37 protein-coding genes are annotated in these 48125 nt (G+C 33.3%); 18 read left to right on the top strand and 19 right to left on the bottom strand.

The window, feature by feature from the left end; genetic code table 11:
• Positions 1-492: 492 nt before the first annotated feature.
• From Q1A01_RS21395 to Q1A01_RS21385, 3 genes are all read right to left on the bottom strand, one after another.
• Positions 493-921 carry a DUF4268 domain-containing protein gene (locus tag Q1A01_RS21395; RefSeq protein ID WP_299684953.1) on the bottom strand — a complete coding sequence of 143 codons (429 nt, stop codon included), beginning with the start codon at positions 919-921 and terminating at the stop codon, positions 493-495.
• A gap of 68 nt (positions 922-989) precedes the next feature.
• Positions 990-1979 (bottom strand): hypothetical protein, encoded by a 990-nt coding sequence (locus Q1A01_RS21390; protein WP_299684951.1) that lies wholly within the window; start codon positions 1977-1979, stop codon positions 990-992.
• Between the two features lie 101 nt (positions 1980-2080).
• Positions 2081-2749, bottom strand: coding sequence for a ZIP family metal transporter (locus tag Q1A01_RS21385; RefSeq protein ID WP_299684949.1), 669 nt, complete (start codon positions 2747-2749; stop codon positions 2081-2083).
• Between the two features lie 54 nt (positions 2750-2803).
• Here Q1A01_RS21385 and Q1A01_RS21380 point away from each other — a divergent pair, with 54 nt between their 5' ends.
• Entirely contained in the window at positions 2804-3973 is a 1170-nt protein-coding gene (locus tag Q1A01_RS21380; RefSeq protein WP_299684947.1) for a THUMP domain-containing protein, read from the top strand.
• Positions 3974-3997: 24 nt separating this feature from the next.
• Entirely contained in the window at positions 3998-4846 is an 849-nt protein-coding gene (locus tag Q1A01_RS21375; RefSeq protein WP_299684945.1) for an FkbM family methyltransferase, read from the top strand.
• Positions 4847-4950: 104 nt separating this feature from the next.
• Here the strand turns inward: Q1A01_RS21375 and Q1A01_RS21370 are convergent, their stop codons facing one another.
• The 6 genes from Q1A01_RS21370 to Q1A01_RS21345 all read right to left on the bottom strand — a co-directional run bounded on the left by Q1A01_RS21370 (position 4951) and on the right by Q1A01_RS21345 (position 9968).
• The gene (locus Q1A01_RS21370) at positions 4951-5628 is read right to left on the bottom strand and encodes a DUF6048 family protein (protein ID WP_299684943.1); all 678 of its coding nucleotides are present in this window, start codon (positions 5626-5628) and stop codon (positions 4951-4953) included.
• A gap of 16 nt (positions 5629-5644) precedes the next feature.
• On the bottom strand, positions 5645-6145 hold the full coding sequence (locus Q1A01_RS21365; RefSeq protein WP_299684941.1) for a DUF6452 family protein: 501 nt from the start codon (positions 6143-6145) through the stop codon (positions 5645-5647).
• A gap of 3 nt (positions 6146-6148) precedes the next feature.
• A complete protein-coding gene (rlmD, locus tag Q1A01_RS21360) occupies positions 6149-7561 on the bottom strand; it encodes a 23S rRNA (uracil(1939)-C(5))-methyltransferase RlmD (RefSeq protein ID WP_299684939.1) in 1413 nt (470 codons plus the stop codon).
• 64 nt (positions 7562-7625) lie between these two features.
• Positions 7626-7766 carry a hypothetical protein gene (locus tag Q1A01_RS21355; RefSeq protein WP_299684937.1) on the bottom strand — a complete coding sequence of 47 codons (141 nt, stop codon included), beginning with the start codon at positions 7764-7766 and terminating at the stop codon, positions 7626-7628.
• A gap of 150 nt (positions 7767-7916) precedes the next feature.
• Positions 7917-8156 (bottom strand): hypothetical protein, encoded by a 240-nt coding sequence (locus Q1A01_RS21350; protein WP_299684935.1) that lies wholly within the window; start codon positions 8154-8156, stop codon positions 7917-7919.
• A 120-nt stretch (positions 8157-8276) separates the two neighbouring features.
• Positions 8277-9968, bottom strand: a complete 1692-nt coding sequence (locus Q1A01_RS21345; RefSeq protein WP_299684933.1) for a helix-turn-helix domain-containing protein — start codon at positions 9966-9968, stop codon at positions 8277-8279.
• Positions 9969-10342: 374 nt separating this feature from the next.
• Between Q1A01_RS21345 and Q1A01_RS21340 the strand changes: the two genes are divergently transcribed.
• Entirely contained in the window at positions 10343-14302 is a 3960-nt protein-coding gene (locus Q1A01_RS21340; RefSeq protein ID WP_299684931.1) for a T9SS type A sorting domain-containing protein, read from the top strand.
• Positions 14303-14505: 203 nt separating this feature from the next.
• On the opposite strand, the gene Q1A01_RS21335 is transcribed toward Q1A01_RS21340, so the two are convergent.
• Both Q1A01_RS21335 and Q1A01_RS21330 read right to left on the bottom strand, forming a co-directional pair.
• Complete coding sequence (locus Q1A01_RS21335; RefSeq protein WP_299684929.1) at positions 14506-14736, bottom strand: hypothetical protein; 231 nt, start codon at positions 14734-14736, stop codon at positions 14506-14508.
• A 103-nt stretch (positions 14737-14839) separates the two neighbouring features.
• Positions 14840-16528, bottom strand: coding sequence for an AraC family transcriptional regulator (locus Q1A01_RS21330; protein WP_299684927.1), 1689 nt, complete (start codon positions 16526-16528; stop codon positions 14840-14842).
• Positions 16529-17054: 526 nt separating this feature from the next.
• Here Q1A01_RS21330 and Q1A01_RS21325 point away from each other — a divergent pair.
• The 5 genes from Q1A01_RS21325 to rocD all read left to right on the top strand — a co-directional run bounded on the left by Q1A01_RS21325 (position 17055) and on the right by rocD (position 22206).
• Positions 17055-17276: a hypothetical protein gene (locus Q1A01_RS21325; RefSeq protein WP_299684925.1), complete on the top strand. Its 222-nt coding sequence runs from the start codon at positions 17055-17057 to the stop codon at positions 17274-17276.
• A gap of 88 nt (positions 17277-17364) precedes the next feature.
• Positions 17365-19611, top strand: a complete 2247-nt coding sequence (locus Q1A01_RS21320) for a T9SS type A sorting domain-containing protein (protein ID WP_299684923.1) — start codon at positions 17365-17367, stop codon at positions 19609-19611.
• A gap of 240 nt (positions 19612-19851) precedes the next feature.
• The gene (locus Q1A01_RS21315; protein WP_299684921.1) at positions 19852-20409 is read left to right on the top strand and encodes an RNA polymerase sigma factor; all 558 of its coding nucleotides are present in this window, start codon (positions 19852-19854) and stop codon (positions 20407-20409) included.
• Positions 20406-20792 (top strand): DUF6768 family protein, encoded by a 387-nt coding sequence (locus Q1A01_RS21310; protein ID WP_299684919.1) that lies wholly within the window; start codon positions 20406-20408, stop codon positions 20790-20792. The genes Q1A01_RS21315 and Q1A01_RS21310 overlap by 4 nt, the downstream gene beginning before the upstream one ends.
• Positions 20793-20925: 133 nt before the next feature.
• Positions 20926-22206, top strand: a complete 1281-nt coding sequence (gene rocD / locus Q1A01_RS21305) for an ornithine--oxo-acid transaminase (protein ID WP_299684917.1) — start codon at positions 20926-20928, stop codon at positions 22204-22206.
• Between the two features lie 390 nt (positions 22207-22596).
• Here the strand turns inward: rocD and Q1A01_RS21300 are convergent, their stop codons facing one another.
• Genes Q1A01_RS21300 through Q1A01_RS21290 form a run of 3 tightly spaced genes read right to left on the bottom strand, consistent with a single transcriptional unit; the run spans position 22597 to position 25548 of the window.
• Positions 22597-22932, bottom strand: a complete 336-nt coding sequence (locus Q1A01_RS21300) for a CCC motif membrane protein (protein ID WP_299684915.1) — start codon at positions 22930-22932, stop codon at positions 22597-22599.
• Positions 22933-22959: 27 nt separating this feature from the next.
• Positions 22960-23223 (bottom strand): DUF2752 domain-containing protein, encoded by a 264-nt coding sequence (locus Q1A01_RS21295; RefSeq protein WP_366520123.1) that lies wholly within the window; start codon positions 23221-23223, stop codon positions 22960-22962.
• 24 nt (positions 23224-23247) lie between these two features.
• Positions 23248-25548 (bottom strand): T9SS type A sorting domain-containing protein, encoded by a 2301-nt coding sequence (locus tag Q1A01_RS21290; RefSeq protein WP_299684911.1) that lies wholly within the window; start codon positions 25546-25548, stop codon positions 23248-23250.
• Positions 25549-25658: 110 nt separating this feature from the next.
• On the opposite strand from Q1A01_RS21290, the gene Q1A01_RS21285 reads away from it, so the two are divergent.
• Complete coding sequence (locus Q1A01_RS21285; protein ID WP_299684909.1) at positions 25659-26219, top strand: Smr/MutS family protein; 561 nt, start codon at positions 25659-25661, stop codon at positions 26217-26219.
• On the opposite strand, the gene Q1A01_RS21280 is transcribed toward Q1A01_RS21285, so the two are convergent.
• A complete protein-coding gene (locus tag Q1A01_RS21280) occupies positions 26220-27146 on the bottom strand; it encodes a hypothetical protein (RefSeq protein WP_299684907.1) in 927 nt (308 codons plus the stop codon).
• A 105-nt stretch (positions 27147-27251) separates the two neighbouring features.
• Between Q1A01_RS21280 and Q1A01_RS21275 the strand changes: the two genes are divergently transcribed.
• Together Q1A01_RS21275 and Q1A01_RS21270 are read left to right on the top strand one after the other, a co-directional pair.
• Complete coding sequence (locus Q1A01_RS21275) at positions 27252-28415, top strand: cysteine desulfurase family protein (protein WP_299684905.1); 1164 nt, start codon at positions 27252-27254, stop codon at positions 28413-28415.
• A gap of 62 nt (positions 28416-28477) precedes the next feature.
• Positions 28478-29002 carry a GNAT family N-acetyltransferase gene (locus Q1A01_RS21270; protein ID WP_299684903.1) on the top strand — a complete coding sequence of 175 codons (525 nt, stop codon included), beginning with the start codon at positions 28478-28480 and terminating at the stop codon, positions 29000-29002.
• Between the two features lie 12 nt (positions 29003-29014).
• Here the strand turns inward: Q1A01_RS21270 and Q1A01_RS21265 are convergent, their stop codons facing one another.
• Positions 29015-31498: a carboxypeptidase-like regulatory domain-containing protein gene (locus Q1A01_RS21265; protein WP_299684901.1), complete on the bottom strand. Its 2484-nt coding sequence runs from the start codon at positions 31496-31498 to the stop codon at positions 29015-29017.
• A 4-nt stretch (positions 31499-31502) separates the two neighbouring features.
• A complete protein-coding gene (locus Q1A01_RS21260; protein ID WP_299684899.1) occupies positions 31503-33206 on the bottom strand; it encodes a M23 family metallopeptidase in 1704 nt (567 codons plus the stop codon).
• Between the two features lie 260 nt (positions 33207-33466).
• On the opposite strand from Q1A01_RS21260, the gene Q1A01_RS21255 reads away from it, so the two are divergent.
• Entirely contained in the window at positions 33467-34174 is a 708-nt protein-coding gene (locus tag Q1A01_RS21255; protein WP_299684897.1) for a hypothetical protein, read from the top strand.
• 102 nt (positions 34175-34276) lie between these two features.
• On the opposite strand, the gene Q1A01_RS21250 is transcribed toward Q1A01_RS21255, so the two are convergent.
• The gene (locus Q1A01_RS21250; protein WP_299684895.1) at positions 34277-35905 is read right to left on the bottom strand and encodes a carboxyl transferase domain-containing protein; all 1629 of its coding nucleotides are present in this window, start codon (positions 35903-35905) and stop codon (positions 34277-34279) included.
• A gap of 271 nt (positions 35906-36176) precedes the next feature.
• Between Q1A01_RS21250 and Q1A01_RS21245 the strand changes: the two genes are divergently transcribed.
• The 6 genes from Q1A01_RS21245 to Q1A01_RS21220 all read left to right on the top strand — a co-directional run bounded on the left by Q1A01_RS21245 (position 36177) and on the right by Q1A01_RS21220 (position 47010).
• On the top strand, positions 36177-36359 hold the full coding sequence (locus tag Q1A01_RS21245; protein ID WP_299684893.1) for a CAL67264 family membrane protein: 183 nt from the start codon (positions 36177-36179) through the stop codon (positions 36357-36359).
• Positions 36360-36370: 11 nt separating this feature from the next.
• Complete coding sequence (tilS, locus tag Q1A01_RS21240; protein ID WP_299684891.1) at positions 36371-37708, top strand: tRNA lysidine(34) synthetase TilS; 1338 nt, start codon at positions 36371-36373, stop codon at positions 37706-37708.
• The gene (locus tag Q1A01_RS21235; protein ID WP_366520122.1) at positions 37705-39861 is read left to right on the top strand and encodes a cytochrome c biogenesis protein CcdA; all 2157 of its coding nucleotides are present in this window, start codon (positions 37705-37707) and stop codon (positions 39859-39861) included. The genes tilS and Q1A01_RS21235 overlap by 4 nt, the downstream gene beginning before the upstream one ends.
• Positions 39862-39867: 6 nt before the next feature.
• A complete protein-coding gene (locus Q1A01_RS21230) occupies positions 39868-41706 on the top strand; it encodes a CocE/NonD family hydrolase (protein ID WP_299684955.1) in 1839 nt (612 codons plus the stop codon).
• A 918-nt stretch (positions 41707-42624) separates the two neighbouring features.
• Positions 42625-45291 carry an alpha-amylase family glycosyl hydrolase gene (locus Q1A01_RS21225; RefSeq protein WP_299684888.1) on the top strand — a complete coding sequence of 889 codons (2667 nt, stop codon included), beginning with the start codon at positions 42625-42627 and terminating at the stop codon, positions 45289-45291.
• 180 nt (positions 45292-45471) lie between these two features.
• Positions 45472-47010, top strand: a complete 1539-nt coding sequence (locus Q1A01_RS21220) for a YifB family Mg chelatase-like AAA ATPase (protein WP_299684886.1) — start codon at positions 45472-45474, stop codon at positions 47008-47010.
• 653 nt (positions 47011-47663) lie between these two features.
• On the opposite strand, the gene Q1A01_RS21215 is transcribed toward Q1A01_RS21220, so the two are convergent.
• A complete protein-coding gene (locus Q1A01_RS21215) occupies positions 47664-47813 on the bottom strand; it encodes a hypothetical protein (protein WP_299684884.1) in 150 nt (49 codons plus the stop codon).
• Positions 47814-48125: the final 312 nt, after the last annotated feature.

The raw sequence follows: 48125 nt of genomic DNA, 5'->3' as shown, positions 1-48125 counted from the left end.
TTTATGAAGGAGAGTGCTACATCGAGTGGAGCGTAGAGACATCGCTTTTTTAAGGTCTAATACAATTATGTGTTAGATCTTTTTTTATACTGTAAACTTAAAGCAAAACGATAAAGATCATCTTGGTCTTAACATCTCATTTCATTTTACAAGAGATACATGCTAATTGTTTTTTCGCGAAAGCGAGAAAAGGAAGAATATCTCTATAACTTATTAGAGATATAGTATAAATAACTTAACTAAAAAATCCTGACTATTTATAGCCAGGATTTTGAGGTTACATGTCTTTTAATGTTTCTTTTTAGGGGCAGATTGTCTAATTACCTACTTACTTTATGTTTCATTAAAATAAGAATGTATAGTATATAAACAAGATAAGAGTAAAAACTCCTACCTTTTATGTAGTACGATATATGATTTTTTTATTGAAAGAACCTAATTTGCTTTTCGCGTAAGCAAAAAATAAAGAATAAGTGTTAGAGAATTTTTTATTTAAGAAGTAATATAATCTTTGTATTCGATATAAAAATGCTCCAGTTTATCCATGTAAGTATTAAAAAAATCAAATACTACTGGCCATGTATTTTTATTGTGAATATTAACTCCTTCTAATTGAAGATAACAACGAGAAATGGATTTGCCGCTAGGAAGTAAATAATGTTCTTCAAATTTAAGGTCTGAAGATACTTCTTCTTTAAGAATGTTTTTGAGACTTAAGAGTTTGTCAAAATAATATGTTCTGTAAATTTCATCGTTAGAGGTGCAATCTATGGCTACGATTGCTTTTTTTGTGTCAAAATCAAACTTTAGGCTCACATCTTTAATACCTGTATGATACAAAAGCCATTTTCTAGGATATCGTTTATCAAAAAATATCCAAAACTGTTGTCGTATTTCTTTTGATTGCTCTTTACTAAACATGGTATAAAAATAATGAGGATTCACAACTTATGAATCCTCATTTGTATTATTATGAACTATACTCTAATTTATAAAGCTGTAGTAGTACCAGTTCTTCCATTCCAAGACCAAGTTCCTGATGTAGCAGCACTACAATCATTATTTATGTATGTTTCAGGTAGATCTGCACCTAGAGGATTGGTTACTGATGAAGTATAGTTAAAGTTCCAAGTAGCTTCTATACCATTGATCATAGAAGTTTGCCCTCCTGCGCTTAGAACATCTGCAACATCACCTAAAGGAAAAGGTGCAGTTACAATAATATCTGCGATCACAGGTTCTGTAGTTGGTATATCTACACCTACTGGTGTGCAACCTGCAGCAGCATTTGTATCAAAATCATCTGCTTCATTTATCACAAAAGGATCTGTAGAACCTGCATGACTTATAGACATGGTTACAACCTCTTGAGACACTGCATTTCCACTAACAGAAAAACCTGATATCGTTGTTGTAAAAGGAGTACTTGTAATTGTGGCAGGATTTGCAATTAAATCCCAATTTCCAAAAAATGTAGCATCCATGTCATCTACGTATGTTCCCATAAAAACTAAAGGATCTGACCCTTGTGTACTTTTAACAAGTGTAATATATGCTTCTGTATTTACACTATTGATAAACACGTTAGATGCTTGTGGATTTGTATAATCTTCAAAATTGATATCGAAACTTCCTGCTTCTCCTTCAAAATAAATAATTTCGGCACTTCTAGATTGAGGAACTCCTTTAAATTTTAAAGTCTCTCCGTTTACAAGCTCAATAAGTGCTGAATACCTAGTATCCATGCCAGCGTTAATGTATATTTTACCGTGTAAATCTGAATTTTGATAATGACCAAATACACCTACATATTTTCCTTGCGCTGAATCGTCAAATTCTGTTGCAGCAACATGCGTTACTAAGTTTGCGATCTCTGGAATACTTTCGTCTATGGTTACTGTTTGATTGTCTTCGTTGTCAGTACTACAACTTATAATAAGTAGGATAGCAAATACTGCTATAAATAATTTTTTCCCCATTGTAATTGTTTTTTTAGTGAGGGTCTAAAATTAGATGATAAATTATACTTAACAAAATTTTAGCTTCGTTATTACAGCGCTTATTAGTAAGAAAATCCTGTTTATAGATAATACGCAATAATAAACCCTAAAATGATAACTGCTAGTTTTGAGGCGTTAAATTGATGGTTTTTGGAGCTTTCAAAAAGTATTGTAGTTGAGACATGAAGAAGTACTCCTATAACAAAAGCATTGATAGATGTTTTATAAGATTCTAAAATAAAAGCTTGTTGGTTAATATAGCTACCTAAAGGGGTCATTAAAGCAAAAACTATTATGAACATAATAGATTTCCATAACTTTATTTTAGAAGCAAGTAGGAATGAAGAAATAATAATAGCAATAGGTAATTTATGAACTACAATTCCATATAACATATGGTCATTTTCAGAAACAGGGAACCCTTCTATAAGGGCATGTATGGATAAACTTATAAAGAGTAACCAAGGAAAATTATCCCTATTCGTTTGATGAGTATGTCCATGTTCAGCTCCTTTGGAGCTAAACTCTAATAGGATTTGCATGAGTAATCCCGCGACTATAAAAATCCCTATTTCATTATCTTGATTACTATAAACTTCAGGCAACGATTCAAAAATAATTGTAGATAATAAAAAGGCACCACTAAAGGATAGTAATATGCTGATTTTACTGCCAATAGACGGTTTCAGCACTAGCGCAATTAAAAATCCAGCTATAACAGCAAAAAGAGGTAATAAGATTGCAGTCAAAGGTTATTTGTTTTGTAAGGTTGTGTGGGTAAAATTAATGTATTTTTGTGGTATATGAGTGGACGAAACCAAAACTTTAGGATGGTAGCCAAAACATTTTATGGCTTCGAAAAAATCTTGGCAAATGAATTACGCAATCTAGGTGCTGGAAATGTAGAAGTAGGTGTGCGTAATGTTTCTTTTGAAGGGGATAAGGGTTTTATGTATAAGGCAAATCTTTGTTGTCGTACAGCTATTAAAATTTTGAAACCTATAGCAGAATTCCGAGCTATGAACGAAGATGAACTATACCGTCGCGTTCAAAAAATGAATCTGCGTTCTTTTATGAATGTCAAAACTACGTTTGCTATTAATGCGACCGTGAGTGGTGATATATTTACACACTCACAATATGTGTCTTTTAAGGTAAAAGATGCCATTGTAGATAAATTTAGAAAAGAAGAAGATGTACGACCAGATGTAGATACAAAACATCCAGATGTGCGTCTTAATGTACATATACAAGGATATTGGTGTACCATCTCTCTAGATAGTAGTGGTGCTTCTTTGCATCATAGAGGGTATAGAACGTCAACTAATATTGCTCCTATTAATGAAGCACTTGCTGCAGGATTAATATTGATGAGTGGATGGGAAGGACAGAGTGATTTACTAGACCCTATGTGTGGTAGTGGAACAATGCTTATAGAAGCAGCAATGATTGCAGCAAATGTACCTGCTAACTTGAATAGAAAAGAATTTGCCTTTGAAAAATGGGACGATTGGGATCCAGATTTATATGATCTTATTGAAGAATCTGCACTTAAAAAAGTAAAAGATTTTAAATATAAAATTATAGGGTACGATAAAGCGCCTTCAGTGATAAGTAAAGCAAGAGATAATGTTAAAAATGCACAGCTACAAGATTTTATAACCATTAAAGAGCAAAACTTCTTTGATTCTAAAAAAGAAGGAAATGACTTTTTGCAATTGGTGTTTAATCCTCCTTATGGAGAACGATTACCTATTGCCATGGAAGCTTTTTATGCAGAAATTGGAGATACACTCAAATCTAGTTATCCAGGATCACATGCATGGTTTATTACCTCTAATATGGAAGCTTTAAAGCATGTGGGATTACGGCCAAGTCGAAAAATTAAGTTATATAATGGTAGCTTAGAGAGTAGATTTGTAAAATATGAAATGTACGAAGGAAGCCGAAAAGCAAAACACCAACAATCATAAATACGATTTTATCTGTACTTAGATATGAGAAAAATAAAGGTTAAGAAGCGTCAGTTTAAAATAAAACTTCGAAAAAAAGTATTAGGAGATCATGCAAAAGGTGTTATTTATGATACTGAAAATGGAATGATACTAGCACCTATAGATGATTATACAATAGGGCGTTATCTTGGTTTTAAAGGAGGATGGAATATTTCAGAGATTAAAGAACTATTAACCTATATTCATAAGGATGATACAGTATATGTATTAGGAACTCATATTGGAACACTCTTGGTTCCTATAGGAAAACAGTGTAAAACGATTGTTGGATATGAGGCAAACCCAGATACCTTTGGATATGTCTCTAAAAATGTATTGATAAATGATTTAGAGAATGCAACGCTTTTTAATTTTGCCGTAGGAGATGCCGAAAAGAAAATTTCTTTCTATAAGAATACATTGAATAGTGGGGGGAGTAAGATAAAACCTTTAAAGGATAGTTATTTGTATTCTCATGATAATCCAGATACGGTAGAGGTAGCTATGATTCGTTTAGATGATCATATTCAAAAAGAAAACTTACCGAAACCAGATCATATTATTGTTGATATAGAAGGAGCTGAATACTTTGCATTGCAAGGAATGCAAGATATTTTGACAGACGTTAAGATGCTATACATTGAATATGTACCACATCATCTTAAAAATGTATCAGGAGCGACTAATAAAGAATTTGTAGACCTTATTCTTCCTCATTTTGATAAGGTTCGATTTGTGGGACAGAAAAAGGAAATAGACTTACACACTTCTAAAGAAGCGTTTCTTTCTTTTCTCGATTCATTATATACTAGTGAAACAGCAGACGACCTATTATTTACGAAAGAAAAATAAGTCATAGGTTTTAACCCTGCGTTCTCCCTTTTGGTTGTGAGCCTATCTGTCGGAAGGCAGGTCTCGCAAGCTAGATTTCGCGAAAGCGGACCCAAAACACATTCTTATTTTTTGAAAATAGGAATAAGATAAGATAGTGTATATCCATAACCAACACCAAACTTACTGGCGTCTGTAGTTTTTCCAAATCCAGGAATGTATACATTTTCAAATCCATCAGGCTCTGTCTCAGTAATTCTATTTTTAACCTGAAGATTGATTCCTAAATAGAAATTACTGAATAATTCTGTTTGAATACCTAATTGAAATTCTAACCAAGTAGCATTTAAGCCATCAAACTCTCTAGTTTCTGTGCGTATATCTTCTTCAAAGAAAGTATTGGATGTAGAAATTATATACGTATTTAAATCTTGAGTAAATGTTGAAAAACCAGCACGAACTCCTGCATAAATAAGGTTGTTCATGCCAAACCAATTATTATAAGCATTATAGTTAAATCCAGCTTTTATATAAGAACCAGAAGAGGTTACATCTATATTAGAAAACTCATCTACTGTAAATGTTTCATTTCCTAATTCTACAGCTATATAATAACGATTGCTCACTCTAAAGTCTCCTACAATTTCAAGACCAGTATACTGATCATCTAGAAAGCTGCGTACAGGTTTTGAAAGGTCAATTCCTACGCGCAATCCATAATACTGAACATTTTGTGATGTGGTCTCTTTACTGTCTGTTTCTGTAGTTTCTTCATTCTCTTGAGCACTAAGTATTGTACTCATAAAAATGATAGATAGACTAATGAAAAATTTGAATATGTGCTGAAGTCTCATCTTCTACAGTTGTGTTAATTATTCGTACTTCTTCTATCCAAAAATTATCCTCTTGCGAGCTAGGGGTTGCATCTAATGCATCATAGGTAATTCTAAATCCACATGCTTTACTTATATACTCTTCAATACGTACATAATTTAAGTTTACGCCATCTATATTTTCAGCAGTTTCTTCACTTTCATCACCTGTATTTAATACAAAAAGCAAATCAGTTACATCTACATTAGTTCTCAAAGGAATAGAAATTGTAGCGCTATTAAATGGAGAGCCATCTAGGGTATCACCATTTACTTCTATAATAGATAAATCTACAGGTGTTTTAGGTTCTGTTGGATTTTCTATATCAAAAAAATCGATGACTAATAATGGAGTGACAGGTGTCACTTCTGCGCATATGTCATCTCTTTCGCAAGAGGATATTAATAACGCACTTATTAGTAGTCCTATGGATACTTTAAATTTCATGTATTATCTTTTTTCTAGTAATACAACGTTTTCTACGTGATGTGTCTGCGGAAACATATCTACAGGTTGCACTTTGGTTACTTTGTATGTTTCATCTAGTAACGCAAGATCACGTGCTTGTGTTGCACTATTGCAACTTACGTAAACTACTTTTTGTGGCGCAATGTTTAAGATTTGTTTAACCACATCTGCATGCATACCATCTCTTGGAGGGTCTGTAATAATTATGTCTGGTATTCCGTGAGTGGCTATAAATTGTTCATTAAAGACTTTTTTCATGTCGCCTACAAAAAACTCAGCATTTGTAATATTATTACGTTCTGCATTTTCTTTGGCAGCTTCAATCGCATCTGGTACTGCTTCTACACCAATTACTTTCTTTGCCTTTTTTGCAACAAATTGTGCAATAGTACCTGTACCAGTATATAAATCATATACAAGCTCATTTCCAGTCAATCCGGCAAAATCTCTTGTAATTTTATAAAGTTCGTAGGCTTGAGCAGAATTAGTTTGATAAAAAGACTTAGCGTTTATTTTAAATTGTAAGCCTTCCATTTCTTCAAAAATATGATCTCTTCCGTGGTAACAAATTACTTCTTGATCATAAATAGTATCATTCCCTTTCGAATTTATAACATACAGAAGTGATGTGATTTCTGGGAATTCATTTTTTAAATAATCGAGTAGGAGGATACGGTTTTTTACATCTTCTTTATAAAATTGAACTAGTACCATGAGTTCTCCAGTAGAGGAGGTACGTATCATTAAGGTACGTAATAAGCCTTCTTGATTACGAGCATTGTAGAACGGCATGTTGTGTTGAGATGCAAATACTTTTATGCCATTACGTATGGCATTACTAGGATCTTGTTGTAAATGACATTTTTCAATATCTAGAATTTTATCCCACATCCCAGCAATATGAAACCCTAATGCATTTCGATCTTCTATAACTTCGTCGCTTTTGATTTGTTCTAGCGTAAGCCATTTACTATCAGAAAAACCAAATTCCATCTTATTACGATAAAAGTATTGAGTAGCACTACCTGCTATAGGGGTTACTTCTGGAAGTTCTATTTTGCCTAAACGCGTCAGATTATTTACAACTTCTTGTTGTTTATATTCTAATTGGTATGTATAGTCCATGTGTTGCCACTTGCAACCGCCACATACCTCAAAATGTTGGCACTGTGGTTGGGTACGCTTTCGCGAAAGCGTATGAATATGCGTAGCCGTTCCTTCATAGTAAGATTTACGTTTTTTTGTAGTCTGCACATCTACGACATCGCCAGGTACAGCATTATTAATAAAAACGACTTTTCCGTCGGGTGCATGTGCGATAGCTTTGCCTTTTGCTCCTGCATCGGTTACTTCAAGTTCGGTAAAAACTTTGCGGTTTTGTTTTCTTCTAGACATCACACAAAAATAGCCTGTTTTTATGAAATAGGCTATATGATTTTAGTATGCTGTTTTAAAAAAGTTAAAATTCATCGGCACATGGAATGGAAGAATTCTTTGTGTCAACTACAGACTGATTTGCATTTCCTCCAAAAACTTTATCCTGAGCTAAATTAGCTACTGTAAACTTTTCTAACGGTAATTTTGTTTTTTCTTTTTTCATTGTTTGATGTTATTCATTTCTTAATGTAATATCTTAAAAAAAGCGTTCTTTTAAATTTGATAATAAGTTTTAGATTTTTAAAATTTTTCTCTGTTATCTATATGAAAAAGATTACCTCATATTTTAGTCAATCTTATATAGGTATCAAGATTAACAAGTTCCATACGTTGTAACTTCTTCATTGGTACATATAAAAGTAGAATCTTGTGGATCTTTCGTAGTAGGAGGGTCAGATTGTGGCTCAGTTTGAGATTGTGGTTGACACCCGAGTGAGTAATGATTAATAGTATTATGACCTGATCTACTTCCACCTATGATCAATGAATAACTTGTTGTTAATTTTGCAATCTTAAATGTATCCAAGGCTAATTTTTTTCTTTGTTTTTTCATAAGTATCTATTGTTATTATTTATATAGTAAACATACATTTTAATCTTAAACATAAAGGGAAATATTGAAGGGTAGTTGTCGATATTTTAAAACAAAGACTATTAATGTATTGATAATTAGCTACTTGTTTTCTTTTACTTTATCTAGTTGCTTTATGAAGAATGAAGGGTATATTTTGTATTTCTTATAAAAATATTTAGAAAAAGATTCTGGATTATTAAAACCTGATTCATGGGCAATACTTTTGATAGTATACTTTCTGAACATTTTATCGTTTCTTAATCTTTCCAATGCATAATCCAAGCGAATATTACGTAAATACACATTAAAACTTTCGTTTTTTAAATACTTAAAAGCTTTTGAGAAATAAGGACCATTCGTACCTATGGTCTTTGCTAATTTTGTAGAATTTATAGTTTTGTCAAGAAATTGTTTTTCTTTCTCGAATAGTTCAAGACAATCTTTAACTTTTGTAAAAACCTCTTCAGGAATAGCAGGTTTTTCATTATTCGTGGTAGACTGAATTTGTGTGGTTTGAGGTGTGGTTTCTACTACTAATTGTTTGAAACGTTTTTTGTATTTATTCTTTTGGACTAATTGTAAGATTAGAATAATAGTAACTATAAGGACTAATAGAACACTTATTCTAATTATTATCATATACCCTTTACTGATTTTCTGATTTGCATTTTCCACAGCAAAAGGAATATCAAAATCTTTTTTGATGTCTTTATCAATATTTTTATAATGGGTATTAAATATGCTATCGAATGATATAATTTTATTAGCATATTCTAATGCCTTTTCAGAATTTTCATTTTTCTTATAATATTCTTTTAGATAATGGAATCCTTGTATAGTTTCAGGTAGTATAGCTACTGAATTACCTATTGTCGTATCTACTTGATGAAAACTCTCTATGGCTTTTGTGTAATTGTTATTATTTAAGTGCGCCAGTCCAATATGATAGTAAGCCAGTGAAATAATTACTTTTTGATCAATGCTTGTTGTTGCATTTACATTGTGTAAGTAAGTAATAGCCTTTTGTATTTTTGATATTGTAGATGGAGTATATACTTTATTTAATTCTAATATCCCTTCTAATAACAAGAAGCGGTAATAAAAATCATCGTTTTTTTCTTTATTTTCTTGAATTCCTATTTTAGTATACGTTAGTGCTGAGTCTATATGATTTAGTTTTCTGTGTGCATTAGATAGTACTAACAGTGTCCGATTATAGTTATATAGATATTTTTCTTTGTAATTTTTTTCTTGCGCTATTTTATAAGATTTCTTTAAAATATCTAATGCCTCTTCATTCTGTTCTATGCGTAATTTTATATTGGCTATTTGTAAGTTTAATGAAAATTTAAGGTACTCCTTTTTTTTATTTTTGAGATAACTTAATGATTTTAAGTAATTAGTAAGTGCTTTATCATAATGAAATTGATTGTAATAAAAATTTCCTTTATCATGATATGCTATAGCTATAAAATTCTTATCTAAAAGGCTTTTTTCTAATGCTAAAATGGAATCATATAAATCAATTCTATTTTTGTACTTACCTCCTGATATTTTTCTATAATAATAACCTCTAGCTAAATTATTTGTGTCTTTTAATTTTTTTGCTTTCAAAAAAAAGGCATCTGTATAGTTTACAACTTTTATAGAATCTTGCGCATGCTCATTGATACGAACCTTTAATTCTTCAAAACTTAATTTTATCAGATCTTCTTGAAATTCTTGTTGCGCTTTTATGGAAAAAGTAAAAATGAGGATACTTATAATAGAATAGGCTATTCTTTTATTCATGTGAGTAGGACTTAATGCTATAAATATAAAATAACTCTTAGAATCTCATTCTAGGATTAACATAAATAATTACCCTAAGACTACTAACTCCTATAAATCTCTCTGATTGAGACGATTTTGAGCTTGCTAATACTCTTTTATTCTCAAAGAGAACAGCACTCTATGTTTTCAAATCTAGAGTCTTTATTTTCAAATATCGAGATACTTGTCTTGTAAGCCTTCTGTAAAAAGTAAATATTTGAGCTGTTCTGAACAACATAATTCTTTTTTGAAATTTCGAAAAGTGCAGTGTTACTTAAACTTATGAAATAAAGTCGCGGTTACCGAAAAGCGAATGAGTAAGTATTTAATAAGTTAATTCATAAATATATAAAATGAAAAAAATAATATTATTACTGATATTAATTGCTTTTAGCAGGAGTTCTAAAGCTCAAAATTTTGAATGGGTTAAAACAATGGGGAGTGTAACTTCTGGAAATGGATGGCTTGGTCATGATCAAGCAAATGCTATTGCGACTGATTCAAATGGGAATGTTTATACAACAGGCTTTTTTTCTGGCACAGCTGATTTTGATACAGGGGCTGGTACAACGAATTTGACGGCTAATGGAACTATTAGAAAGGACGTGTTTATTCAAAAAATGAATTCTTCAGGAGATTTAATTTGGGCAAAAAGTATTGGAGCAGAAGGAGATGATGAAGGTTTCGGAATAACCATAGATCCTTTTGGAAATGTGATTGTAGTTGGATCATTTAGAGGTACAGTTGATTTTGATCCTGGTATCGGAGTTCATTACGAAACTTTTCAAACCGTTTTTTATGATAATAGTAATACTCTAACTAATACATTTGTATTAAAGTTAGATACAAATGGTGATTTTCTTTGGGTAAAGACAATGACTAGTGTTCGTGGAAAAGATGTTACTACAGATTCTTCTGGAAATATTTATACGTTAGGTGATTTTAAAGGTACTGTAGATCTCAATCCAGATACTAATCCAATGGCAGTCGATAATTTCTCTGATTCTTCTACAATCCCTTTTTCACCTTTTTTTAGTCAATTTATACAGAAATTAGACACTAATGGTAATTATCTTTGGGCAGTTAGTAGTCAAGGGACTGGTGGACAAACGACAAATGATATAGAAATAAATAGTTTAGGTAATATTGTTGCCACAGGTAGATTTCATGGAGAAGTTGATCTTGATCCCCATATAGTGAATACTGCTATTTTTAACTCTCCTATTTTACAATCAGGATTACCAGGAACTATATCATATGCGCCTATTGCATTTGTACAAGTGTTAAGTTCGACAGGAAGTTTTATTTCAGCAAAACAGATGGAATCACATACATCTTCAACGGGAATAATAGGAACTAGTGGTGGAATTGATCTTAGTATTGATGATATGGATAACATATACATTGTTGGACATTTTACAGGCGAAATTGATTTCGACCCAAATGTAACTCAAAGTATTATAGATGGCATAGGAGCTACTAATATTTTTATACAAAAATTAGACTCATTTGGTAATCTGATATGGGTTAAGCAAATAGATTTTGGCGCATATGCGTTAGGTGATGAGAGTTGGAGAATATCCTGTCACTTAGGAGGGGTTTATATTGTTGGCCCAACTGCAGGTACTGTGGATTTTAATCCAGACCCTAATCCAGGAGCAACACATATAATAACAGCAAATGCACTTTTTACTCTAAAGTTAGACAGCATAGGTGATTTTTTATGGGTGAATAATATAATAGATACTCCTTATGTTAGAGGAAGTACTACGGATAATACAGGAGGTATTTACACAACAGGTTCTTTTTCAGGAACCGTTGACTTTGATCATGGTGCAACATTTGCTATCGAAACAGAATTTGGAGGGCAGGACATATTTGTCCATAAACTATCCGCTTCCATAGAACCAGTAGTGGCCACCCAGCCAATAATACATCTTTGCACAACAGATGCGCCATTTAATTTAGGGACAACTTATGGAACAACAACACAAAGTTTACCAGTAAATAATGTTTTTTGGACAAATAACTACTTTACACCTATAGATTCATATGTCTCAGGAGGAATAAGTACAAATGGATCTTTTACGGCACTACCCAATGGAGTTATAACAAATACTTTTACAAATAGTGTTGGGACATTTACAGGGTATAATTTTGACCCAAGTGCAGCCGGTACAGGAAGTCATATTGTTGAATATTCCTATACCGATCCATTAACAGGAATAGTTAGTACTGCACAAATGGAAATTATTGTCGAAGCGTCTCCAGCTATTATTGCTTCTAATCTCGTGATTGATTTGTGTGACTATTCTGGACCTGTTCCAATTAATGTAGGGACTACTATTGGCGCAAATTGTCAAATAATAAGTCCTTATGTTAATCCACAAAATCAATTTGATGCATTGAATGCCGGTGTAGGTATACATACGATAGAAATCACTTGCGAAAATCAAGCGGGTTGTTCAACGACCATTACCAGAACAATTACAGTTCAGCAGAATGATGGGTGGCATAACACAACATCAAATGCAGTTGCATCTGGTGATCAGGGAGATACTGGAAATGATATTTATACAGATAAATACGGTTATGTATATTCAACGGGGTCATTCTTTAAAGAAACAACATTCAGAGACGCTTTTGGAAATTCAATAGGTTTAGTGACAACAACTCCACAAGATGAGAAATTCTATGCAGTCTGTTATAATGAATGTGGTGAATTACAATGGGTGATTTATGACGAATTTCAGGGGATAAATCATAATAGCAAAGGATTTGGAATTGTGAAGAATGATGATGAATTATTTGTTGGAGTAAACTATACACCAGAAGCTAGGTTTAAAACAGTATATCCAAATTTGACATCTTTTACCTTTGGAACAAATGCTAATGGTTTTGCTACCGCAATAGGCAATGTTTGTCTTTTAGCAATTGATGGACCTAACACTGGTACTTTTGGTCATGTGAATGCAATTGATAATACATTAATAAGGAGAGAAGGAAGAGCTTTGTATTCGTCACCTTCGGGAGATAAAGAGGTATACGTTTGTGGTCGTTCAGATTTGAACAATAATTTTAGGCCTGAAGTCTTTTTCTCAAAAACAAAGTACTCCCCAAGTATGGATCAGTTTTTTTCACTTTGGAGTCGCCAGTCTTTAAATGAAAGTGAGCATCATGTTGCAAATGATATTGTACTTCATCCAAGTAATGGATTATTAATGATTACGGGTAGTTTTTCTAGTGACTTTAGTTTATTAAGTCCTTCAGGAACGACTGTCGGTTTTTCTACTCCAGCACTTAAAGATGGTTTTTTTACAACCGTAAATTCAGATGGTTATGTAAGTGGATTTGGGGTAAGAAAATTTGGAATAGGACAAGGACAACAAGCAGAAGGGACCACAATAACTCGTAATGCTGATTATTTTTATATTGGAGGGAATTATCAAGGAGAAACAGCTTCGCCATTTTCATTTGGATCAGGATCAGCTACTTCTTATGCTAATTCTTCTTTTACGAATGGATTTATTTTTTCTTATAAATGGGCTGGTGGTATCGTTAAATTTGAGAATATATGGAATACAAATTCCAGAGTTGCTATTACAGGAATTGATGCATATGATACAAATGTAGCACTTATAGGATCCTATGGAAATGGAAATGTTGAAACTTCATTAGGGACTATAGGTAATAATCCTACAACAACCAGTAATCAGGTATTTATTGGTCGAATAGATATTACAAATGGAAATTGGTATGCTCCTAATTTAGTCAATACAACATTGAATCAAAATGATGGACATCATAGACCCACGCGAATAAGTGTTGGTGAAAACGGATATGGATACATTACAGGGGATTATATTGGAAGGTTGTCTTACTTATATGGTTCTCCTGCAAGTGGTGATTTAGGCGCTACAGGATCAAGCGCTTTTGTTTCCAATGCCTTTTTTATACGTCACGAATTAAGTTCAAATGAATTAAAATTTACAGAAAATAATAAAGGAGAGGAGCTAGTTCAAAAACAAGTGTTCAATACTACTGATGAAATACTAAATGTGATTGATATACCTGAATCATTTTCAGTAAAAGCATATCCCAATCCTACAAAAGATGTACTTACTATAACCACTAATACTCTTCAAGAGGTGGTTGATATAAGCATTTTCAGTGCGCTTGGAAAAGTAATGTACTCGTCACGAGTAGCGAATAATCAGTTTGATGTTGATATGTCAACCTATGATAAAGGAGTTTATTTTTTGAGAGTTGATTCGAAAGATAAAACGGAAGTCTTAAAAATCATTAAAATATAATTTAGGATCAACTTTAGAACAAATTCTATTCTCCATATGAATAGTATTTTAGTATGTATATGAAACCCCTTCCTAGTTTTTAGGAAGGGGTTCATGTAACCTTAAAAATTTAAATTTTCTATATACGCTTTCGCGAAAGCGTATGTGTTATTTTTAATCTCTTCCCCATTGAAGTTATTAAATACTTATAAATTATTTGATTTTTAATGACTACCACATCCTAATCCTTGAGTTTGGCATTCGTCAGATATACCTACTAGACCACATTCTAGAGATGAATTACTTTGAGGCGAACAAGTCTCAGTGTCACAACGATTTGTTCCGCATAGATCTGTAGGTTCTGTAGTTCCTCCTCCGAAAATAAGATGTTTGTTAATTGTTAATCTAGCGATGTTAAATTTTTCAAGCGCTAATTTTTTTTTCTTTTGTTTCATATTACTTTTAGTTTATAAATTATATCATAAACTTAAAGTATATTTTCTGATTTACAGCTACTTAAAAGCACTTGCTTCTCGTTATTTCGTAATACAGACTTAATTATTTTTGTTTTTCTAGTGATTTGATAAAATAAGAAGGATAAATTCCATATTTCTTGTAAAAAAACTTAGAAAAAGATTCAGGATTACTAAAACCAGACTCATCTGCAATGGTTCTAATAGTATATTTTCGGAAAGTTTTATCAACTCTTAGCCTCTCTAATGCATATGTAAGACGAAGGTTTCTTAAGTAAACATTAAAACTTTCGTTATTTAAATAATTAAATGCTTTTGAAAAATAAGGTCTATTTGTTCCTATGAGTTCTGCCATTTTCTCAGCATTTATAGTGTGATCTAAATAATCTTCACCCTTTTCAAACAGTTCTAGGTATTCTTTGGTTTTTGTAATAATTTTATCTGGAATGGCTGGCTTTTCTTTGGAGTTCTTAATTTTAGGTGTTTTAGGGATACCTTGTTCTTGAAGAAGTTTAAAACGCTTTTTGTATTTGTTTTTTTGAACAAGAGAGTATGTTAAAAAAAGAAGGGTGACACCCATTAGAATAGATAAAAGAATAAGTGTGATTTTTGTTTTTTGATTCTGACTATCAAGAGTTTCTATCGTTTTTTTATGATTATCTAATAAAATAGGAAGTTCATATTTATTTCTTATAGTACTATTTATTGACTTGTAATTAATATCAAGAATACTATCAAAAACATAGATTTTTTTTAAATATTTTAATTCGTTTTTATAACTGTCTTTTTCTTTATAGTGTTTCTTTAAATATTTATATCCCTCTAAAGTCTCTGGTAGAATAGAAGCAGGATTCCTTACAAGAGAATCTACTTTTAGAAAATAAGATGTCGCTAATTCTTTATTGTTATGCTCTAAGTGTGACTTTCCAATATAATAATATGCTAAAGATTTATATTGTTTATAATCAATATGGTTCATATAGTCTAAAACCGTATCCATTTTAGGAGTTATTTCTTTAGTATAATTACTATTTAACTCATTAATGGCTTGTAATAATAAAAAGTAATAATAATAATTATTTTTGTCTCTACTTAAGCTATTGTTTGCCTGAATCCCTAATTCTATATAGGTGTTTGAGGAGTCTATTTGATGTGATTTTCTATATGCATTAGCTAAATTGAAAAGTATCCTATTATAGATGATAGGTTTTTTATTTTTATAATTTAGAGCTTCTGCTTTTTTCCAGTACTTTTTTAATGAATCAAGCGCTTCTTGATTTTCTTCTATTCTAATTTTTAACTCTGAAATAGCTAGATTTATATCAAAAGAGAGGTTTTTTTTATTTGGACCTATATTATAATTACTTGAACTTATATAACTGTCAAGCGCTTTGTCATATTGATTCATATAAAAATAATAGTACCCTTTTTGAAGATGGGCTTTCGCTGGAAAGTTATCCTTTTTAAGAGTAGGTGCTAAAGCTATAATAGAGTCATATAAATCTACTCTTTCATTTTTTTTATCGAGAATAGCTCTATAATAATACCCTTTTGCTATTTGACTTGTATCTTTTTGTTTCTGTGCTTTATTAAAATATGCATTTGCATATCGTGTAGCTTGGAAAGAGTCTAATTCCTTATAATATTGTTCAAACCTTGAGTATAGTGTGTTATAATCAAGTTTATCTAATTGCTCATAATATTCTTGCTGCGCTTTTACTGAGAAACCAAAAATTAATGTACAGATAACAGTAAGAACTATTCTTTTGATCATATAGCTAGGATTTAATTTTATATAGATGGTATCTCTAATGCCTTGTTAGTTAGTTTTTTTAATAGTTAGTAATACTATTATACAATTTGTTTTAGCGCTACTTTGTTATAAACACACCATTAAAATACTGCTCTTAATTTACAAAATCTAGACTCTATATTACGTAATGGAGAGACACTTGTTTTGTCAGTTCAGTAAGAATATTAAATCTTTGTAATGTTCAAAGCAATAGATCTTTTTTTTAAGCTTCAAGATCATTGTGTTTTGATATTCAATAAAACTCGCTATTACTAAAATGCGAGTACATCAATACTATTTTAAAATAGTTCTTAGAGATAGAAAAGTCGACTTTCTTTCCTTATCGTAATCATTTTATTTCAGATAGTTATTGATAGCGTGATGTGAAATTCATAATCAAAAATAATTAAAAAGTTAAAGAGGAGATACCCTTCTCTTTATAGATGATATAAAGGCTTTATAAATGGTCTTTGGCAATCTATAATTATTAATCTAAAATTACTTTAACATGAAAAAATTAAAAAAATTAGAAAAATTTATTTTAAGCGAATCGCAGTGTAAATTAATCGCTGGCGGTGCAAACGAGTATTATTGCTGGACGTCTGGAGATTTTACATATTATTCAGACACTGATGATACTGGAAACGCTAGTGAGAGTGGACGGCCTATTAATTGTAGTCCAGTAGCTGTTGTATCTAATATTGTAGAAGAGGACGCTATAGGGGTTTAATAGGTAAGATTATTAAGTTCAGATATGGATAGGTGGAATCCGAAAAGCCTCATTACAAATAGAGTAGGAGCAAATAACAATTATAATTATGAAAAAATATTATTTATATATAATCGTCCTTTTGTGGGGGATTTTTACAATGCAAGCACAAACAATTACTCTTGATATTGGTTGTGTTCAAGGAGACGTAGGAGATGTTGTCTTAGTTCCTGTGACAGCGAGTAGCAGTCCAGGGATTACGAATTTGTTAACTATGCAAGGGACCATTAAATTTTCAAATACTACAGGTCTTTCATTTTTGAATTTAACATCAAGTGAGTATACAATGATGTCTGGTTTTTTTAGTGAGATATCTAATGGTGTAATAACTTTTTCTATTAATGACCCATCTTTTTTGATGATAATAGATACTAACACTACACTTTTTGAAATTGAAGTTGAGGTATTGGAAGAAGGGTGTACAGATATAAGTATTAATGATGATGTTACCGTTGTAGAGTTTGTTGATACTACTGTAAATGAGATAGAAAATGTAGATTATACCAATACTGGTAAAGTCTGTACAGATTGTATTCCGACACCTGAAGTAATAACAGCTAATAATGATGATATTACAAATTCATTAACGTATACATTACCTTGCTACCAAAATACCGTAGCAATAACTACAACCAATCTAACAAATGTGTCTTATTTTAGTCCAGAATTGGGAAGTTCAAGTACAGGTATTTATACGTTGCCTAGTAATAACATCTTACAGAGTTTTTCAATTGAAATTACTGGAAAAGATAGTTGTGGTGATGATTATTTAGAAACTGTAATAGTTACAGTAGAATCTCTTATACCTACAGTGATAACGGCAAACGGTGATGATATTACTGATTCATTGGTCTATACTCTAGCTTGTAATGAAGATACAGTAGATCTATCTACTACTCATCTAACGAATGTATTCTATTCTAGTCCAGAATTGGGGGATTCAAATACAGGTAATTATATCATACCTGCAGATAGTAACTTAGATACATTTCTAGTATACATCACAGGTGTAGATACTTGCGGTGATTTTTTTGAGGAGAAAATAGAAATTCAGACAGGAGCAAGTGCATCATACATTACAAATGTTGAATTGCTTAATGGAGGATATTCAAACCCAACTGGAAGTTCACCAGGGAATTATGGAGATTATACAAATACGTGTATTCCTTATTTTGATTCCAGTACAGGGTTGATCAATGTGACGACTACTGCTGCAGATTTATTTATGTCAGTATATGTAGATTCTGTTTTTTTATTCAACACATTTACTAATAATGGAGGAACTCTAATAAATCTTCAAGGAGTAAATATAGTAGGAGGCGAAGTGATTAGAATCATAGTAAGTGAAAATCCAATCACAGACCTTAATGATATACCTACATGTGGAGAAGTAGAAGATTATATTTTATGTTTACCTGCTGAAGAGTGTGCATTAGACGCGCTCACCTCTATAAGTTCTTGTAGTGACAATGGTACACCCCTAGATCCAACAGACGATTTTTATAATATCACATTAGATGTGTTTAATACACAAGGACAACCTTGGACAGTCGTTAATAGTAACGGATTAACTATCTATTTCGGATATGGAGATGAAAATAATGTAGATCTTGGTAATTACTTCGTACTTAATGGATCAGAAGGATTTCAAATACGATATGGAGATAATTGCTTTTTTGATTTTGGAGTAGTAGCCCCAACATCTTGTAATTTTTCTTGTAATATAAGTGCACAAGTTGCTACTGGTGATTGTAATGATAATGGCACACCTCTTGATCCTAGTGATGATTATTATTTTATGACCGTAGATGTTCTAGGAACTAATGGGGTTTCTTGGGATTTAGTTGGATATGCAGGAAGTCAGCAAATATCATATTCAGGTACAGGTAATGTAACTAACATACAACTTGGTCCAATTAATGCAAACGATCCTTCTTGGGTGATGTACATTTCTCCAACTGGGTTGACTGATCCGAATTGTAGAAGGTATGAGACTACTATTTTTGCTCCTAAGTGTTCAAATGAAAGTGATCGTCCTAAAGATAGAGTATCTATTACACCAAATCCAAATCAAGGAATGATGGATGTTGAGGTTGCTATACATAATGATTCTGTTATTGAATTAGATATTTATAGGATGAATGGCACCTTAGTAAAGACTATTAAAAATGGAAAAACTAATAAAGGAATTTTAAACTTTGGTTTAGAAGTAGATCTGCCTTCTGGTTTATATCTATTTAGCTTTAAAACAAATGAAGGTATCATAACGAAACGAGTTATTATAGATCGTAAATAAGATCTCGTATAGTATTAAAAAAAAACCTTCCTAAGTAATTAGGAAGGTTTTTCTATTCTATAACTTATGATAGTATTGTGTCTATACGCTTTCGCGAAAGCAAACTTGCGAGATTCACGACCAAAATGGAGAGCATAGCGTTAAAGCGTATATTTTAATATTCTTACCTTAACTGTATATATAACGTTTTTTAAAAATGAACCTTTTTCAAAACGAGTCGTCTATAGTATAGAAAGTGATATGAAACCATTTAAAAAAATAGACGATGCTTGGTTTGTAGTCCAATATTGTAAAGGACATAAAAGCGCGATGGCTGTACTTGTAAAGAGATGGCACAGAAAATTCTGCATACAAGCTTATAATTATTCGAATGATTTTGATATAGCCAAAGATATCACACAAGATGCATGGATAACAATATTAAAAAATATCGATACTCTAGAATGTCCTGATAAATTTGGAAGTTGGGGATTAGCGATCGTTACTAAAAAATCGATTGATTGGTATCGAAAAAGTAAAAGAATTCAAGATAAGAAGCAGGGGATTGCCTCAAAAGAAAATACATCTACAGTAGAAGAAACAGATATTGCAGAAAATCTACTCGTTAAAGAAAAACTTAAACGGGCTATCACATCACTTTCTAAAGAGCAACAACATGTGTTAAGGTTATTTTATATAGAATCTTATGGTTTAGTTGAAATAAGCGAGATTCTACAACTATCAAAAGGGACCGTAAAATCAAGACTTTATTACGCAAGAGAAAAATTAAAAACACTATTAAAAGAGCAGAAATCATGAGAAAAGAATATGAAGAAATAGACGTATTAATAAAAGAAGCGTTGACAGAAGAAGAAACAAAATTTTATGACAGCTTAGATGAACAGAATGTTTTCCAAATGCTAGGAGGTGTCTTTGATGGAAAAAACAAATGGATCATTATTATGATGAATATTGTGAGCTTTATTGCCATGGTTTTTTTTGTGTATTGTACCGTTCAGTTTTTTAATACAGATGTAACTAATGAATTAATTAAATGGGCAGTTGGCGGTACATTTTGTATGCTAATAGTATCTATGCTTAAAGTGTTTATCTGGATGCAAATGGATAAGAATAGTATTATAAGGGAGTTAAAACGATTAGAATTGCAAGTTTCAACACTCTCTTCAAAATTACACGAATGATTTTTTTAAGCACTTAATTTTATTAAATTGCAAACTCTAAGGATGATTTCTCTCCTACGCTGAATTTTCGAGCTTTCGAAAGGATAAAGGTACAGCAGGAATTGCGTTTTTTTAATTTTAAATTTTTTAGATTATGGCAACAGTTAATCAACTATCGTCACAAGAGGCAATTGCATTAGAAGACAAATATGGAGCACACAACTACCACCCACTTCCAGTCGTATTAAGTAGAGGAGAAGGGGTACACGTATGGGACGCAGAAGGAAAAAAGTATTATGACTTTTTATCTGCTTATTCTGCAGTAAATCAAGGGCATTGTCACCCTCGTATTGTAGATGCAATGACAGCACAAGCAAAAACACTTACCCTTACATCACGTGCATTTTATAATGATACATTAGGTCCTTATGAAAAGTATGTAACTGAATATTTCGGTTTCGATAAGGTACTTCCTATGAATACAGGAGCAGAGGCTGTAGAAACAGCTATTAAGCTTGCAAGAAAATGGGCATATGAAAAGAAAGGAGTGGCAGAACATGAAGCTCAAATCATTGTATGTTCTAATAATTTTCACGGGCGTACCACAACAATTATATCTTTTTCTAACGATGAAGATGCACGTAAAAACTTTGGCCCTTATACTCCTGGGTTTATTAAAATTGAATATAATGATGTAAATGCATTAGAAGAAGCATTAACTTCTAGTAAAACAATTGCTGGATTTTTAGTAGAACCTATTCAAGGAGAAGCTGGTGTTTACACTCCTGAAGATGATTATATGCGTAAGGCAAAAGCATTATGTAATGAGCATAATGTATTATTTATTGCCGATGAGATTCAAACAGGTATTGCACGTACAGGAGCCTTACTTGCTGTTTGTGGAAATTGTACCTGCGCAGGACATTGTGAGCAACAAGAAACCTATGCAAGACCAGATATTTTGATTTTAGGAAAAGCTCTTTCAGGAGGTGCATATCCAGTATCTGCAGTACTAGCAAATGATACGATCATGGAAGTGATTAAGCCAGGACAACACGGAAGTACTTTTGGTGGAAACCCTATCGCTGGCGCAGTAGCAACAGAAGCATTGGAAGTCGTAAAAGACGAACATCTTGCTCAAAATGCTAGAGTTCTTGGAAATCTTTTTAGAGAAAAAATGAATGAGTATATAAAAACAAGTACTATCGTAAACCTCGTAAGAGGAAGAGGATTACTCAATGCTATACTTATAAATGATACAGAAGATAGCTCTACTGCTTGGGATATATGTATGTCATTACGTGATAACGGATTATTAGCAAAACCTACACATGGAAATATTATCCGTTTTGCACCACCATTAGTAATGAATGAAGAACAATTACTAGATTGTGTTGCGATCATTACAAAAACATTAAAAGCATTTGAGAAGTAAATACTTTTCAGTTAATAAAGTCAAGATAACTTGAATTGTAATAACCGTCTGCATTAGATATGTAGGCGGTTTTTTTACGCTTTCGCGAAAGCGTATAATAGAAGCATTTAAGAATGTAGTATTAGTTATAAAACCAAATGAGAAAAGTGCTCATAAGGTATCTTGCTGAGAATTATTGACTTCGCAAAAGGATTTCATATTCTGAAGCTAGCCAAGAGATAGTTTTGTATAGTTACATGATGATTCCAAAACGTTATTATAAGAGTAATTATTTAGCATTCTATATGGAATTACTTTATCACATAAGTTATTAAAGCTGAGATCAAAATAATACAAATAAAAAGACGAACCCTAGGGTTCGTCTTTTTGATATATGAAAAGTATATTGGACTATAATCCAAGTTGTTCCATTACATCTCTTTGTTGCTCCATATAAGCATCCCATCCACCAGCAGCAATAATTTGGTAGATTCCTATTAATAGAGAAATAACTCCTAAAACAAGTCCTACAATAGCAATAATTCTTGCTGTGTTTAATTGACCTGCATTTGTATAAATTGATGGATCTTCACTTGAATCTAATGTCTTTTTGTCTTTATTAGCTAAGAAAAATGCTATTCCTGAAAAGATAATACCACCAATTCCAGAAGAACAGCAACAAGCTATAAATGAAATGATTCCTAATACGAGTGATATAGTTACATTAGGTAATTTTTGTTGTTCCATAATTTGTGTTTTTTTAGTTAGTTAATTTTAGTGCATAATTTTGATCAAATAACTTATAATGATCGTTGAGATTGTTAATATAGCTAAAATAATAATAGTTTTATTAGCATATCGTATAGTAAAAAAATGATTTACTATTAAAAAACCCAAGAGCGCTATCAAAGGATAGATTCCTGGGTACATATAAAATGCGTCTATAAATTCACCTCTTAGAAGGAGTGCTACTGAGCGTTGTATTCCACAACCCATACATTCATATCCAAAATACTTTTTGTTTACGCAAGGTAGCATGTATTCCTCCATAAGGGAATAATATTATCTGTTTGTTACGTTAATTTTACGAGCTTTAGTAAGCCCATTTTCAGTAGCAAAAGTTACAATATATATTCCAGTACTTAAACTACTAGTAGGGAATGTAAATATGTTACTATTGCCTAAATCTTGACCTAAGAAAATTTGTTTTCCTGTCATGTCAAATAACGTAACATTTGTTAATGTAATGTTATTAGGGTTTCTAATCTCTAATTGATTTGTCGTATTATTTTGAAAGATAGTAAACGATTCTAAGATACTCTCTGAAATTACAACCTCTTCGACACTTAATGTGTCATCTTCTTCAGACTCTGTTTCGTCATTAGTAGTCTCTTCTTCAGTTTCTTCGTTTTCTGTGCTTTCCTCTTCTTCTTCAGTTTCTTCGTCGTTACTGGTGTCTTCAGCTTCGGTTTCTTCTTCAGTTTCGGTAGTAGTCTCTTCTTCTTCCTCCCAATCAGAATCTTCTTCCCAATCAGAATCCTCTTCTGTTGTTTCCTCTTCTTCTGTAGTTTCTTCTTCTTCCTCTTCTTCTGTAGTATCAGTATCTACTTCAACTTCTCTAGTAAAACGAATCTCAAATCTTTTTGGATAGTTTCCAGCAGGTAACTGTAAAAGAACACTCTCGTTTTGGATATCATAATAAGTTTCTGAAACAGTATCAAATAAGAAGATACCTTCATAATTAAAGTCTCTTACATCTCTCGCTCTAAATCTAAATTCAGATGTTGTTTCAGCATTGATAGATAATATCAACGCTTGGTACTCATCTTCTGGAACCGCATTAATGATATATTTATCTTGTTCGTTTATAGAAAATGTAACATCAGATGCTAATGTTCCTGCAGCTTTCCCATCCATCGCAACATCGTATCCTCTAGTCGCATGGTTAAGAATTCCTACACCAAGTTCGCGACCATATGTATCATTAATATTAACACCTACTTTAAACTGAGTAAAAGTTGGGAAATTATTAATGTTTTCATAGTATGTTCCTACTCCTACAGCTTCTACAACTTCGTTATTTACATTATCTTCATTATTTCTAAAGTCAGAGTTATTTCCTTCTTTTACAAAGATTCTCATGTCATTTGTAAATGTAAAGGTGTCTGTCGTCTGTGAATCAGATCCTGTGACCATAAATCCTTGTCCAATAGGAGAAAAACGTCTATCATAATCTAATCCAACTACACCCGTTTCAGACCCTACAATAGGTTCACCTGCTTCGTTATACATTAGAAACTGAGCTGCGACATACATACCGTCACTTGCTAATAGTCCCATTGGAGAATACATTCCATAACCAGCTTGATACTCTTCAATAAAGTGTGTTTGTGCTGTAGGATCACTATCCCAGAAATATGCAACTCCTTCTGTTACATCTGTTCCTGTAAAGCTAGCAGTATTTCCATTAGGTAATGTTGTATTAAATGTACCAGAATCAGAATTTAGTAATAAGAAATAATTTAAATCTAGTGCAGATGGATAAGGATTTCCAGTGATTGTTTGTGTGTCAGGAAGTACTGTGGCTGTAATGGTACCACTATTTGGTCTTCCTCTAAAGTCAATACGTTGCCCTAGTCCATCTCCTTGTATTCCTAAGTTATTTGCTACGCCATCACTAGCAGCAGTAGCATCACTACCAGAAACACCTTTCATTGTAAATCCTAAACCAGCTTCTAAAGTTCCTGTACTTTGAATAGGAATAAAATCTGCAGTTGCGTTTCCTGCTTCATATCCATATAACCAGAAAGAAGCAATATTTAATTGATTTACTCCAGCAGAACCATTAAGGCCTATCGCTTGAAGCGCAGGATTACTATTTGTTTCTGCAGTTAATGGTCCTGAACCATCTGGATCTACCGGTACAAAGAATACTCTTTGTGGCACAGATAAACCAGAAACAGTACCAGGATCTCTAAATGCGAAGAAACCATTTCCTTCACTTCGAGTGGTACCATCATTATTTAATTGCACTCCTACAGGCGAAGCCCATAAGTTATAATCGTATTGATTGGTAGTTCCTTCTTGGAATAAGGATAAGATTCCATTTCCTTTGTTTAGTTCGTCAGAACCTGAAGAAGTACCTTGTAATAATTGAGATTGATTACGTAATAATATACTTGGAATACCAACGTTGTTGATACCAGTGACATCATTCGTTTCTAATTCTACGTCTTTTTCAACATAAATAAATGTGTCATTCACATAAATGTACGAAGCGTCAGTTAGTGTAGGTTCTACGTATAACTGAGCATTTGCTGTAACACTTAGGGCAGTTAGTGCTACAATAAGTAGGTTTTTCATAATATTTACTTTAAAAACTCAAAAACAAATTTAACTTTTTTTTCCCAAATTCTCTGTTAGGGCTAAGCTTTTCGATAGTTTGTATATTTTTACCGTTCAAAAACACAGTTTTGAGTAAAAAATTCGAAATAGGACAGTCAATTCAGGTACTAGATGATGATCTAGATGGCGTTATAGTCGCTATAGATATGCCATACATTACAATAGAAACTACAGATGGTTTCATTATACGCTTTCGCGAAAGCGAAATTATACCAGCTATAAGTAGTACTATCAAGAAACAACTGGTGAATGTGTCTCGTCAGAAAGGTCTTGAAAAAGAACCTAAAGTTAAACCCGGGTCTGTTCGTGTCAAACCTAAAGAACGTAACCTTCCACCCATGGAAGTAGATTTGCACATTGAAAAATTAGTAAAATCTTATAGACATATGTCTAATCATGAGATTTTGTCGCTACAAGTAGATACCGCAGAACGGCAGTTACATTTTGCAATTTCAAAAAAAATCTCTAAAATTGTTTTTATACATGGTGTAGGGGAGGGTGTACTTAAAGAAGAACTATATTACCTCTTTAATAGATACGATGGTATTAAGTTTTATAGTGCCGATTATCAGAAATATGGAGCAGGCGCAACTGAGGTATATATTTACCAAAATGCGCAGCGTAAGTAATTAAAACGTTGGTGTTGTTGTAAATTCGGCATCTGGTACTCCCGTAAGAACTCCAAATAATAAGGAACGAATATCACGTATCACTTCTTCTCCATTCTGATTTCTGAAATCTAAATTTTGAGTATTGATGATGATTTCAATATCATTTAAGAAATAAACATGCTCTCTGAATAATTCAGTATTTACCGTACCTGTAACTGCAGGATTCAAATAATCATCCAAAGATTCATTGTCTGGATCTGAATTGTCATTACTAGGATCTAAGTCCATATTGGGATCTTCGTTGATGGTTAAAACACCATCATTATCATCGTCATTATCTAAGTAGTCAAAAGTACCATCTCCATCAGTATCTCTTGTAAGTTCTTCATTAATCGCACCATCGGTAATAACCACCCCTTCCTGCGCAGTAGGAACATTATCGCCATCATCATCAAAATCTAAGATATTTGGAATGCCATCTCCATCAGTATCTACTTCTCCGGTAGGATCTTCTATATCAGATGGAATCCCATCACTATCTGCATAGGTGCCATCTGTAATTACAGTAATGTCCCCATCGGCGCTTATAAATTCTTCTACTACAATAGGTGTTGCGGGAGGAATTGCATTACAAAAATAATCACTTGTAACACTGCTATCAAATCTTCTGTAAATTACATTATCACCAGTGCTTAATGGTATGGGAGTTTCTCTTCTAGCGTTTTCTCCATCACCAGCACCAAAAATATCTTGTGTAGTACTAAACGATAAAGCAATACTTTCATTATTATCAGGATTGATTTTAAAGAACACAAATTGAGATTCAAAATTTGTACATTGTTCTAAAGTTTGCTCTTCAAAATCAAACGAAGTCACTATAATATCGCCATCATCACATGAGGCTAAACAAGAGATTGCTATGATCGCAATTAAAAACTTTTTCATTAAAATGAATTTTTAAACAAAAATAGTAGAAAGGAACCAGCAAAGTAATGACAAAAATTATTTTATTTCCTTTACATTTGTTTTTTAACAAAACTACAACGTTTGATGAATTCTATTTATTTTGATAACGCTGCTACTACCCAAATGCGTAAGGAAGTAGTAGATCGCATGACAGAAGTTATGCGAGACGTGCCTGGTAATCCTTCTTCTACACATGCTTTTGGCCGAACGGCTAAGAGCCAAATAGAAACCGCACGAAAGCGTATTGCCCAACTTTTTAATGTTACAGCTGGAGAAATTGTATTTACATCTGGAGGTACAGAAGCCGATAACCTAGTCATTAATAGTGCTGTGCGTGATTTAGGTGTCACACGCATCATTACTTCTCGAATAGAACATCACGCCGTGCTTCATGCTGCCGAAGAAGTCTCTACATGCCATAAAATAGATTTGCAATTTGTAAATCTTAAAGAATGTGGAACTCCTGATGAAAAACATTTAGAAGAATTACTAAAAGCTAGTGACGCAAAAACATTAGTGAGTTTAATGCATGTGAATAATGAGATCGGTAATATGATCGACATTAAAGCAATTGCTACATTATGTAAGTCACATGGTGCATTAGTACATTCTGATATGGTACAGAGTGTAGGACACTATGAGCTAGATTTACAGGAAATCCCCGTAGATTTTATTGCAGCTGCTGCTCATAAATTTCATGGACCTAAAGGAGTTGGTTTTGCATTTGTACGTAAAAATAGCGGTCTGAAGCCTCTTATTTTTGGAGGTTCTCAAGAGCGTGGTTTACGAGCAGGTACAGAAGCAGTACATAATATCGTAGGGCTAGAAGAGGCGCTTCATATGTCTTATAAAAACTTAGACGAAGAAAGAGCATATGTAAAAGGACTAAAAGCATATTTTGCTGAAGAGCTACAAAAAGAAATTCCTGATGTAAAATTAAATGGGAATTGTAGTAATCCAGAAAAGAGCACCTATACCCTCCTTAATGTATGTCTTCCTATTGCCGAAGAAAAAGCAGTATTACTTCTTTTTCAATTGGATATGAAAGGAATTGCTTGCTCTAAAGGAAGTGCCTGTCAAAGTGGAAGCACAGGAGGTTCTCATGTGCTTAGAGAAGTTTTAAATGATGAAGACTTTAAGAAACCTAGCTTACGCTTTTCATTCTCTATCTATAATACCAAAGAAGAAGTCGACTATGTAGTGGGCGTCTTAAAAGAATATATTAAAAGTGAAAATATCCTAGCCTAGCTAGGATATTTTTTTGGTATAGGTTTGTGTTTTTACGCTTTCGCGAAAATTAATAAATGCTCATGAAAAACATAGAAATACGTACTGCTACCCAAGATGATGCTATACATATTTCTATTTTAGGAAAAATTACATTTACAGAAACTTTTGGACATCTCTTTAAAGATCCTAGTGATCTTCAACACTATTTAGAAACTACATTTTCTGTAACCAAAATAGATGCAGGTTTGCGTAAAATGACTGCTATTTTTTGGCTAGCATTTGCCAATGGACAGCCAGTAGGTTATGCAAAACTAAAATTAAATTCAACGACTTCTTTTACACATTTTAAAGCTGTCTGTCAACTTCAAAAAATCTATGTAAAAAAAGATTTTTTATCTTTTAAAATAGGGCATAAATTACAAGATCAGCTACTTTTAAAAGCAACAGAATTGCACTATAACTATATCTGGCTGTCTGTGCTAAATAGTAATGAGAGAGCTATTCGATTTTATAAAAAGAATGGGTTTGATATTATAGGAAATCACGACTTTACCATAGGGAAGGAACACTTTGATTTCTTTGCTATGGGTAAAAAATTAATGTAGGTATTCAATTGCTTACAACCTCATATTCACTCGTACATTAAAGACTCTTGGCGTTAGAAAATTTGGTACGGCAAACTGTTGTCCGGAATTCGCATCACGTACAAAGGTATTAGTGATTGAGTTTAATCTATCAAAGATATTATAGATTTCAAAACCAGCACTTAATTCTTTAAATGGATGTAGCCAATGTCCTTTAGGAAAGTTCTTTTTCTTTCTTTTCTCTTCATCTGTAAACACGTAAGAGATTCCTAAATCTGCTCTAAAGAAATCACGTAGTCTTGGTAAGTCTTCAAAATCATAAGGATCTACATTACTAGGGGTACCTCCTGGTAATCCTGTTTGATATACCATATTAAGATATAATCTTGCACTTGGTATGGTAGGAATATAATCCTGAAATAAAAATGCTGCTTTAAATCGTTGATCTGTAGGTCTTGCTATAAAACCTCTATTATCTTGATTTTCTTCGGCGCGAAGTAATCCTATACTAATCCAACTATCTGTTCCTGGAACAAACTCTCCATTAAGTCTAGATTCAAAACCGTAAATACGCGCTGTAGCATTGTTATTTGCACGATAGCGTAAACGTACATTCTCTAATGTAAATGTATTTACATCGGTGAGATCTTTATAAAAGGCTTCATTTACTAATTTAAATTGTCCTCCCCACATATTAAAACTCCAATCATGACCTACAACAGCATGAATAGATTTCTGAGCTTTTACATCAGGTACCACTTCTCCTATAGCATTACGTAACTCACGATATAAAGGAGGTTGTTGATATACCCCTCCAGAAAGTCTGAAAACCATATCTTGATTCCAGTCAGGTTTGATGCTAAACTGCGCTCTTGGACTAAAAACAGCTTGCGATGAACTCTCTATATCTTGTCCACTCACGGTCCATTGATGCGCTCTTACACCTACATTAAAAGATACTTCATTATCTCCCCAGTCGGTACGCTTAGTATATTGCGCATACCCAGAAAAACGATCTATCTGAACATCATTTCTTGCACGTACACTTGTAAACGGTTCGATAGGACCCTCAAAAGGAGTAAATGGTTGGTCATTTGCAAAATCAGGAATAGGAGGACGTACTGCAAAACCAGCTGAGTCTATAATTTCATACTCTCGTAATTGATCACGTATGTCTTCATGTGTGTATTTAACTCCCCAATCTATTTGATCTTCCCCTTTTACATATTCTCCTTTATGCTCGAAGTTTACAAATAAAGCATCTAATAGGTTACGAGCACTCCTGAATTGACCTCCCGCTGCTTGCGTAAACTCAACTTCTCCTAAATCTTCACTTCCAATATTATTATCAGGAGTACCTAAACGATACTGCGCTAAAATATCAAAAAACTCTTGTTCTTGACTCTGGTAAATAGATCCTATAAGTTTTAAAGTTAAATTCTCATTGACTAATTGAGTAGCCTTTAGTGCTCCAAAATACGTTTCGTATTTATCTTCTTCCTGTCCATCAAATAAAATTAATAGACTTACAGGGTCTGCCAATGTACCAAAATTAGTCTGCCGATTTAAAGGCTCAAAGTCATAATCGTTAATAGCAATATTTCCTAAGAAGTCTAATTGAAATTTATTTGAAAATTTATAGGTTATAAAAGTTTGCGCATCGGCAAAAATAGGATTGATATTACTTTCTGTTTGTCTGGAAGAAACTAATAATCCATTATTACGATATCTGAGTCCTGCAATAGCAGTAAGTCTTCCATCTTTAGAAACCCCTTCCACAGAAGCAGTAGCTCCTAAAAGACTTGCATTGACACTAGCACCAAACCCAGTAGGTCTTCTATAAGCGATATCTAATACAGAGGCTAATTTATCTCCATACTTTGCTTGAAATCCTCCTGCACTAAAAGAAACACTCTGTGTCAAGTCACTATTTACAAAACTAAATCCTTCCTGTTGTCCAGAACGTATTAGAAATGGACGGTATACTTCAATTTCATTTACATACACGAGGTTATCATCAAAATTTCCACCACGTACATTATAATTGGTACTTAATTCATTATTGTTATTAACCCCAGGTAAGGATTTTATTAAATTTTCTACTCCCGCTTGGGCGCCTGGAACTTTACGAATTGTTTCTGATGAAAGTGTCACAACTCCTTGCTCACGTTCTCTTCTTCTATTTGAAACAATCGTTACTGTTGCTATTTGTGCAATATCTGTTTTTATGACAGGGTTATACTCTATGTCTGCATTAGCGGGCAGATTAAATGTTTGTGTAATATTCTTAAACCCTACAAAAGAGAATACAACAGTTACCTCTTGATTTGCGGGAATTTCAATTTGATAGAAACCATTTCCATTAGTAGTATTTCCATCATTTCCAAAGGTAATATTAGCTCCTGGGACAGGAACTTGATTTTCATCTAATAAAATTCCTCTTATAGTAGCTGTTTGGCTATAAGCCGAAAAACAAAAAAGGAAAGCGAGTACAGGTAGGAAGTATCTTTTTTTCAAGAGATTATTTTTTTCTAAAAAATGTTGTCTCAAATGTAGCACTATTTCCTACATTATCGGTGACGATTAGTTTTAAGTTATTTTCAGTATCAGTAACGATATTATCATTAAAATCGTGTACAAGAGTATTTGTTTTATAATCATACTCCATCAAAATGAATTTTCCATTTACAGTTGCACGATAACTTTTTATACCGCTTTCGGCATCTTCAATCTTAAATTTGAGATAACGATATTTAGACATCCACCTTCCTTTAGCTACATTTTTTGCTGTAATAACAGGCGGTGTCTTATCCATCCCAATTGTATATGTTCCGAAAGTTTTAGTAGCCGTTGTTAGGGCATTATCTTTAATTCTTGTGCGTGTATAATAAATATCATTCCCTTTACGGTTTAATCGACCTAAATATAGTTTTTCTCTATCTTCTCCATTATAAGCAGAAAGATCGTAACTGATAACAGCATTTTTATGTAAAGGTGTTTCTTCAGTATGAAAATGAAGTGTGTCAGAACGTGATGCTAAATCTAGAAATGTATGATCATATAAAGCGCCTTTAGGAATATAGACTGAAAACTTACCCTCTGAAAATGAAAAAGGTTGATCTGCATATGCATGATTTTCAGTAACTACAGGTGTACTTGGTTTTGTAAGTGTATCTGCTTTTCCAATAATAGGAACATTAATACTTGTTACATTACCAGCGTAGTCTTTTATTTTAATACCATATTGATATGAAAGACTGTCATTAATAGTCAGAACACCATTATCTACTTGATTTTTATAAATACTAAGCGGATTATTTTTTTCTATAAATAATTTCTGAACTCTATTTCTCTTCTTAATATAACGTCCATAATCAATCATTCTATTGAGGTAACGTGTCTCAGCAAAAGAAAACTTATCCATGGTGAGTAAGAAGTTTTCTTCTCCATTTATCGTAGTTTGTATTTGATAAATACCATTTTTATTATTAGCACCATCTTGCTGATCTATGGTACTTATACCAAAGCCTATATTTCCTTGAGCTTTTATTTTTTCAGTAATATAGGTACTGTCTTTTTGCATTTTCAATCTAAGTTCAACAGGTTTTTGAGCTCGATTGATATAAGAGTTTTCGTCCAGAGGATACGCAAATGCTTTTGTGATTTTAGGAGCCCTGTGGTCGGCTACTTGAATTCCAAATAAAAAGGGATTCATAGGTCTGGAGTTCGCATCTCTAATTTCATAATGAAGATGAGGGCCGCCACTATCCCCTGTATTGCCACTATACGCAATTAAATCACCTTGAGTAACCGCTAATGCTCCAGAAGTAGGAAACACTTCAATTTCATAACGTTCTTTCTTGTATTGTTTCTCCTTGATATATGCTTCTATTTCAGGACTAAATTTCTTAAGATGCGCATATACGGTAGAGTACCCATTAGGGTGTTGTATATAAAGTGCTTTCCCATATCCATAATGAGAGATTTTGATTCGGCTTACATATCCTGTTGCAGAAGCATGCACTTTCAAACCTTCTTTACGTTGGGTTTTGATATCTAATCCGCTATGGAAATGATTACTACGTAATTCCCCAAAAGTACCCGCCATAACTAGCGGTATGTCTAACGGATTTGTAAAATAATCAGTAGGTATATCTGTTTGTGCAAAACAAAAAAATGTAGAAAATAAATATAAAATATAAGTTAGAAATCCCCTTTTAATCATAGACTGCTAATGTATACAAACCTTTTCTAAATTAAAACTCAGAAATATATGTTTTAGTATGATGTTGTCCGCTTTCGCGAAATATTATAAAGAGTCTTTTAAAATACTTTGAACTTTATTGGGGTACTGATACTTTTTCTAACTGTCAAGATGTTACAATATAGACCATAAATTCTAATGTATAAAAATGCCTAGTAATGGGTATTTTGAGAACTCTTTACAACTACGATTTTTACGCTTTTAAATCTTCAAAATTAATTATGATGAAAAAAACCGGTTTATTTTTTGTGCTACTTATATGTACAAATTTGTTTAATTCTTGTTCAGATGACGATTCAGGTCCAATAACAATCGACTTGATATTTACATGGAACTCTGTACATGAAGATGTTTCGTTTCCTTTAATTCGCGATAGTGATGGCAATGATATAGGCGGAGAAGAAACAGCAAACTTATTTGATTTAGAAAGAGGGGAAACAAGAAGTGTAGAAGTTGTTTTGGACCGAGGAGGGACTACACTTGAACTTTCTAGTTTTATTGATCTTGAACTGACTAGAGTTCTTACAAACGGTATAGTAAACGATGGTGATACTGTAAGCTGGGATACGATAAATAGTTTTGCAACTGTATCGGGATCAAGCTCTAATACAGGAGCAGATGAAATTTTAGGTCGATGGAATCAAATACCTACAGAGTGTACCAATGCTAATGGAGATGGAAATTTCTTTAATTTCACTTCAAGTTCTTCTGGATCTGTTTTTCAAGCAGATTGTAACGATATCTGTATGAATGGAGGGATCATTACAGATTTTAATTATACGATTTCGGGTAGTAGTATAACCATAACACCAACAGATGTAAGTAGTTGCGCTGGAGAGCAAAACGATCCACCCTCAGCATTTTCAAGTACTTGGTCAATTTCGGGGAATATTCTTACTCTGGATGGTCAACAATTTGAAAGATCATAAAACACCACTTTAATATATTAACCACTACTTTTTAGTTATAGAAGCCGTCTTATTAATTTCTAATTAGGCGGCTTTTTGTAATGTTGTCAAGTTAATCTGAATTTAAACCTGAATAACGCCTAAGTTGAAAGGTTTTTCGATAGGAGCATGATCTGCTGCTTCGATTCCCATAGAAATCCATTTTCTAGTATCTCTAGGGTCTATAACGCCATCTGTCCAAATACGTGAAGCTGCATAATACGGTGAGATTTGCTCGTCATAACGCGCTTTAATCCTATCATATAATTCTTTTTCTACTTCAGGTGTAATTTCTTTTCCTTGTTTCTTAAGAGAAGCTGTTTCTATTTGCAATAATACCTTGGCAGCAGAATTTCCACTCATAACAGCCAGATTTGCACTTGGCCAAGCAGCAATAAGTCTCGGATCATAAGCCTTACCGCACATTGCATAATTACCTGCTCCATATGAATTTCCAATCACGATAGTAAATTTAGGGACAACACTATTAGATACAGCATTTACCATTTTTGCCCCATCTTTAATAATACCGCCATGCTCACTTTTACTACCTACCATAAATCCAGTTACATCTTGTAAGAATACCAACGGAATTTTCTTTTGATTACAATTAGCTATAAAACGCGTTGCTTTATCGGCACTATCTGAGTAAATCACGCCTCCAAATTGCATTTCTCCTTTTTTTGTCTTTACCAACTTACGCTGATTGGCAACGATACCTACCGCCCAACCATCTATACGGGCGTATCCTGTAAGAATACTTTGTCCGTATCCTTCTTTATATTCATCAAATTCAGAATGATCTACCAAACGTTTTATGATTTCGCGCATATCATATTGATCAGCTCTTGAGGCTGGAAGAATTCCAAAAATCTCTTCAGGGTTTTCTTTTGGAAGTGCTGCTTCTTTACGATTGTATCCTGCTTTTGTATAATCTCCTATTTTATCCATTAATTTCTTAATGGTATCTAAGGCATCCTTATCATCTTTTGCTTTGTAATCTGTCACGCCACTTATTTCGCAGTGTGTAGTGGCACCACCTAATGTTTCATTATCTATCGTTTCTCCTATGGCAGCTTTTACTAAATAACTTCCAGCAAGAAAGATACTTCCTGTTTTATCTACAATAAGTGCTTCATCACTCATGATAGGAAGGTAGGCTCCACCAGCAACACAACTACCCATAACAGCAGATATTTGGGTAATTCCCATACTACTCATCACCGCATTATTTCTAAAAATACGTCCAAAGTGCTCTTTGTCTGGGAAAATTTCATCTTGCATAGGAAGATATACTCCTGCACTATCTACAAGGTAAATGATGGGTAATTTATTTTCCATGGCAATTTCTTGTGCGCGTAAATTCTTTTTTCCTGTAATAGGAAACCAAGCGCCAGCTTTTACTGTTGCATCATTTGCAACAACAATACATTGCTTACCAGATACATGCCCTATTTTTATAACGACCCCACCACTTGGGCAACCACCATGCTCTTCATACATGCCTTCTCCTGCAAAAGCAGCTATTTCAATACATTTTTTTGGATCGTCTACAAGATACTCTATTCGTTCTCTCGCGGTGAGTTTTCCTTTTGAATGGTGTTTTTCGATACGTTTTTCACCACCTCCCAATTTTACTTTTGCTAGTTTTCTTTTTAAATCAGAAAGTAAGAGTTTGTTATGATCTTCGTTTTTATTGAATTTTATATCCATAGTGCTGAAATACGCTTTTTATATCGTGGTATATTAAAAATAAAGTTTTTAAAAACACCTTATTATTTTGTTAAAAAGAAGGTGTTCTTAAATAATGTTCGAATTTACGAAAATCGTATAGTTTCTCTTCCTCACGTTTATGAAATTTAGTCGATATTTGTACTTATACCTGTTATAATTTTCGTTTTATTTAAATTTAAATAAGAATAGGTGTAAAATCCCTTGTTATTGTAATTATTCTTATAATTGCTGAACAACTTAAATTGAATCTATGGGAATGAATAAGAATACAGTGCTCGCTTGGGCTACTTTTATTATGATAATCGTAGGATTGTCTCTTATATTACTTGGTGCTGTACGTTATAAAGATGTTGCTGGCTGGGGCTTTGCCGCAGTTGGAATTGGCTTTTTTGCCATTGCTTGGGTGTTTAATGCCCTAAAAGGAAGAGTTTAAGATACCTGTATATGCTTCTTGATGCGTTTCAATCACATCTAAAACAACAGTTTCCTTTTCTAACAGCACACACAAAATTATTAGTTGCCGTAAGTGGAGGGTTGGATAGTACTGTTTTAGTACATCTTTGCATGTCTTCTGGATTAGATATAAGCATTGCACATTGTAATTTTAATTTACGAGGAAACGAAAGTGATGGAGATGCACATTTTGTAAAAAAACTTGCTACAGAACATACACTTCCATATTACGAAAAGAGTTTTGATACATCCGCTTACGCGAAAAAACATACCGTCTCCACTCAAATGGCAGCACGTGATTTGAGGTATACTTGGTTTAAAGAATTAACTACCGCCGAAGGATATGATTATATACTAACAGCACATCATAGCAATGATAACTTAGAAACGTTTTTGATTAATGTATCTCGAGGTACAGGTCTTGATGGTCTCACTGGTATCCCTGCTATTTCTGGAAATGTGTTGCGGTTACTGTTACCGTTTTCGCGAAAGCGTATTTATGAGTATGCACAAGTAAATGAAATTGTTTGGCGAGAAGATAGTAGTAATGCATCTGATGCGTATGTGCGTAATGCGATGCGCCATCATGTGATTCCTGAGTTGGAAAAAATACGCCCTGATATTTTACAAACGGTAGAAAAGACACTAACGCATGTACAACAATCTGCTAGTTTATTGGAAGTATATATTCAGGAACTTAAAACTAGGTATTTCTATCCGTTAGATAGTCTCATAGGACCTAGAGCTATGTGTGTATCTATTCCAAAATTGTTGGAACATCCAACTCCTAAAGCTGTACTTTATGTATTGTATAAAGATTTTGGATTTACTGCTTGGGAAGATGTCTATCATTTATTAGAAGCACAATCAGGAAAACAGCTTTTTTCACAAACACATCGTTTACTAAAAGATCGAACCACATTACAATTATATTCATATAGTAAAGAAAAAGAAACGAATACGACTTCTTTCCTAATTGAAGAAGGAATACAAGAACATCAAGGTGATTACGGAACGTTATCATTTGCTAGGGTAGCAACCATGGCAACTGTCTTAGAAACTGAGATATATATAGATCCTTCCAAAGTACAATTTCCAATGGTAGTACGTCGTTGGAAAGAAGGAGATTTTTTTTATCCTTCAGGAATGCAAGGGAAAAAGAAATTGAGTAAATTTTTTAAAGATGAAAAGCTATCTTTGGTAGCCAAAGAGAATACTTGGTTACTATGTGATCAAAACGGAATTATTTGGATACTAGGATATCGTTCGGATAGAAGATATAGTGCGCAAGAGGATACCAAACTACTTAAAATAACATATTCAATATGATGCGTAAAACGCTTACACTCCTCGGAGTATTTATGCTTACCACAACATTTGCAATCGCTCAAGGCTTTGGTGGAGGGCAAGAATTTGGAAGTGGTAAAAAATATGACCCTGTTCAATGGTCTGGAGAAGTTGAGAAAATTTCTGAGACAACATATATACTGCATTATGATGCTAAAATTCAAGACAAATGGCATGTATATAGCCAGTTTACTCCTGAAGATGGACCTATTCCATTACACTTTGAATTTTTACCAGAGACAGGAGCTACGTATACATTAGACGGAAAAGCAACAGAAAGTCCTACCCATAGAGAGTACAGTGATATTTTTGAAGTAGATGAGGTTTTTTGGGAAGATACGGCACGTCTCTCTCAAAAAATACAACTTACCGATGCTTCTACGACCATAATCAAATCTATAGTAAAACATCAAAGTTGTATTGAGAACGGAGTTTGTATCAACCAAGAGTTTTATATCGTTCATGATCTTGGAAAGCAAAAAGTATTGGCTTTTACCAATTATAATGCGTTTGAAAAATATGGAGTTGATATCAAAAACACTATAGGAGACAGTAGATCAATAGGTGAAGATGGCAGAATTGTATTAGAAGACGATGAATATAGTGAAGTTGTAGAAAATGATGAAGATGAGAATAAGGGACCACCAGTAGTCGGAGGAGATAATGAAGCAGATACGATACAGAATAATGAAGAAAAGAAAAGTCATTGGTTGATTTTTTTAGGGACATTACTAGCGGGTCTTTTAGTGACGTTTACTCCGTGTGTATTCCCTATGATTCCTATGACAATTAGCTTTTTTATAAAGCAAAACGAAAATAAATCAAAAGGAAAGTTTAATGCGTTATTTTATGGTTTCTGTATCGTTGCTATCTATGTATTGATTAGTTTGCCATTTCATCTCTTTGAATCATTAAACCCTAACATTTTTAATGCTATATCAACAAATGTATACCTGAATATTTTCTTCTTTTTAATATTTGTTGTTTTTGCTATTTCTTTTTTGGGAGCTTTTGAAATAAATATTCCAAACAGTTGGGCTACCAAGGCAGATAAGGCTTCGAGTGGGGGAGGGCTTTTAGGAGTTTTCTTTATGGCATTAACACTTATTATTGTTTCATTTTCTTGTACAGGTCCGGCATTGGGATTAGTGTTGGGAAGTGTCTTATCTACAGATGGAGGTGCCACTATCTTAACGATAGCTATGTTAGGATTTGGATTAGGATTAGCATTTCCTTTTGTATTATTTGCATTATTCCCTAGTTGGTTAACAAACCTTCCAAAATCAGGAGGATGGCTTAATACAGTAAAAGTAGTTTTTGGTCTTATAGAATTAGCTTTAGCATTTAAATTCTTATCAAACGCAGATTTAGTTTTACAACTTCATTTATTAGAAAGAGAAACATTTTTAGCTATTTGGATTGCCATATCAGCAATACTCACTTTATATTTATTAGGGAAAATCAAAACTCCCCATGATGATGAAGGATCCAAACTTTCTGTAGGAAGGTTGTTATTAGCTATTGCTTCTATGTGGTTTACATTATATCTTATTCCAGGATTATGGGGCGCTCCTTTAAAGATTATAAGCGGTTTTCCTCCACCAATGGAGTATAGTGAATCTCCTCACGGGATAGGAAGTTCTGGAGTAGTAGATGCTCAATTTAAAGATGGCTTACCAGAAGGAGGACATGTATTACCTAATGGTATTTTAGCATTTAATGATTATGAACAAGGACTTGCATATGCTAAAACAGTAAATAAAACAGTCCTTATTGATTTTACCGGACATGCCTGTGTGAACTGTAGAAAAATGGAAGAACGTGTTTGGATAGAACCTTCGATACTTGATATTCTTAAAAATGATGTCGTACTTATTTCTCTCTATGTAGATGATCGTCGTAAACTTCCAGTAAAAGACCGTTATGTTTCAGAAATTACAGGTAAACGCGTACAAACAATTGGAGATAAATGGAGTGAATTCCAAACCATACGTTATAAAGCAAATGCTCAGCCTTATTACGTATTAATCGATCATGATGAATCCAATTTAAATACTCCAGTAGGATATACACCAGATGCCGAAGAATATAAAGCATGGCTAAAAGAAGGAATAACACGATTTAATAATAATTAATATATGATGAAAAAATTATTTGTATTGTTATTTGTTTTCGCTTTCGCGAAAGCGTATACACAAGAAACCTATGATGTAAAAGCACATTACAATAAACAAGAAGTTGATATTGTGATGCGTGATGGTATCAAACTGCATACTACTATTTATTCTCCTAAGGATACGTCAAAGAGTTATCCTATCATTATGCAACGTACGCCGTATAGTAGCAAACCTTATGGTGAAGGACAATTCCGTTCTAAAATAGGGCCGAATAAATATATGATGGAAGAAGGGTATATTGTTGTATATCAAGATGTACGTGGACGATGGATGAGTGAAGGGAAGTATGATAATATGCGTGCCTATATTCCGAATAAGACAGGTAACCAAGTAGATGAAGCGAGTGATACCTATGACACGATAGATTGGCTGGTGAAGAATGTAGAAAATAACAATGGAAATGTAGGAACTTGGGGAATATCATATCCAGGGTTTTATGCGACCTATTCATTATTAAGTGAACACCCAGCATTAAAAGCAAGTTCGCCACAAGCGTGTATTGGAGATTTCTTTTTTGATGATTTTCACCATAATGGCGCTTATTTATTAAGCTACTGGAGAGCTACAGCTTTATTTGGATATCAAAAAGAAGGACCAACTACAGAAGCGTGGTATCAATTCCCAAAATTAGATAGTGATGATCAGTTTGATTTCTTTTTGAAGACAGGACCTTTATCAAACCTTGATGCATATTATGATGAAACCAATGAATTTTGGACACAATTAAAAGAGCACCCTAACTATGATGAATTCTGGAAATCACGTGGACTTATACAGCATTTGCAAGATATCAAACCTGCGGTAATGACGGTAGGTGGCTTATTTGATGCTGAAGATTTATATGGTCCTTGGGAAACCTATAAGAATATAGAGAAGCGAAGCAATAACTATAATACTGTTGTTTTTGGACCTTGGAGTCATGGTGATTGGGCACGAACTAAAAAGAGACAAGCCGTCGGGAATGTATATTTTGGGGATGATATTTCAGATTATTTTCAAAAAGAATTGGAAACAAAATTCTTTAATCACTTCCTTAAAGGAATGGGAGGAAATGAGACCAAATTACCAGAAGCCCATATTTTTGATACAGGAACGAAAGAATGGAAATCATTTGATGTGTGGCCTCCTAAAGCAACTATGGGTGCTACATTTTATTTAGATGCCAATAATCGTTTATCAGGAAGTCCATCTACAAAGAATGGCGCAGAAACTTTTGTAAGTGATCCTGCAAATCCAGTTCCTTATGCAGAAGGGAAGAAAATGGTATTTACACCTCGAAAATACATGAGTGATGATCAACGTTTTGCTGCAAAAAGAGATGATGTACTCGTATATGAAACCCCCGTGCTAGATGATGAAGTAACACTCGCTGGAGAAATCATGGCAAAACTAGAAGTGGCTACTACAGGTACTTCTGCCGATTGGATTGTAAAAATTATTGATGTATACCCTGATGACGTTCCTAATACAGAAGAAACAGAAGAAGGTGTACAAATGGCTGGATACCATCAGATGGTTCGTAGTGAGGTAATGAGAGGTCGTTTTAGAAGAAGTATGGAACGTCCGGAAGCATTTGTGCCAGATAAGAAAGAAGAAGTATTTATTAAGTTACAAGATGTTTTACACACTTTTAAAAAAGGACATAAAATACAGATTCAAGTACAGAGTACATGGTTTCCGCTTATTGATTTAAATCCGCAAACCTATGTAGATAATATCTTTGAAGCTAAGAAGTCTGATTTTACAAAAGAGACACATACAGTGTTTCATAATTCTCGAATTTCATTTAGCATTTTACGATAACAATACATCTATTTTGAAATATAAAAAGCGCACTTTAAAAGTGCGCTTTTTTGTTTTGGATATGTCCTAAAACGGAAAAACACCCCGCAAGTCTGCGAGATGCCTTTCACCCCCTATGCTATCTTTGTATGTTGTTGGTAGTACATACAAACTATTTTATATTGAGTTTAGATTTTAAGTTATTTGAAAAACATCCCGCTAACTGCGGGATGCCTTTCACCCCTAAATTAAATGGTATTGTGCGTTAAAATTGTCTTTAAACACTCAAATAGAAACGACACTTCCCCCATTTGTTAAATCTAAACAAACCTTCATTTATTTATAGTTTAAAAGTATAGTATACTTACGCGATAGGAAAGGGGGAAATACCCCTTTTTTATCTTTTTTATCCTTTTTTTCTTTGAAAAATTGGGGGTATTTTTATTTAAATTAACATTTTATTAAGAAATTAAATCTTTTCATCGTGTTTTTTAATCTCTTTGTCTGTTTTAATGAAAATACGATTTAAATTATTTCAGTCATAAAATGGAAGTTATACTGAAGGCTCATACTATTTTTTTGAGGAAAAAATGTAGTTAGAAATTATGTGTGTTTTAGTAGTTGTTATGTATAATGTGTAAGGGTATCGTTGTGTTTTTTTTTTATTCTGAAATCTTTCTTGCTTGAGGTTTGTAAATTATTGCGAATTTGATAATTTTTACGATAACGTTTTCGCTCCTAGTGCACTATTAAAAACATTGAATTTCAGCCTGTTAAAATTTATATGGAATGAAGTATTATTCTAATTATTTATAGAATAATAAAGAACTTTAGAGTACTTTTAAATAGGTTTATTCGTCAGATTATTAGTTGTTTAAGTGATTTTCTGTTGACATATACCTATATAAAAATCATTAACCATTTAATCCCCCAAGAATTATGAAAACAATTAAGTTTTTACCATTTCTATTTTTAGTATTAAGTTATGCTTCTAGTTTATCACAGAGCAGAGATATTCCATTTGTATGGGAAAACGCTACTGTTTATTTTGTACTTACCGATCGTTTTGAAAATGGCGATCCCTCCAATGATTTTTCTTATGGACGACAACAAGATGGAGCTCCTTTACGGAGTTATTTAGGTGGCGATTTACAAGGACTCATTAATAAAATTAATGAAGGTTATTTTGATGATTTAGGTGTTAGTGCCATCTGGCTAACGCCGCCTTATGAAAATATTCATGGTGCCACCGATGAGGGTCCAGGAAAAAATTATGCCTTTCATGGCTATTGGGCTAAAGATTGGACAGCAATAGATCGGAATTTAGGTACAGAGACTACATTTCAAACATTAGTAGATACAGCACACGACCATGGTATTCGTATTGTGATGGATGTTGTATTAAATCATGTAGGACCAGACAACCCTGATGATGAATCTTGGCCTAGCGATTGGGTACGAAGAGATCCTGATTGTAATTTTAATGGTCCTCAAGGGACAATACCTTGTGAATTAGTAGCGAATCTTCCAGATATTTTAACAGAAAGTAATACTCCTGTAAGTCTTCCTCAATGGTTATTAGATAAATGGGAAAATGAAGGGAGAAAGGATCAAGAATTAGCAGAACTTGATATATTCTTTAATAGAACAGGATATCCAAGAGCGCCTCGTTTTTATATTATAAAATGGTTGACCGATTATGTGAGAGATTATGGCGTAGATGGTTTTAGAGTAGATACTGTAAAACATGTAGAAGAATCTGTATGGACAGAATTAAAAACAGAAGGTCTTATTGCATTACAAGATTGGAAAGGGGCAAACCCTCAGAAGAAGGTAGATGATCAACCTTTCTGGATGACAGGTGAAGTATTTAATTATTTTGCACTAGGAATGCAACGTGTTTTTAATGGCGATGGTTTTAATGTTGACTATTATAATAATGGGTATGAAAACCTAATCAATTTTGATTTTCGTTTTGTTGCAAATCAAGGATTAGAAAGCATATTTTCTAGTTATAATAATTTATTGCAAAATCAATTAGGAGGTGCTTCAGTAATGAATTTCTTAGCAAACCACGATACTGCTGAGGTATTTGATATTAATAGAACAAGAACCTTCGAAGCAGGTACAAAACTCTTATTATCACCCTCTACTGCCCAAATTTATTATGGTGATGAAACGGCTCGTACCTTAACCCCTGGAGGTGGTGCAACAGGTGATGCGACCTTACGATCATTTATGAACTTTGGAGATCTTGCTAATCCAAATTCTTTACAGTCACTTACTTTATTACATCATCAAAAAATTGGACGTTTTAGAAGAGAACATATTTCGGTAGGCGCAGGTGTGCATACCAAACTTCAAGATACTCCTTATACGTTTAAAAGAGAATTTGATAATGGTGTATTATCTGATAAAAGTTTGGTATATACAGGAAATGATGGTGACTTCCAGAATGCATTAAATATGTTTAATCTATGGCCAGATGGAACGGTACTTACAGACTATTTTTCAGGAAATACATCAACAGTGACTAATAATACGGCAGATTTCAATAGTCCGTTTGGTCTTGTTTTAATAGGAGAAGCATTTGAAGAAGATATTATAACACCGCCTACATCATTTACAGTACGTGCTAAAAAACCATTAGATTGGAATGAACTTGATATTTATGTTTATAATACAGCAACGAATAGTGTGCTCTCTGGCACCAATGGATGGCCTGGGCAATCTATGACACCCGTCTCAGGAAGTACACTTTGGTATGAATATGAAATCAATGTACCATCAGGGGTAAGTGCCAATCAAATTGGAATTGTGTTTAATAATGGTAATAATGGCAGTCAGTCTGTAGATCTTTTTAGAGACCGAGATGGTTGGTTTGAATTTACGTCTGGTGGAGCCTTACGAAATGGTACTTGGTCAGATGTATGTCCTTCAGATTGCCCTGGTACTTCTACAAATACCTATCGTATTTATGCGCACCAACCTAATGATTGGAATACGATTTTTGCATATACATTTAATACGACTCAAAATGGGGTTTTATCAGGTACTCCCAATTGGCCCGGTTTACAAATGACAGCACTTCCTGATACTGCCAATTGGTATTTTTATGATATCACATTACCAGCAGGCGTAAGTGATTCTGAAATAGGTCTTGTATTTAATAATGGGAATAATGGAAGCCAATCTGTAGATCTATTTAGAGACCGTGAAGGTTGGTTTAATTTTACTTCTGGAGGTGCTGTTCGTAATGGAAATTGGAATGATACCTGTCCGTTTGATTGTCCTACCCGTAGCAATATTCCAAAAGATATTTTAACTGAAGTAACGAAAGAATCCGTTTTAAATTCAAAAAATAGTATTACAACCTATCCAAATCCTTCGAATGGAAATGGAGTGATTGCTATCCCATTGACAGAACGAACTAGAGTTACGGTTGTTATCTATGATAGTTATGGACGTATGGTAAAAGAATATGCGCCTCAAGATGTTGATGTAGGTACAGTAGTAATAGATTATCAACTTACTACTTCGGGTCTTTATTTTTATAAAGTAGTTTACGGGTCTGAAATTAAAGTTGGGAAGATCCTTGTAAAATAGTTTTATACAAAGTGAAGATTAACTAGGAAACCTGTGAAGTTCACTTCACAGGTTTTTTTATAAAATAGAAATTCCTAAAATATTGATTTGTAAACCCATAAAAAGCATTTATATTTATAGCCTTATAACAAGTGAGGTATAGAGCTGCGCATATTTCTATCTTACACTAACTAGAAATATATGTTAACCAAAGTTTTTGGTAGCGCAGTGTTTGGTGTAGATGCCACCACCATTACCGTTGAAGTCAATGTAGATAAAGGAATCGGATATCACCTTGTAGGATTACCCGACAATGCCATTAAAGAAAGTAATTATAGAATTGCAGCAGCACTTCAGAATAATGGCTATAAAATCCCTGGAAAAAAGATTATTATTAATATGTCTCCTGCCGATATGCGAAAGGAAGGCTCTGCCTATGACCTTACCTTGGCAACTGGTATATTAGTCGCTACACAACAAATTAAAGGAGATTACTTAGAAGAGTATATTATTATGGGCGAACTCTCCTTAGATGGAGGATTACAGCCCATAAAAGGAGCCTTGCCTATTGCGATTAAAGCCAGAGAAGAAGGTTTTAAAGGCTTTATTCTGCCTAAACAAAATGCAAAAGAAGCCGCGATTGTAGATGGTTTAGAAGTATATGGTGTCGAAAATATAAGTGAAGTCATTGCTTTTTTTGATAAGGGAACGCCTTTAGAACAAACCGTCATAGATACTCGTGCCGAGTTTTATAAAAGCTTGGAACATCCAGAATTTGATTTTGCTGATGTCAAAGGACAGGAATCTATAAAACGCTGTATGGAGATCGCTGCAGCAGGTGGTCATAATATTATTTTGATAGGACCTCCAGGTTCTGGAAAAACGATGATTTCTAAAAGATTGCCAAGCATCCTGCCGCCAATGAGTTTGAGAGAGGCATTGGAGACGACCAAAATCCATAGTGTCGCTGGGCGTGTAAAAAATAATCAAGGCTTGATGAGTGAACGACCTTTTCGTTCGCCACACCATACTATATCAAATGTTGCTCTGGTAGGAGGTGGCAGTTATCCGCAACCAGGTGAAATTTCGCTATCTCATAATGGGGTGTTGTTTCTAGATGAATTACCAGAATTTAAACGTGAAGTATTAGAAGTCATGCGTCAGCCGTTGGAAGATCGGGAAGTCACGATTTCTAGAGCTCGATTTACCGTAACATATCCGAGTAGTTTTATGCTAGTCGCGAGTATGAATCCTAGTCCAGGAGGGTATTTTAATGATCCTGATGCACCAGTGACAAGTAGTCCTGCCGAAATGCAACGCTATTTAGGAAAGGTGAGTGGGCCGTTATTAGATCGTATTGATATTCATATTGAAGTTACACCCGTTCCTTTTGATAAGTTAAGTAGTGAACAAAAAGCAGAATCCAGCGTCGATATTCGGAAGCGGGTGACGGCAGCTCGGGAATTACAAGTAATCCGCTTTCGCGAAAGCGAGTCCACCAACTATAACGCTCAGATGAATGTCAAGCAAATCCGAACGTATTGCGCATTGGATGAAGCCTCCAAAACCTTATTAAAAACTGCTATGGAGCGATTAAATCTTTCTGCAAGAGCCTATGATCGTATTTTAAAAGTATCTCGCACGATTGCTGATTTAGCAGGAAGCAAAACTGTCACCGGAACACATATCAGCGAAGCCATACAGTATCGTAGTTTGGATAGAGATGGATGGTTAGGGTAAATAATTTAACGGCGATTCCGAAAACCGTATATAAATAGAGTAGGAAAAATTAAATATATTATAACATGTTAAAACAATTCAAACTATTGTATCTATCAAAAACTTAACAAGTCATGAATAGAAAAACGTTTTTGGAAGAAATGTATCTACAGATTTATATATCTGTGGAAAATGCATAGGAGAGACGCAAGAATGCGTAAATCAACGTAATGATGATATTGATTACCTACCATATTAGATTGATTTGAACAACTAAGACGGGTTCATTTACCAGTTTTTATACAACTTCATTTCAAATAAACACCTAATATATCATGATAGCAATTTGAATATGCTTTTGCGAAAGCATAAAAAGTATCGTATTTAGGTACATAATCTCTTACTATAGAATAAGCCCAATGAAAAAAATCACTGGACTTATTTCTGAAATTAACTGTGGTGCTAATTTGTTAAGTGGTATTATTGTGTGCTTTGCAAAGTCATAGCGACGTTTCTTCAATAATAGTATTCTGTCCTTCGACAGTTAATTCTATATTTTCATCACTATCATTTGTACGTGAAATAAAAATTGAATGTTGTTTTATAATATTTTTTTTAATTAATTTCTCTAACTATTTTAAGACATTTAGAGTACTGTTTGTTTTTTGAAATAATTAATAATTACCAAGGGTTAATGTTTTAATTCTGCCATATGAGCCATTCTGTAAATACCTCCCATCAGAACCCGCATTACCTCCTTGTATACGGCATAAGTTCTTTTTGCTTATTTCTTTTAATGTTGATTGTTTTTTAATGTTTTTCATAGCTTATTTTAAATTATATAGTGTGTATCAATTTCTTCAGAATGAAAAGAATTTGCTGATAGATTTAAATCACTATCTCCGCCTAAGATTTTGGTCATTATAGATATCGTTAGAGTAGCAATAGTTTTCCTTCTAAAGGATAATTCTTTTTGTTTTTTTCTTTTATATGATGAGATGTTTTAGATAGTAACATTGGATTAATAAAAGATGTTTGTTTATGGTATTTTTAATTAGATAATTGTATATCCGCTTAATGTCCATTAGCTGTAATACTAGCTATTACTAGCCTATCAAATATTTTTTCTCCGAAAT

The organism is uncultured Dokdonia sp., from assembly GCF_947492815.1.
GTDB lineage: Bacteria > Bacteroidota > Bacteroidia > Flavobacteriales > Flavobacteriaceae > Dokdonia.
The sequence above is the reverse complement of the archived record's forward strand: the minus strand, read 5'-3'. Positions and strand labels throughout refer to the sequence as shown.

Excerpts from the sequence above, each read along its gene's own strand:
- Q1A01_RS21395 (WP_299684953.1), bottom strand. The coding sequence starts at position 921 with ATGTTTAGTAAAGAGCAATCAAAAGAAATACGACAACAGTTTTGGATA.
- Q1A01_RS21390 (WP_299684951.1), bottom strand. The coding sequence starts at position 1,979 with ATGGGGAAAAAATTATTTATAGCAGTATTTGCTATCCTACTTATTATA.
- Q1A01_RS21380 (WP_299684947.1), top strand. The coding sequence starts at position 2,804 with ATGAGTGGACGAAACCAAAACTTTAGGATGGTAGCCAAAACATTTTAT.
- Q1A01_RS21375 (WP_299684945.1), top strand. The coding sequence starts at position 3,998 with ATGAGAAAAATAAAGGTTAAGAAGCGTCAGTTTAAAATAAAACTTCGA.
- Q1A01_RS21370 (WP_299684943.1), bottom strand. The coding sequence starts at position 5,628 with ATGAGTACAATACTTAGTGCTCAAGAGAATGAAGAAACTACAGAAACA.
- Q1A01_RS21365 (WP_299684941.1), bottom strand. The coding sequence starts at position 6,145 with ATGAAATTTAAAGTATCCATAGGACTACTAATAAGTGCGTTATTAATA.
- rlmD (WP_299684939.1), bottom strand. The coding sequence starts at position 7,561 with ATGTCTAGAAGAAAACAAAACCGCAAAGTTTTTACCGAACTTGAAGTA.
- Q1A01_RS21355 (WP_299684937.1), bottom strand. The coding sequence starts at position 7,766 with ATGAAAAAAGAAAAAACAAAATTACCGTTAGAAAAGTTTACAGTAGCT.
- Q1A01_RS21350 (WP_299684935.1), bottom strand. The coding sequence starts at position 8,156 with ATGAAAAAACAAAGAAAAAAATTAGCCTTGGATACATTTAAGATTGCA.
- Q1A01_RS21345 (WP_299684933.1), bottom strand. The coding sequence starts at position 9,968 with ATGAATAAAAGAATAGCCTATTCTATTATAAGTATCCTCATTTTTACT.
- Q1A01_RS21340 (WP_299684931.1), top strand. The coding sequence starts at position 10,343 with ATGAAAAAAATAATATTATTACTGATATTAATTGCTTTTAGCAGGAGT.
- Q1A01_RS21335 (WP_299684929.1), bottom strand. The coding sequence starts at position 14,736 with ATGAAACAAAAGAAAAAAAAATTAGCGCTTGAAAAATTTAACATCGCT.
- Q1A01_RS21330 (WP_299684927.1), bottom strand. The coding sequence starts at position 16,528 with ATGATCAAAAGAATAGTTCTTACTGTTATCTGTACATTAATTTTTGGT.
- Q1A01_RS21325 (WP_299684925.1), top strand. The coding sequence starts at position 17,055 with ATGAAAAAATTAAAAAAATTAGAAAAATTTATTTTAAGCGAATCGCAG.
- Q1A01_RS21320 (WP_299684923.1), top strand. The coding sequence starts at position 17,365 with ATGAAAAAATATTATTTATATATAATCGTCCTTTTGTGGGGGATTTTT.
- Q1A01_RS21315 (WP_299684921.1), top strand. The coding sequence starts at position 19,852 with ATGAAACCATTTAAAAAAATAGACGATGCTTGGTTTGTAGTCCAATAT.
- Q1A01_RS21310 (WP_299684919.1), top strand. The coding sequence starts at position 20,406 with ATGAGAAAAGAATATGAAGAAATAGACGTATTAATAAAAGAAGCGTTG.
- rocD (WP_299684917.1), top strand. The coding sequence starts at position 20,926 with ATGGCAACAGTTAATCAACTATCGTCACAAGAGGCAATTGCATTAGAA.
- Q1A01_RS21300 (WP_299684915.1), bottom strand. The coding sequence starts at position 22,932 with ATGGAACAACAAAAATTACCTAATGTAACTATATCACTCGTATTAGGA.
- Q1A01_RS21295 (WP_366520123.1), bottom strand. The coding sequence starts at position 23,223 with ATGCTACCTTGCGTAAACAAAAAGTATTTTGGATATGAATGTATGGGT.
- Q1A01_RS21290 (WP_299684911.1), bottom strand. The coding sequence starts at position 25,548 with ATGAAAAACCTACTTATTGTAGCACTAACTGCCCTAAGTGTTACAGCA.
- Q1A01_RS21280 (WP_299684907.1), bottom strand. The coding sequence starts at position 27,146 with ATGAAAAAGTTTTTAATTGCGATCATAGCAATCTCTTGTTTAGCCTCA.
- Q1A01_RS21275 (WP_299684905.1), top strand. The coding sequence starts at position 27,252 with ATGAATTCTATTTATTTTGATAACGCTGCTACTACCCAAATGCGTAAG.
- Q1A01_RS21270 (WP_299684903.1), top strand. The coding sequence starts at position 28,478 with ATGAAAAACATAGAAATACGTACTGCTACCCAAGATGATGCTATACAT.
- Q1A01_RS21260 (WP_299684899.1), bottom strand. The coding sequence starts at position 33,206 with ATGATTAAAAGGGGATTTCTAACTTATATTTTATATTTATTTTCTACA.
- Q1A01_RS21255 (WP_299684897.1), top strand. The coding sequence starts at position 33,467 with ATGATGAAAAAAACCGGTTTATTTTTTGTGCTACTTATATGTACAAAT.
- Q1A01_RS21250 (WP_299684895.1), bottom strand. The coding sequence starts at position 35,905 with ATGGATATAAAATTCAATAAAAACGAAGATCATAACAAACTCTTACTT.
- Q1A01_RS21245 (WP_299684893.1), top strand. The coding sequence starts at position 36,177 with ATGGGAATGAATAAGAATACAGTGCTCGCTTGGGCTACTTTTATTATG.
- tilS (WP_299684891.1), top strand. The coding sequence starts at position 36,371 with ATGCTTCTTGATGCGTTTCAATCACATCTAAAACAACAGTTTCCTTTT.
- Q1A01_RS21235 (WP_366520122.1), top strand. The coding sequence starts at position 37,705 with ATGATGCGTAAAACGCTTACACTCCTCGGAGTATTTATGCTTACCACA.
- Q1A01_RS21230 (WP_299684955.1), top strand. The coding sequence starts at position 39,868 with ATGAAAAAATTATTTGTATTGTTATTTGTTTTCGCTTTCGCGAAAGCG.
- Q1A01_RS21225 (WP_299684888.1), top strand. The coding sequence starts at position 42,625 with ATGAAAACAATTAAGTTTTTACCATTTCTATTTTTAGTATTAAGTTAT.
- Q1A01_RS21220 (WP_299684886.1), top strand. The coding sequence starts at position 45,472 with ATGTTAACCAAAGTTTTTGGTAGCGCAGTGTTTGGTGTAGATGCCACC.
- Q1A01_RS21215 (WP_299684884.1), bottom strand. The coding sequence starts at position 47,813 with ATGAAAAACATTAAAAAACAATCAACATTAAAAGAAATAAGCAAAAAG.